General features: G+C 47.7%; 54 protein-coding genes (2 of these 54 cut by a window edge). 43 read left to right on the top strand and 11 right to left on the bottom strand.

Annotated elements, in window-relative coordinates:
• Both NST47_RS02300 and NST47_RS02305 read left to right on the top strand, forming a co-directional pair.
• Positions 1 to 399, top strand: partial view of an ABC transporter ATP-binding protein gene (locus tag NST47_RS02300; RefSeq protein ID WP_341153770.1) — the end only. 513 nt of this gene lie to the left of the window's left edge; the window shows 399 of its 912 coding nt (coding positions 514-912); its start codon lies beyond the left edge, outside the window; the stop codon is at positions 397 to 399.
• On the top strand, positions 392 to 1,372 hold the full coding sequence (locus tag NST47_RS02305; RefSeq protein ID WP_341153771.1) for an ABC transporter permease: 981 nt from the start codon (positions 392 to 394) through the stop codon (positions 1,370 to 1,372). The genes NST47_RS02300 and NST47_RS02305 overlap by 8 nt, the downstream gene beginning before the upstream one ends.
• A 156-nt stretch (positions 1,373 to 1,528) precedes the next feature.
• On the opposite strand, the gene NST47_RS02310 is transcribed toward NST47_RS02305, so the two are convergent.
• Together NST47_RS02310 and NST47_RS02315 are read right to left on the bottom strand one after the other, a co-directional pair.
• The gene (locus NST47_RS02310; RefSeq protein WP_341153772.1) at positions 1,529 to 2,434 is read right to left on the bottom strand and encodes an SDR family oxidoreductase; all 906 of its coding nucleotides are present in this window, start codon (positions 2,432 to 2,434) and stop codon (positions 1,529 to 1,531) included.
• A 104-nt stretch (positions 2,435 to 2,538) separates the two neighbouring features.
• Positions 2,539 to 2,961, bottom strand: coding sequence for an Rrf2 family transcriptional regulator (locus NST47_RS02315; protein ID WP_341153773.1), 423 nt, complete (start codon positions 2,959 to 2,961; stop codon positions 2,539 to 2,541).
• Between the two features lie 166 nt (positions 2,962 to 3,127).
• Between NST47_RS02315 and NST47_RS02320 the strand changes: the two genes are divergently transcribed.
• The 14 genes from NST47_RS02320 (at position 3,128) to NST47_RS02385 (ending at position 18,182) form a co-directional block, all read left to right on the top strand.
• Positions 3,128 to 3,616 carry a MarR family winged helix-turn-helix transcriptional regulator gene (locus tag NST47_RS02320; RefSeq protein WP_341153774.1) on the top strand — a complete coding sequence of 163 codons (489 nt, stop codon included), beginning with the start codon at positions 3,128 to 3,130 and terminating at the stop codon, positions 3,614 to 3,616.
• 157 nt (positions 3,617 to 3,773) lie between these two features.
• Positions 3,774 to 4,400: a nitroreductase family protein gene (locus tag NST47_RS02325; RefSeq protein ID WP_341153775.1), complete on the top strand. Its 627-nt coding sequence runs from the start codon at positions 3,774 to 3,776 to the stop codon at positions 4,398 to 4,400.
• Between the two features lie 57 nt (positions 4,401 to 4,457).
• The gene (locus NST47_RS02330) at positions 4,458 to 5,408 is read left to right on the top strand and encodes a ring-cleaving dioxygenase (RefSeq protein WP_341153776.1); all 951 of its coding nucleotides are present in this window, start codon (positions 4,458 to 4,460) and stop codon (positions 5,406 to 5,408) included.
• Complete coding sequence (locus NST47_RS02335; protein ID WP_341153777.1) at positions 5,405 to 6,016, top strand: alpha/beta hydrolase; 612 nt, start codon at positions 5,405 to 5,407, stop codon at positions 6,014 to 6,016. The genes NST47_RS02330 and NST47_RS02335 overlap by 4 nt, the downstream gene beginning before the upstream one ends.
• Before the next feature lie 178 nt (positions 6,017 to 6,194).
• Positions 6,195 to 6,599: a winged helix-turn-helix transcriptional regulator gene (locus tag NST47_RS02340; protein WP_341153778.1), complete on the top strand. Its 405-nt coding sequence runs from the start codon at positions 6,195 to 6,197 to the stop codon at positions 6,597 to 6,599.
• Positions 6,600 to 6,805: 206 nt separating this feature from the next.
• A complete protein-coding gene (locus NST47_RS02345) occupies positions 6,806 to 7,345 on the top strand; it encodes an NAD(P)H-dependent oxidoreductase (RefSeq protein ID WP_341153779.1) in 540 nt (179 codons plus the stop codon).
• 249 nt (positions 7,346 to 7,594) lie between these two features.
• Entirely contained in the window at positions 7,595 to 8,512 is a 918-nt protein-coding gene (locus NST47_RS02350; RefSeq protein ID WP_341159587.1) for an ABC transporter permease, read from the top strand.
• Between the two features lie 48 nt (positions 8,513 to 8,560).
• Entirely contained in the window at positions 8,561 to 9,439 is an 879-nt protein-coding gene (locus NST47_RS02355; RefSeq protein WP_076233907.1) for a carbohydrate ABC transporter permease, read from the top strand.
• Positions 9,440 to 9,471: 32 nt separating this feature from the next.
• Positions 9,472 to 10,995 carry an extracellular solute-binding protein gene (locus NST47_RS02360; RefSeq protein WP_341153780.1) on the top strand — a complete coding sequence of 508 codons (1,524 nt, stop codon included), beginning with the start codon at positions 9,472 to 9,474 and terminating at the stop codon, positions 10,993 to 10,995.
• A gap of 115 nt (positions 10,996 to 11,110) precedes the next feature.
• Positions 11,111 to 13,417: a helix-turn-helix domain-containing protein gene (locus tag NST47_RS02365; RefSeq protein WP_341153781.1), complete on the top strand. Its 2,307-nt coding sequence runs from the start codon at positions 11,111 to 11,113 to the stop codon at positions 13,415 to 13,417.
• Positions 13,418 to 13,469: 52 nt separating this feature from the next.
• Complete coding sequence (locus NST47_RS02370) at positions 13,470 to 14,645, top strand: enolase C-terminal domain-like protein (RefSeq protein ID WP_341153782.1); 1,176 nt, start codon at positions 13,470 to 13,472, stop codon at positions 14,643 to 14,645.
• Between the two features lie 225 nt (positions 14,646 to 14,870).
• Entirely contained in the window at positions 14,871 to 15,584 is a 714-nt protein-coding gene (locus NST47_RS02375) for a polyphosphate polymerase domain-containing protein (protein WP_341153783.1), read from the top strand.
• 2 nt (positions 15,585 to 15,586) lie between these two features.
• The gene (locus tag NST47_RS02380) at positions 15,587 to 16,327 is read left to right on the top strand and encodes a DUF4956 domain-containing protein (RefSeq protein ID WP_341153784.1); all 741 of its coding nucleotides are present in this window, start codon (positions 15,587 to 15,589) and stop codon (positions 16,325 to 16,327) included.
• Between the two features lie 28 nt (positions 16,328 to 16,355).
• A complete protein-coding gene (locus tag NST47_RS02385; RefSeq protein WP_341153785.1) occupies positions 16,356 to 18,182 on the top strand; it encodes a CotH kinase family protein in 1,827 nt (608 codons plus the stop codon).
• Between the two features lie 96 nt (positions 18,183 to 18,278).
• On the opposite strand, the gene gdhA is transcribed toward NST47_RS02385, so the two are convergent.
• Positions 18,279 to 19,655: an NADP-specific glutamate dehydrogenase gene (gene gdhA, locus NST47_RS02390; protein ID WP_445667439.1), complete on the bottom strand. Its 1,377-nt coding sequence runs from the start codon at positions 19,653 to 19,655 to the stop codon at positions 18,279 to 18,281.
• A gap of 685 nt (positions 19,656 to 20,340) precedes the next feature.
• Here gdhA and NST47_RS02395 point away from each other — a divergent pair.
• Positions 20,341 to 21,363, top strand: coding sequence for a fatty acid desaturase (locus NST47_RS02395; RefSeq protein WP_341153787.1), 1,023 nt, complete (start codon positions 20,341 to 20,343; stop codon positions 21,361 to 21,363).
• 92 nt (positions 21,364 to 21,455) lie between these two features.
• On the opposite strand, the gene NST47_RS02400 is transcribed toward NST47_RS02395, so the two are convergent.
• Positions 21,456 to 22,916, bottom strand: a complete 1,461-nt coding sequence (locus tag NST47_RS02400) for an alpha-amylase (RefSeq protein ID WP_341153788.1) — start codon at positions 22,914 to 22,916, stop codon at positions 21,456 to 21,458.
• Between the two features lie 120 nt (positions 22,917 to 23,036).
• Positions 23,037 to 23,915, bottom strand: coding sequence for a cidABC operon transcriptional activator CidR (cidR, locus tag NST47_RS02405; RefSeq protein ID WP_341153789.1), 879 nt, complete (start codon positions 23,913 to 23,915; stop codon positions 23,037 to 23,039).
• 142 nt (positions 23,916 to 24,057) lie between these two features.
• Here cidR and NST47_RS02410 point away from each other — a divergent pair, with 142 nt between their 5' ends.
• From NST47_RS02410 to NST47_RS02425, 4 genes are all read left to right on the top strand, one after another.
• Positions 24,058 to 24,426, top strand: coding sequence for a CidA/LrgA family protein (locus NST47_RS02410; protein WP_341153790.1), 369 nt, complete (start codon positions 24,058 to 24,060; stop codon positions 24,424 to 24,426).
• Positions 24,426 to 25,109 (top strand): LrgB family protein, encoded by a 684-nt coding sequence (locus NST47_RS02415; RefSeq protein WP_341159588.1) that lies wholly within the window; start codon positions 24,426 to 24,428, stop codon positions 25,107 to 25,109. Before NST47_RS02410 ends, NST47_RS02415 begins: the two co-directional genes overlap by 1 nt.
• Positions 25,110 to 25,408: 299 nt before the next feature.
• Positions 25,409 to 25,594, top strand: a complete 186-nt coding sequence (locus NST47_RS02420) for a hypothetical protein (protein ID WP_341153791.1) — start codon at positions 25,409 to 25,411, stop codon at positions 25,592 to 25,594.
• Between the two features lie 375 nt (positions 25,595 to 25,969).
• A complete protein-coding gene (locus NST47_RS02425) occupies positions 25,970 to 26,338 on the top strand; it encodes a hypothetical protein (protein WP_341153792.1) in 369 nt (122 codons plus the stop codon).
• A gap of 59 nt (positions 26,339 to 26,397) precedes the next feature.
• Here the strand turns inward: NST47_RS02425 and NST47_RS02430 are convergent, their stop codons facing one another.
• Positions 26,398 to 26,844 (bottom strand): GreA/GreB family elongation factor, encoded by a 447-nt coding sequence (locus NST47_RS02430; protein WP_341153793.1) that lies wholly within the window; start codon positions 26,842 to 26,844, stop codon positions 26,398 to 26,400.
• A 379-nt stretch (positions 26,845 to 27,223) separates the two neighbouring features.
• Between NST47_RS02430 and NST47_RS02435 the strand changes: the two genes are divergently transcribed.
• Entirely contained in the window at positions 27,224 to 27,427 is a 204-nt protein-coding gene (locus NST47_RS02435; protein ID WP_076235850.1) for a sporulation protein Cse60, read from the top strand.
• Positions 27,428 to 28,030: 603 nt separating this feature from the next.
• On the opposite strand, the gene NST47_RS02440 is transcribed toward NST47_RS02435, so the two are convergent.
• Positions 28,031 to 28,846 (bottom strand): DUF6492 family protein, encoded by an 816-nt coding sequence (locus tag NST47_RS02440; RefSeq protein ID WP_341153794.1) that lies wholly within the window; start codon positions 28,844 to 28,846, stop codon positions 28,031 to 28,033.
• A gap of 188 nt (positions 28,847 to 29,034) precedes the next feature.
• Here NST47_RS02440 and NST47_RS02445 point away from each other — a divergent pair, with 188 nt between their 5' ends.
• From NST47_RS02445 to NST47_RS02455, 3 genes are read left to right on the top strand one after another with little or no spacing between them, the layout of a single operon-like run.
• Positions 29,035 to 31,032, top strand: a complete 1,998-nt coding sequence (locus NST47_RS02445; RefSeq protein ID WP_341153795.1) for a translation factor GTPase family protein — start codon at positions 29,035 to 29,037, stop codon at positions 31,030 to 31,032.
• A 53-nt stretch (positions 31,033 to 31,085) separates the two neighbouring features.
• On the top strand, positions 31,086 to 32,000 hold the full coding sequence (locus NST47_RS02450) for a DMT family transporter (protein ID WP_341153796.1): 915 nt from the start codon (positions 31,086 to 31,088) through the stop codon (positions 31,998 to 32,000).
• On the top strand, positions 32,000 to 32,734 hold the full coding sequence (locus tag NST47_RS02455; RefSeq protein WP_341153797.1) for an SDR family NAD(P)-dependent oxidoreductase: 735 nt from the start codon (positions 32,000 to 32,002) through the stop codon (positions 32,732 to 32,734). The genes NST47_RS02450 and NST47_RS02455 overlap by 1 nt, the downstream gene beginning before the upstream one ends.
• A gap of 19 nt (positions 32,735 to 32,753) precedes the next feature.
• On the opposite strand, the gene NST47_RS02460 is transcribed toward NST47_RS02455, so the two are convergent.
• Positions 32,754 to 33,065 (bottom strand): hypothetical protein, encoded by a 312-nt coding sequence (locus NST47_RS02460; protein ID WP_341153798.1) that lies wholly within the window; start codon positions 33,063 to 33,065, stop codon positions 32,754 to 32,756.
• 216 nt (positions 33,066 to 33,281) lie between these two features.
• The gene (locus NST47_RS02465; protein WP_341153799.1) at positions 33,282 to 34,658 is read right to left on the bottom strand and encodes a sugar porter family MFS transporter; all 1,377 of its coding nucleotides are present in this window, start codon (positions 34,656 to 34,658) and stop codon (positions 33,282 to 33,284) included.
• Between the two features lie 270 nt (positions 34,659 to 34,928).
• On the opposite strand from NST47_RS02465, the gene NST47_RS02470 reads away from it, so the two are divergent.
• The 4 genes from NST47_RS02470 to NST47_RS02485 all read left to right on the top strand — a co-directional run bounded on the left by NST47_RS02470 (position 34,929) and on the right by NST47_RS02485 (position 40,557).
• Entirely contained in the window at positions 34,929 to 37,505 is a 2,577-nt protein-coding gene (locus NST47_RS02470) for a DUF2339 domain-containing protein (RefSeq protein ID WP_341153800.1), read from the top strand.
• A complete protein-coding gene (locus NST47_RS02475) occupies positions 37,468 to 38,769 on the top strand; it encodes a hypothetical protein (protein ID WP_341153801.1) in 1,302 nt (433 codons plus the stop codon). The genes NST47_RS02470 and NST47_RS02475 overlap by 38 nt, the downstream gene beginning before the upstream one ends.
• 52 nt (positions 38,770 to 38,821) lie before the next feature.
• The gene (gene thiM / locus NST47_RS02480) at positions 38,822 to 39,631 is read left to right on the top strand and encodes a hydroxyethylthiazole kinase (protein WP_341159589.1); all 810 of its coding nucleotides are present in this window, start codon (positions 38,822 to 38,824) and stop codon (positions 39,629 to 39,631) included.
• Between the two features lie 155 nt (positions 39,632 to 39,786).
• Positions 39,787 to 40,557 (top strand): TPM domain-containing protein, encoded by a 771-nt coding sequence (locus NST47_RS02485; protein ID WP_341153802.1) that lies wholly within the window; start codon positions 39,787 to 39,789, stop codon positions 40,555 to 40,557.
• 79 nt (positions 40,558 to 40,636) lie between these two features.
• On the opposite strand, the gene NST47_RS02490 is transcribed toward NST47_RS02485, so the two are convergent.
• Positions 40,637 to 40,999 carry a winged helix-turn-helix transcriptional regulator gene (locus NST47_RS02490; RefSeq protein WP_341153803.1) on the bottom strand — a complete coding sequence of 121 codons (363 nt, stop codon included), beginning with the start codon at positions 40,997 to 40,999 and terminating at the stop codon, positions 40,637 to 40,639.
• Between the two features lie 158 nt (positions 41,000 to 41,157).
• Between NST47_RS02490 and NST47_RS02495 the strand changes: the two genes are divergently transcribed.
• From NST47_RS02495 to NST47_RS02545, 11 genes are all read left to right on the top strand, one after another.
• Positions 41,158 to 42,378, top strand: coding sequence for an MFS transporter (locus NST47_RS02495; RefSeq protein WP_341153804.1), 1,221 nt, complete (start codon positions 41,158 to 41,160; stop codon positions 42,376 to 42,378).
• A gap of 78 nt (positions 42,379 to 42,456) precedes the next feature.
• A complete protein-coding gene (locus NST47_RS02500) occupies positions 42,457 to 43,299 on the top strand; it encodes an aldo/keto reductase (RefSeq protein ID WP_341153805.1) in 843 nt (280 codons plus the stop codon).
• Between the two features lie 147 nt (positions 43,300 to 43,446).
• Positions 43,447 to 43,851, top strand: coding sequence for a Fur family transcriptional regulator (locus NST47_RS02505; RefSeq protein WP_341153806.1), 405 nt, complete (start codon positions 43,447 to 43,449; stop codon positions 43,849 to 43,851).
• On the top strand, positions 43,821 to 44,576 hold the full coding sequence (locus NST47_RS02510) for a winged helix-turn-helix domain-containing protein (RefSeq protein WP_341153807.1): 756 nt from the start codon (positions 43,821 to 43,823) through the stop codon (positions 44,574 to 44,576). Before NST47_RS02505 ends, NST47_RS02510 begins: the two co-directional genes overlap by 31 nt.
• A gap of 145 nt (positions 44,577 to 44,721) precedes the next feature.
• Entirely contained in the window at positions 44,722 to 44,967 is a 246-nt protein-coding gene (locus tag NST47_RS02515; RefSeq protein ID WP_240415575.1) for a glutaredoxin family protein, read from the top strand.
• A gap of 66 nt (positions 44,968 to 45,033) precedes the next feature.
• On the top strand, positions 45,034 to 45,606 hold the full coding sequence (locus NST47_RS02520) for a peroxiredoxin (RefSeq protein ID WP_341153808.1): 573 nt from the start codon (positions 45,034 to 45,036) through the stop codon (positions 45,604 to 45,606).
• A 515-nt stretch (positions 45,607 to 46,121) separates the two neighbouring features.
• Positions 46,122 to 48,404 (top strand): ATP-dependent DNA helicase, encoded by a 2,283-nt coding sequence (locus NST47_RS02525; protein ID WP_341159590.1) that lies wholly within the window; start codon positions 46,122 to 46,124, stop codon positions 48,402 to 48,404.
• A gap of 430 nt (positions 48,405 to 48,834) precedes the next feature.
• Complete coding sequence (locus NST47_RS02530; RefSeq protein ID WP_341153809.1) at positions 48,835 to 50,589, top strand: ABC transporter ATP-binding protein; 1,755 nt, start codon at positions 48,835 to 48,837, stop codon at positions 50,587 to 50,589.
• Positions 50,590 to 50,594: 5 nt separating this feature from the next.
• The gene (locus NST47_RS02535) at positions 50,595 to 52,844 is read left to right on the top strand and encodes an ABC transporter ATP-binding protein (RefSeq protein WP_341153810.1); all 2,250 of its coding nucleotides are present in this window, start codon (positions 50,595 to 50,597) and stop codon (positions 52,842 to 52,844) included.
• Between the two features lie 339 nt (positions 52,845 to 53,183).
• Positions 53,184 to 53,387, top strand: coding sequence for a cold-shock protein (locus tag NST47_RS02540; RefSeq protein WP_076235817.1), 204 nt, complete (start codon positions 53,184 to 53,186; stop codon positions 53,385 to 53,387).
• Positions 53,388 to 53,462: 75 nt separating this feature from the next.
• On the top strand, positions 53,463 to 53,693 hold the full coding sequence (locus tag NST47_RS02545) for a cold-shock protein (RefSeq protein ID WP_076235816.1): 231 nt from the start codon (positions 53,463 to 53,465) through the stop codon (positions 53,691 to 53,693).
• A 120-nt stretch (positions 53,694 to 53,813) separates the two neighbouring features.
• On the opposite strand, the gene NST47_RS02550 is transcribed toward NST47_RS02545, so the two are convergent.
• Positions 53,814 to 54,029: a CsbD family protein gene (locus NST47_RS02550; protein WP_341153811.1), complete on the bottom strand. Its 216-nt coding sequence runs from the start codon at positions 54,027 to 54,029 to the stop codon at positions 53,814 to 53,816.
• A gap of 188 nt (positions 54,030 to 54,217) precedes the next feature.
• Between NST47_RS02550 and NST47_RS02555 the strand changes: the two genes are divergently transcribed.
• The 3 genes in view from NST47_RS02555 to NST47_RS02565 are tightly spaced (at most 52 nt apart) and all read left to right on the top strand, a layout consistent with a single transcriptional unit that may run on beyond the window.
• A complete protein-coding gene (locus NST47_RS02555) occupies positions 54,218 to 55,966 on the top strand; it encodes an ABC transporter ATP-binding protein (protein WP_341153812.1) in 1,749 nt (582 codons plus the stop codon).
• A 52-nt stretch (positions 55,967 to 56,018) separates the two neighbouring features.
• Complete coding sequence (locus NST47_RS02560) at positions 56,019 to 56,693, top strand: response regulator transcription factor (protein ID WP_341153813.1); 675 nt, start codon at positions 56,019 to 56,021, stop codon at positions 56,691 to 56,693.
• Positions 56,690 to 57,671: the 5' portion of a HAMP domain-containing sensor histidine kinase gene (locus NST47_RS02565; protein WP_341153814.1), read on the top strand. Its footprint extends 98 nt past the window's final position; 982 of the gene's 1,080 nt are visible here — the first part of the coding sequence; its start codon is at positions 56,690 to 56,692; the stop codon falls past the right edge of the window. The genes NST47_RS02560 and NST47_RS02565 overlap by 4 nt, the downstream gene beginning before the upstream one ends.

Genomic DNA, 57,671 nt, shown 5'->3' on the forward strand with positions numbered 1-57,671 from the left:
ATGCGTGAATTCATTCGTTATCTGGCGGAGCAGGAAGGCTTGAGTGTGCTCGTTTCTAGCCACCTGCTGAGCGAAATTCAGCTGATGTGCGATCGTGTCGCGATTATATCCAAGGGTCGAATTGTTCGGGTGGACAAGGTACAGAGCCTGCTGGCCCAGCAGGAGCGGGTAAGCTGGAGGCTGCATCCTATAGATAAGGGCTACCAGGTGTTGAGCGGTCTGACGGATTCGGTAGAAACGCGTGGGGCGCTCTTGATCACTCCCTATATGGAGCAGGAGATCGGTCGCTGGAATCAGATTCTCGTGGCAGCGGGAGTGACGGTAACCGAGATCAGCCGCAAGCTGCCATCGCTTGAGGATCTATTCATTGAGCTGACGGGGGGACAAGGCATTGACTAATCTGGTATTTAACGAGATGTTAAAGCTTACTGGCAAAAGAAGACTGCTGGTCATCGCGCTCATTTTGGGGATTCTGATCTCTGTATTTACGTATGCACAATATCGGCAAGCTGAGGAAAACCGTAAAAGGTTCGGAGATGTCAATTGGCGCGTAGCGATGGAGCAGCGTATTGCCAGCTGGCAGAACCGGATTACGAGCAGCCGAACGCCTGAGGCTACACGCAAAGAGCTGGAGATTCGCATGAATCAGCAAAAATATTATTTGGAATATAATGTGAATCCCTCTGAGCCCGGTGCCCCGACGTTTGTCCGGGGTTTTGTAAAGAGTGGTATAAATCTGCTTCTGCCTTTGATGATGATGATTATTGCCGCTGATCTGGTTTCCTCCGAGCACAGCGCAGGCACGATGAAGGTGCTGCTGACGCACTCGGTACGCAGATGGCGCATATTGCTCAGTAAATATTTAGCTTTATTGCTGTCAGTGTCCCTGATCATTACGCTGTTCGGCTTGCTGTCAGCCGTGATCTCCGGGCTCGTGTTTGGTTTTCAAGGGTGGGGAGCTCCGGTACTTACCGGCTTCAAGGTAAATGGCGGGCAGCTGGATGCATCAGGGATGCATTTGGTGCCGCAATGGCAGTATATTTTAATGGAGCTGGGGTTGGCGTGGTTCGTCTCGGCTGTGGTAGCTACAATTACGTTCATGTTCTCCGTTCTGGTGCGCAGCACCGCGGCGGTCATGGGGATCATGCTGGCTTGTCTCATTGCAGGGACGATTCTGAGTACGATGGTCGCCTCATGGGAATCGGCTAAATATTTATTTATGGTTAATCTGCAATTGATCAGCTATCTGGAGGATGCTGCTCCTCCGGTTGAGGGGATGTCACTGGGCTTCTCACTGCTCGTGCTCTTGAGCTGGGGCTCAGCTGCTTTGATCATTTCATTCGTTTCGTTTACGAGGCGGGATGTTTATTAGTAATCAGGCAGCTCAAAGCAAGCTATTAACTATTATAAGAGAGTAAGATTGATGTCCTGATAACTGCTAATCATTTGGCAAATAACCCTGCAGCACCACGAGTCATGTGGGATTGCAGGGTTATTTCTGATTGAATTGTCGCACCGGATAAGGTTGTTATTCAGCACCCGTAAAGGCTGACTTGTTATCTGTTAAAAACTGTTTAAGGGTTGTTGGAGATTTGCCTGTCAGCTGTTGAACTGTTGCAGATGTTTGCGCATATTCACCTCGGGCGGAGGCAGTATCAAAAGAAGCATACGCCTGAGCCAACCCGCTTGGAAGGCCGATAGATTCGAATATTTCAACTAATTTAGCTGTTTCCAACGGTACAAACTGAATGCTCTTTCCGCTGATTTCGCTGGCAATTTGTGCGAGCTCGCTTCCGGAAATGGCTTCCGGTCCTGTTACGTCCACGATCTGATTGTCGGTCGTAGTGGAAGCAAGTGCCGCGGCTGCGCTCCAGGCGCAATCGTGGCGGGTCACATAAGCGGTTGCGCCTTCACCTGTTGCTGTACCAAGAATACCGCTTGCGACTGCCTGCTGCAGCGTTGGAATCAGATTCTCGCTGTATAAATTGTTACGCAGGATCGTGTAGGAGAGACCGCTATTCTTGATCAGCTCCTCCGTAGCGTAATGATCGGGTGCAATCAGGCAGGCTGAGCCTGGTTCGGAATTGGGAATCGATGTATATACGATGTGTTTGACACCTGCCTGTACAGCAGCGCTTAATGCATCTGTTTGCTGCTTCAGACGTTGGCCCGGAACCGCAATAGCGTCCGTGCTGATTAACAACAAACGCTGCGCCCCGGCAAATGCCTCGCTTAAAGTTTCCGGTTGATCGAAATCAGCTTTACGTACGATAACACCGCGGGCCGATAGCGCCGATAGCGCCGATAGCTTCTCCGGGTCGCGCGTAGTCGCGATAATCGGTCCCTCATAATTGGCGAGCAGCCAGTCGATAGCGATGCTTCCGAGATGTCCACTTGCGCCTGTAACTAAAAGGGTTTGTTGGTTCGTACTCATTGTAAATTCCTCCTCATAATGTTCGTTCTTTAACAGTTATCCTGCAAGAGTGATGTAACCGATTTGATTACAACTAATTGAAAAAAAATAGCTCAATGAAGAGCTTATTTCTCGTTGACGAGCTGACGAGCCAGTTGTTGCACGGTGACCTCAGCAAGCTCGCGCTCCAATGCCAGTTGGGCTGTGACCATTGTGGCACGAAGCGCAGCTTCGATGTTGGCACCGACCGGACAATCGGGATTCGGATGCTCGTGAAAGTTAAACAATTCGTTATGATCCACGACTTCCACTGCCCTGTAAATATCCAACAGTGTAATTTGATCCGCATCTACACGAAGGGTTGCCCCGCCTGTTCCAGCTCGAACTGTGAGCAGACCGGCTTTTTTAAGCTGCCCCATAATTTTACGGATAATGGCCGGATTCGTGTTCACGCTTCCCGCTATGACGTCGCCTGTAAGCGAAGGCATGACCGAAACGAGCGATATTATGTGTACGGCAATGGAAAATCGTGAGCTAATTTTTTTCATTAGGTTCACCCTCTTGTTGTAATCATTATAGTTACAACAGATATAGAAAGTCAAGAGTCCTTACATGGACGGTATCAAATAGATGGAACATTCTTTTTCATCACTTTGATTTCAAAAATAGAGGCTTGACAATTATCTGCAAATAAAGTATCTTTAATTTAAGATAATGACTACAACGAAAGAACGACCGAACAACAAAGAGGTGAGAAATTTGGAAAGTTTGAAGAATGATTCGCTGGATCTTTTTATTGCATTATCCAGAGCGAGCCAGTGGGTAAATGCCCATGCGGATCGGGATATTCGCCAGCGGGGTCTGAACAGGACCGAGTTCGGTGTTCTGGAGCTCTTGTACCACAAGGGAGCGCAGGCTATTCAACAAATTGGCAGTAAGGTGCTGATGAGCAGCGGTAATATTACTTACGTTGTCGATAAGCTTGAGCAAAAGAAACTCGTTTCACGGAGAGCTTGCACCGAGGATCGCCGTCTCATTTTCGCAGAAATTACCGAGGCAGGCAAGCAGTGGATAGAAGAAGTATTCCCCGGACACACTGAGGTTATCGAACGAGCCGTGGACGGATTATCCGCCGAGGAGAAGCAGGCTGCCGCCCAATTGCTCAAAAAACTCGGCAAGTATGCGCAGGAAAGCTTTAAATAGAATTTTATACAGTCAGCATCGCGATACGATCAGGAGTGGCAGATAGCAGCATAACAGGCTTGGATTGTTATCTGCCGCTACAATATCTTTAATTTAAGAATCTTAGTTTTCTATCATTTACATAGTCAATAACCAATCATACCGAGGAGGCATTATCATGAGCGATTTTATTAATTTATTGAAAGCACGAAGATCAGCGACTAAATTTATACCTGGGGTGGACATTACGGATTCTGAGCTGGAGGAAATTTTTAGTCTTGTGAAATTCGCACCCTCGGCTTTTAATTTGCAGCATGCTCACTATGTAGTCGTGAAGGATCCCGAAGTTAAAAATAAGGTGTACGAAGCCGCCTACAAACAATATAAAGTGCAAAGCGCCTCCGCAGCCATTGTGGTTCTGGGCAATAAAGAAGCTTACAAGGATGCCGGAAAGATCAATGAAGGATTGCTGCATCTCGGTGTCATTAATCAACAGGAATACGATATGACCGTAGATTCGGTACACAGCTTTTATGAAGGAGGAGGCGAAACGTTCAAGCGTGAGGAAGCGATTCGCAATGCCGGTATTTCTGCGATGCTGATGATGCTGGCTGCCAAGGAGAAGGGCTGGGACACCTGCCCGATGATCGGTTTTGACCCGAAGGCTCTGAGTGAAGTGCTGAATATTCCAGATACGCATGTTCCGGTTTTGCTGATTACGATTGGAAAAGAAGACACCTCGAAGCTGCGGCCGCGCGGCTATCGTAAGCCTGTCGGCGAATTTGTCAGCTTCAACAAGTTTTGAATCGAAATAAGCAGGTTATAGAAAGATAATTTAAATGAAGATAAGGAGCTGGAGAAGATGAGCCAACAAACGAAAGGGATTCATCACGTTACCGCATTTGTTAGGGATGCACAGCAAACCGTTGATTTTTACGCAGGAGTGCTTGGACTGCGGTTGATCAAGAAAACAATCAATTTTGATGCGCCAGAGGTATATCATTTGTATTTTGGCAATGAGCTGGGGAATCCGGGCACGATTATCACGTTCTTTCCGTATGCAGGCTCACGTAAAGGGCGAATTGGCGGAGGGCAGGTAGGCTACACAACCTATGTGGTACCAACAGGTACGTTGGATTACTGGGAAGCACGGCTGAAAAGCTTTCAGGTCTCGGTCACAAAAACGGAACGGTTTGGCGAGGTATATGTACAGTTTGCCGATAAAGATGGGCTGCGTCTTGAAATCGTGGAGCGGGAAGCGGGACCGTTAAGTCAATGGTCGCTTGGTGGCGTTCCGTCGGATAAGGCGATCAAAGGGTTTGGTGGAGCGATTCTGTACAGTATGGCACCTGAGCAAACCGGGAACCTGCTGGTAGAGGTGATGGGACTCACAAAAATCGCGCAAAACGAGACATATACCCGTTATGAAGCGACAGGCGATCTGGGTAACCTTATCGACGTCAACATCAATCCGATGGAGTTGGGTGCTGGAGGTGCAGGAACCGTTCATCATATCGCTTGGCGCGCCAAGGACGATGTGGATCACAGTCTGTGGAGAAGCCATGTTGAGCAGCACGGGTTCCATCCGACACCTATTGTAGATCGACAATACTTTAATGCGATTTATTTCCGGGAAATCGGCGGTATATTGTTTGAGATTGCTACAGATCCACCGGGCTTTACACGAGATGAGGAGCCGGAAGCACTTGGTGAGAAGTTGATGCTGCCCGAATGGCTCGAAGCCCATCGTTCACAAATTGAAACTAATCTGCCCCCTATTCAGGTACGGGCGTTGGAGGGGAATATCCAATGAAGCATGTATTTCGACAGGGCTCAGATCCAAGCGCACCCGTGATGATTTTGTTCCATGGTACGGGTGGTACAGAGCACGACCTGCTGCCGTTAGCGCAAAGCATCGCACCAACCTCGTCCGTACTTGGCATCAGAGGCAATGTGTCGGAAAATGGTATGAATCGGTATTTCCGCAGGCTGGCCGAGGGCGTGTTTGATGAAGAGGACTTAATATTGCGTACGCAAGAGGTCAAAGACTTTCTTGATCTTGCCGCCGCAGACTATGCACTGGATCGCCGTAATTTCGTCGCTATCGGTTATTCTAACGGTGCCAATATCGCAGGCAGCCTGCTGTTCCATGTTCAGGATGTTTTCCGTGGAGCGATTCTGCATCATCCGATGGTGCCGCTGCGTGGACTGCAGCTGCCCGATTTATCGGCAATTCCCTGCTTCATCGGTGCGGGTAGGAATGATCCGCTGTGCACGCCTCAAGAAACCGAAGAACTGGAAGGGCTGCTGAGCGGCGCGGGCGCTCCTGTCACTCTTCATTGGGAATACGCAGGCCACCAGCTCACCAAAACCGAGGTGGCCGCTGCCGCGGTGTGGTTCAGCTCGTATTTTGCAGAATGAAAAATAAATCGGTGAAATCCGCTCCGTTCAGGGAGCGGATTTTTTTTGAATCGATTGGCAGGAGCAATTTCTTTACAAAATCACATAATTCCGATAGCATAATAATGAATAAGAGATAAGCTAAATGAATAAATTTCTTCTCCTAAATAGGTTGATCATTAGAAGGGAAGTGTCATACTTGGAGGCTTCAAATGCCAGATACGAACTGAATGGCAAAAACTATCAATGTCCAATAGAGCTTTCAGTCTCCGTCATTGCCGGCAGATGGAAACCATCGATCTTATTCAAGCTGTTGGATGGAAAGAAGCGATATGGAGAGCTGAAAAAACTGATTGAGGGCATAAATCATAAAATGCTAGCCGAACAGCTGCGGGATTTAGAGGAGGCTGGCCTCATTTCCAGACATGTTTACCCGGTTGTTCCTCCCAAGGTGGAATACGAATTGACTGCTCTTGGCGAAGGCTTAAGAACGGCTATTATCTCTTTAATTCAATGGGGCGAGCAATTCCGGTTGGAAGGGACAGCTATACGCGAAGAGTTACCTGACCAGGATGAGCCAACACTCGTTCCTATACGTGCATAATCGGTTCCACAGAGGGATTTAATTACATGATAACGGCAGTCTAAGCATGAACTTCATGCTCGGATTGCTGTTTTTTTGTTGTGATCAATAAGTTTCATTCTTCCCGTTTGGTAAGTATTAACCCAAAAAGTGCGTACTTACTAATTTAAAGCAAATAATATATGATTAGCTTGTTGAAAAATATAGATGAATTGGAGCGAATCCCAATGAAAACTTTAGTTATAGCAGCACATCCTAACCTTGCTTCGTCCCGTATTAATAAGGCGTGGATTGAAGAACTGCAAAAGCACGACAATGTGACCGTTCACTCCTTATATGAGGTCTATCCCGATGAAGCCATAGATACAGCTCGTGAGCAGGAGCTGCTGAAGGCACATGATCGTATTATTTTTCAATATCCGCTCTATTGGTACAGCACGCCACCACTGTTGAAAAAATGGTTTGATGCTGTGCTCCAATACGGCTGGGCTTACGGTCCGGGCGGCGACCATTTGCAGGGCAAGGAAATCGGAGCAGCGTTGTCCACCTACGGCACGAGCGAATCGTACCAGCCGGAGGGCTCTAATCGTTTCACGCTGCCGGAGCTCGTCCGACCTATCGAAGCGCTTGTACATTTTGTCGGTGCCAACTACGTGCCGCCTTTCACGCTTAGCGATGTTACGAACGTAACCGATGAGCAGCTGGCACAAAGCCAGGTTGAGTATGTTAACCATATTACAGCCGAATCAGTGGCTTTGAAAGCATAATATTCAGTCTGGAATCATCGATAACCGCTGCAATAATCCGTTCCGAACAGGGAACGGATTATTTGTTTTTTTCTAATTTTCCGCGGTGTGACGGGCTTTTTTGGATTGAAAAAAAGTCTAATTGCGGAAATGTTTACGTTCCACTAGGATGTGATTACTGCTGGTGCACAAAGCTGACAAGAGAGGGGGTGTAGTATGGAAATGAATCAAGATATGACGTCTGACATGAGACCGGCTGCCCCAAAGACGATGAGGAAAAGTCGTTCGCGAGTGTTGGCTATTCTGATGCGGGATAAGTATTTATATTTGCTGGCGCTGCCGGGTATCCTGTATATCATTATTTTTAAATATGTTCCCATGTGGGGGATCGTTATCGCTTTCCAGGATTATTCTCCGTATCGGGGTGTGATGAACAGCGCGTGGGTGGGATTCGAGCATTTCAACCGTTTTTTCTCCAACCCGGACTTTATGCTGCTGTTTCGTAATACGATGGCGATTAATATTTTGAATTTGGTGTTTTACTTCCCGCTGCCGATTCTGGTGGCCCTGCTGCTCAATGAGGTGGTAGGTAATAAATTCAAAAAGACGGTGCAATCGATCGTCTATCTGCCGCATTTCCTGTCGTGGGTTATTATTGTCGGGATTACCATTCTGATGCTATCCAGAAGCGACGGTGTTATTAATAATATGATCGTAGCGCTCGGATTTCCCAAGGTAGATTTCTTGACGAATCCTAATTTGTTCTGGGGATTGTTAACAGTGCAGTCGATCTGGAAGGAAGCGGGCTGGGGAACGATAATATTTTTGGCGGCAATGGCGGGGCTTGACCCTCAGCTGTATGAAGCGGCTCGAATGGACGGTGCCAAGCGGCTGCGTCAAATGTGGCACATTACGCTGCCAGGTATTCGTAATGTGATCTTGATCCTGCTGATCCTGCGTATCGGCAATATTATGGATGTCGGATTTGAGCAGGTATATTTGATGAAGAATGGAGCCGTGTCCGAGGTAGGGGATGTATTTGATACGTATGTGTATCGTCTCGGCATTCAGCAGGGGCAGTTCAGCTTTAGTACGGCGGTCGGTTTGTTCAAGTCGGTGATAGGGCTTGTACTTGTATTAATTGCGAACGGTCTGACGCGGCGGTTTGGTGAAGAGGGCGTTTACTAGGTCCTTCGTTTATTAGCAGGCGCTTATCCAGTAAGGCAGGGGGATACTATGAGGAAAAGCAAGGAAGATCTCCTTTTTCCGATATTTAATTATTTCTTGTTAACATTAATTAGTCTGATTACGATTTTTCCGCTCTATTATGTATTTGTCGTTTCGTTCACAGATCCTTCTGAATATGTAAAGGGCGGGATGCAGTTTTTCCCTAGCAAATGGACATTGGTCTCCTACAAGTATTTGTTATCTACGCCAGCCTTTATGAATGCAACGTTTGTCAGCGGTTTTCTGGCAACCGTAGGTACAGCCTGCAGTCTCATTGTGACAGCGGCTCTGGCGTATACCCTTTCTCGTAAAAGAATGCTGGCACGGCGGCTCATTATGCTGCTTGTGTTATTCACGACACTGTTCAATCCGGGGCTGATCCCTCCTTATTTGCTGGTACGGGATTTGCATTTAATTAATAGTCTGTGGTCGTTGATTATTCCGGTATTGACCAGCGGGTGGTATATTTTGCTGATGAAGGGCTTCTTCGACAGCATCCCTGACAGTCTGGAGGAAGCTGCACTGATCGACGGCTGCAATGATATCGGCGTTTGGTTCAAAATTATTTTACCGTTATCGCTTCCGGCGATGGCTGCATTCGGTCTCTTTTATGCGGTCGGGTATTGGAATACGTTTTTCTCGGCGGTATTGTATATGAGCGATGCGTCCAAATGGCCGCTTCAGGTGTTATTGCAAAACATGCTGATTGATTCCTCAACAGCGGCGGGTGGTGCGGCAGCTCAGGAAATGATGAATGAGCAGACGATTCCTCCGGAAACCTTGAAAATGGCAGCGGTCGTGATTGCAACGGTACCGATCCTGCTCGTTTATCCTTTTTTACAAAAGCATTTTGCCAAGGGTGTTATGGTAGGCTCGGTTAAGGGATAAGATAGCCAAACATATATGGGAGGGTTTATAGAGTGAAACAACAACAGCATGTTATAGTTAAAGGATCGACGCTGCTTCTGGCAGCAAGTATTGCCTTGACGGGCTGCGGTGTAGAGGGCGGCAAGACCGAGTCACAGGGAGCTGCCACACCAAGCAAGCCGACAGACGTGTCGATTATGACCAACTTCAGCACACCGGAACCACCCGGTGCCGATAATGTGATTGTACAGGAAATTGGCAAGCGCACGAATACGAAATTGAATATTCAATGGGTGTCTCCCAACAACTATACAGAGAAAACGAAGGTAACGCTGGCCTCGGGTGATATTCCCGATTTGATGTTTGTCGACCCGTTCGATCCGCTGGTGCTGCAAATGGCCAGAGACGGGGCATTTTGGGAAATTACGCCTGATATGGTCAAAAGCTATCCGAACCTTGCGGCCTATCCCAAAGAGGTATGGACCAACTCGAAGCTGCAGGACGGCAAAAATTACGGCATTCCAGCTGTGCGTCCTTTAGGCGGCTGGTCATACCCGAATATTCGTAAGGACTGGCTCGATAAGTTGGGACTTAAAGTGCCAGAAACCATTGATGAGCTGTTCCAGACGATGAAAGCTTTTACCTTTAACGATCCGGACGGCAACGGCAAGCAGGATACGTACGGACTGGCCGGCAATGTTGGAACGTTCCTGTTTGAGCCGCTGTTCAACTCCACACAGGGCAAATGGAAGATGAAGGATGGCAAGCTGACCCACATTTATCTGGAAACGGAAACACGTGATGCGATTGCTTTTCAGAAAAAGCTGTATGACGAGAAGGTCATTCCCGAGGATTTTGCAGTTCTGAAAACAAGCCAGTTTGAGGATATGGCGAAGGCTAACAAAGCGGGCATCTGGACCGATACGGTAGAAGCCTCATGGCGTCCAACGGAAGAGCTGAGAAAGACGATTCCTAACGCCGATATGATGCCGATTACGTTCCTGACCAGCCCAAGCGGCAAAAAAATGGTGTACCAGTTTCGCGGTCTGAACGGGATTTACGTCATCCCCAAAAAAGTATCCGATGCGAAGCTGAAAACGATTTTGCAGCTGATGGATTACGGCTCCTCCGAGGAAGGTGCAAACCTGGCCTGGTACGGACTTAAAGATGTGCACTATACGGAAAAAGACGGCATCAAGACAGCAACCGAGCAGGCAAAAAAGGATATCGTCTCGCAAAGCGCACTCGGCAAAATTTTCAGTCGCGACGAGAAATACTTGTGGGCGTACCGTACCGGCATGCCGAACGATATCTTTGAGCGCAATAAAAAAATTATCGACGAGCGCGCCAAATACGCGATCCCGGATATCGGCTATGGCTTGTACTCGGAAACCGCGATCAAGCTGGGTGCGGAATTCGACAAGAAAACCGAGGATCTGAAGGTCAAGATCATTATGGGCAAAGAACCGCTTACCGCATGGGATGAATGGGCGCAGAAGCTGTCCAAGGACGCAGATTTCCAAAAAATTATTAAAGAAACCAACGATTCCTATCAATCGAGAATGGCCAATAAATAGGAAATGTATCGTATCATCATTCAGCGTGCTGGACTATTTATTGTCATATGATATGACCAGGCTCATGGGAGGCATCTCTCATGGGCCTTACCCCTACTAGAATACAGGTGAATGGATGATACGAATCAAGTGGCGTAAACGAACAGATACCCGAACCTACCGAGGTCACGTTTTCCAGCGGAGTCTGATCCTGATTTTGCTGGTTACGATCATTCCAACCATACTCATATCAGTCAGCAGCTACTATATAGGGGTTCGGTATATTGAACGTGAGGTTGAAAGAACCCACAGCCTGCAGCAGGAATACACCATCAAACAGGTTAACGATGCGTTAAGTCATCTTCAGGTCAGCATGAATCAATGGGCGCTTAATCCAATCATGAGCGAGAAGCTGCGAGGCATCGATTTTAAGGACAATTACGCGCTCACGATGGAATTCTATCAGTCTTTGACCGTTATGAACAACAGCAGTGCATTGATTGATCAGGTCTATGTATATCTGGAAAATCCATCAAGACTCATCTCCGACAGCCAAGGCATTCGCAAGCTCGGTACGGAGGAAGCGGAGCTGTACCGTAAATTGATGACGAGCAAGGAACGACTCTTCTGGAGGAGCCTGGATGCTGCGGGGAAACCGGGCATGTTTGTTATTCATAAGCTTCCGGTCATCGGGGAGCCGTTCGGTGCAATCCTGGTCCGTTTGAATGAAAAGCAGCTTATGAACATCGCCGGTTTCGATGAAAGTCTGGGCGGGACGATTTTTATCCGTAATCTGGAGGGCTATTCGTTATCCAGCGACTATTTTTCCCCCAGAATCAAAAGCTTGAATGAAGCGATCGAGCAGGAGATTCAAACGAGGATCGAGCCTTCTTCGTTTCGCTGGAGCTGGAACAACGAGCCTTTTTTTGTGTCGACCTCTACGATTCCATTAACCTCCTGGCAGCTGGTTTCGGCGGTACCGTTATCTGAATTCGTTAAACCGATTGTGATCGTATCCAGACTCATACTGGGAGTCGGGATTGTGGGGTTTATTTTGATATTATTCAGCTCGTGGTATGCTTCGGTTCGACTTTATCAGCCGATCCATCGACTTGTTCGTACCTTCATCTCGCCTTCAGGCTTCGAGCCGCTGCTCGTTCCCAAGGATGAGATCACCTACATTGAGGATCAATGGCGGCATCTGAACAGCGAAAGCCATATGCTGCAATCGCGGCTGGAGGCGCATTATTCGACCTTGAAGATCGGCTTCCTGCTGCAGCTGGTGCAGGGCCACTTATTACTGCTGAACGAGGATGAAATCAGGCAACGACTGGAGCAGTATGGATGGGAAACGGAAAATAAGCGGTTTGTCGTCGTTGTCGTGCAGCTGCTTGGATTTCAACAACTCAAAGGGGCATTTCGGGATGATGAGCAGCCTCTGGTCACTTTTGCAGCGGCAAACATTATTGAAGAGCTAACCCAGCACGACGATGTGTGTGTGATGAATCTGCACGATCTGTCCGTAGGCTTGTTTATTATGTTCCCTGACCGTATTTCCTCTTCGGAAATATCGAACCGTTTGAATGAAATGGCTGCTGAAATCGGACAAAGCCTGCATCGGATACTGAAGATGGACACGGTCGTAGGGTTAGGTAAAACGATGTCCTCGATCAGTCAGGTACCGAATGCGTGGGCAGAGGTGCAGCAGGCACTGCGGCACAGGAAGCTGCATGAATCGAATCAAATTATAGATTTAAATGAACCGATGAATGAGGACAACAGCGCGGCCAAATACCCGTTTACGGTTGAAAATGACTTGATTCATTCGCTGTTTATCGGTCTTGGCGATGACAGTCGCAGGCTGCTGAATGTCTTTTTTCAGGAATTGAAAAAAAATTCGGAGCTGGAGCTGTTCCTGCAGCAGGGCAGTCTCAAGCTGCTCGGTTCGATTCAAGCCTCGATTATGCAGTCTGGAATTATTCAGGCAGGCTCCTTGTATGATTGGGGCCAGCTGTACGCAGAGCTGTTGGCGCTAAAGGATATTGATGCGATGTGCAACTGGTTTGACGACAAAATCATCCAGCCGCTCATTACCGAGCTTGCGCATAACCAGAACCATAAAGCCCGACAGCTGATCGAAATTGCGATCGGTATGATACGTGCCGAGTACGATACGGATATTTCGCTTGATCTTTGTGCGGACCGCCTCGGAGTTGCTGCGTCCAGCTTGAGTAAAATGTTTTTCCAGGTGACCGGCCTGCACTTTGTTGATTATATTACCAAGGTCCGATTGGATCATGCCAAGCACTTCCTGATGCATTCCGATCTGAAAATGCAGGAAATTGCCGTACGGATCGGCTACCAGCCTGCTTATTTCAACCGGATCTTCAAGAAGATGGAAGGGATGACCCCAAAGGACTTCCGCGAGCTTCACAAAGTTTAGTGATGAATGACATGTTAATACATCTTATGAGAATTGCAGGGAAGGGAGCTTTTTGACATTGAAGGTTATGGAGCAGCTAAGTCAGATACAGCATCACATAGAGTCGATTGAGGTTTACCGTTATGATGTGGATGTACAGCGTAATTTTAGTCACGGTTCATGGAGCAATCGCATCCACGGTTTTATCCGAATCACGGCCGCAGGACAATCCGGCTGGGGAGAAAATATTATTGCAGTGAATCAGGATCAGCTGGATTTGAAAGCGTGGCTGGATTCGTTCCAACCCTTAATCGGCATGCGCATTTCAGATGGCATTGCATGGCTAATGAGCCATTTGCAGCAGAATGGGTCCAAAGCGACCGAAATGCTGGAGACGGCTTTGGTCGATCTGGCCGGAAAGCTGCTGGGTGTGCCAGCCATTGCCTTGTTGGGTCTGGAAGGGAACGAGGCTGTTCCCGGTTTGTATTGTATTCTGGAGAATGATACAGAAGTCGTGAAGGAGAAGGCGCGGCTGTCTCTTGAGCAAGGCTATCGCACCCATCTCAAGGTGAAGCTGTTTGGGGATGTCGAGCTGGATAAGGCGGTTGTTCAAGCCGCTCGTGAGGTCGTTGGTCCAGAGGTGTTTATTGTGGGTGATGTAAATGATGGCTACCGCAAGAAGCAAAGCACTGACAGTCTGGATGGGCTAACGGCTGCGATGCTACAGTTGTATGCGGTTGGATTGAACGCTTGTGAGGATCCGGCGAGCCTGACGACTGAACAGTGGATAGAGCTGCAAAATCGGGTCGGTGGGCTGCAGCTGCTTCCAGATGCGCCGCTGCGTCCTGCTGTCACAGCGATTCAAACGGCTGCTCCGGGTATGGGTGGCATCTACAATATCCATCCGGGCTGCGCAGGCTCATTGATTCATGCCGTCGAATTGGCAAGAACGATTCAGGGCTTCGGCGCCAAGCTGATGATCGGCGATGACAGTCTGGTCGGACCTGCATGCACCGTGTGGCAGCAGCTGGCGATTGGACTCGGAGCGGATTGGGTCGAAGCCTTGGAAAAGCCTGGTGAGTCTGAGGGCTTCGAGTCCTGCGTTCTGACACAAGCTACCTCGCGCAGTGCCGAGGGTCGATTATGCGTAACAGAGCCGGCTGCAGGCTTTGGCTTGTTTATCGATCAGGAGCGGCTGTTGGCAGTATGTAAGGATTACTATCGAATTTCTCAAGAGCTAACGGTATAGCAGTAACATACCCTCGTGTAACAAAAGTGAAGCGTGGTCACCTCCTTGGAGGGGCTGCGTTTTTTTGTGCACTCATTTATGTACGTAGGATTTTAATTTATTAAGGAATTGTAAATATTCAGTTCGTATTCAGTCACTGCTTAGAATCAGTTCAGGTAAGCAGGTTAAGATGTGTTTGTAAGCAAAAGTGCTGTGCAGGAGAGCTTGGATAGAAAGGGGTGCCACATGAATAAGCAGCTGAAATATCGTCATGAACTGAAGTTTTTCATCAATCAGCATCAATTTTATTTGATCCGCCAGCGACTTAAAAGTCTGATGAGCCAGGACAGCAATGTGGGTGCAACAGGAGAGTATCACATCCGCAGCCTGTACTTTGATGATGTAAGCAATAAAGCGCTGCATGAGAAGCTGGGTGGTATTCGGGATCGGGTCAAGTACCGGATTCGGATCTATAATGTGCAGGACAATGTGATTCATTTTGAGAAAAAAATCAAATTCAATGATTACATCGCTAAAGTGAAGGAACCGATCAGCAGAGCAGCTTATGAAGCTATCATTGCGGGAAATTTTGAAGTATTGAATAAGCCTGACAAGCCTTTATTGATGGAGTTGTATCAGGAGATGAAGCATAAGCTGCTGCGCCCCAAGGTGATCGTCGATTATGTACGGGAACCGTACGTCTGTCCGAGCGGTAACGTACGCATTACATTCGATAAAGAATTAAGGACCGGTCTGCATGCTACAGACATATTCAATAAGGATCTGCAAGCGGTTCGGGCCATTGATGAGAATCTGATCATCCTGGAGGTCAAATACGATGAATATATTCCTGAGTATATCCGGGCAGCCATTCAGCTTGAAGGGTTGAATCGGCAATCCGCTTCCAAATATGTGATGTGCCGCAAGTTTCTGAAATTTAATACGTGGGAGGATTATTAATTATGGATACTGCAATTGCTGCAATAACGGAAACTGCTGCTACCGCTACTTCTACAGGTACGACGGCTACTACCTTTACCGATTTACTTAAAAAGTCGGTCGTCAAAAACTTCGTTTCTGATATCGATCTTACCAAAATGCTGCTTACTTTGGCGGTTGCCTTTTTTATCGGGTTCTTTATTTACCTGCTTTACAAACGGGTTTTTAGTGGTGTGCTGTATTCCAAGAGCTTCAACATTTCACTAATCGGGATGACCATGGTTACGGCAATGGTGATTATAGCGGTCAATTCCAATCTGGTGCTGTCACTCGGGATGGTCGGTGCCTTGTCCATCGTTCGTTTCCGTACACCGATTAAGGACCCTACCGATCTAATCTTCCTGTTCTGGGCAGCTGCAGCAGGTATTGTATCAGGAGCCGGCTTCTACACCCTCGCTTTTGTTGGTTCAGCCATCATCGGTGTCATGATGTTTCTGTTTATCAAAAAAACATCCTTCGAAACTCCCTACTTGCTGGTGATCAACTGCGATGGGGATGACAGTGAGAAGCAGGTCCATACGATTGTAGAGAAATTGGTGAAAAGATACAACGTGAAGCAAAAAACCGTAACTAACGGCAATATCGAAATTACGCTTGAGCTGCGCTTGAACGATAACGAAGGTGCTTTTGTCAATAAAGTTTCGGGATTGGACGGCGTCAGAAATGCCGTGCTGATCAGCTACAGCGGCGACTACGTGTCTTAAACGGAATGACTGGAAAGGAGGTTGTATGATGAAAGCCAAGTGGATAGAGCTGCTGCTAGGTATCAGTCTTGGTTTCGGATTAACGGGCTGCGCGGTAACAGACAGTTTTTCAGCTACTAGCAGCAGTGCCGTATCTTCGGCAGCGGTCAGCAATCAGCAGAACCAAGCGACCCTTGTATTTCCCAAAGACCACGTGGTCGATGTGAAGATTACGATAGCTGCAGCCGATTTTCAGGATATGCTGGACAATGCCAGTCAGGAGGAGTTTAAAACGGCCTCTGTGGACTACAACGGACAGCACTTTGACAATGTAGCGATCCGAACCAAAGGAAACCTCAGCTTGAGAAGTGTAGTAAGCTCCGATTCCGACCGGTACAGCTTCAAAATTTCGTTCGACGAATATATATCGAGCCAGCAGCTGTACGGCATCAGTAAAATCAATCTGAACAACAATTACAGCGATGCCTCTTATATGCGTGAATTTCTAACCTATGAGCTGGCCGAACGACTAGGCTTGCCGACGCCCGGATATTCCTTTGTAAATGTATATGTAAATGGGGAGCTCAAAGGTTTCTATTTGGCAGTGGAGCAAATCGGCGATTCGTATCTGGAACGTAATTTTGGCAATGCTTACGGTGCCCTGTATAAAGCCAACGGCGGTAACGGCAGCGAATTGACATGGCTGGAAACGATGGATGCCTATAATGGGCTGGATTTGAAATCAAAATCCTCAAATAATAACGTTATTCTCGACATGCTCAAGGAGCTGAACACAGGAACGGACTATAGTAAGGTGCTGGATGTCGATGAAGCGCTCAAATTTATTGCGCTTAATGTACTGACCGCGAATATGGACAGCTACCTCGGCACCAACAAGCATAATTATTATTTGTATGAGAACAAAGGAATATTCTCGGTATTGCCGTGGGATTACAATATGGCGTTTGGAGGTCTTGGAGCATCGGGTATTCTCATTGACGAGCCAACCCAAGGCACACTTTCCGAGCGGCCTCTGATCGATAAGCTGCTGAAGGTGGATGCTTACAAGCAGAAGTACCATCAGTATTTGACGGAGAGCATCGAAGGCTATTTATCGGGTGAAGCATTTGCAGCCCGTGTGCAGGAGCTGTCCCAGCTGATTTCAGGCTATGTGGAGCAAGACCCTACCGCTTTTTACACTTATGATGAATATCAAAAGGGCGTGACTGAGCTGACCAGCTTTGCAGCTCAGCAGGTTGCCACGATTGCCAAGCAGTTGGATGGCACCTCGCCTTCCTCGGGTAATGGAAGCGGCAGCGGCGGTGGTATGGGAGGCGGCGGTATGCGAGGCGTCATGGGTGCTAAGCCTGGTGCAGGTGCGGCAAATGTGCAGGATGCCGTAACGGCTTCGCAGACCACTCAGGCGGGGCATACCGTATTCGCAGCGCGAGCTGTCTCGTCCGCGTCCGCGCAATCGGCAACAGGGGTACAGCCCGCACAGATGGCAGGAAATGGCCCAACGAGTCAGACTGCTCAATCACAGGCAGCAGGCCAAGGCGCTGAAACAGGTCAGGCTAAACAGGGCAACCAAACTAATCAAACTAACTCAGTCAACCCAAATGGTCAGGCAGGGCAAATGGCTGATCGTCAGGGCGTACCAGGTGGTATGGAAGCAGGAGGCCAAGGAGGTCCTCCTGGCGGTATGGGCATGGGTCGAGGCGGACAAGGGGGACCTGGAGGCATGGGCGGCGGTCCCGGAGGGCAAGCCAACGAACAGCAAGGCACGGTACGTGAGGCTGTAGCTGCAGGCACCGCATTCGTTATTCTTTTATTATCCTGCGTCTTCGTTGCTCGCTATAAACGCAAACGACTATGAATGATCAATGCATACACAATAAACAGCAAAAAAACAAGGACAACCGCTATGGGTTTGTCCTTGTTTGGTAGGTGCAGCAACTGCAGGCGATATGAATTAAATAATACCTTGTGCAATCATTGTGTCTGCAACTTTAATGAATCCGGCGATATTAGCACCAACAACGAGGTTGCCGGGATATCCGTATTCTTCAGATGCTTCTACGGAATTTTTGTAAATGTTTTTCATGATCATATGAAGCTTGTCATCCACTTCGTGGAAGCTCCATGAATATCTCATGCTGTTTTGCGCCATTTCCAGTGCAGATACCGCTACGCCGCCAGCATTGGCCGCTTTAGCAGGTCCGAACAGCACATCATTTTCCAGGAATACGTCGATCGCTTCAAGTGTACAAGGCATATTGGCACCTTCACCAATCGCTTTAACACCGTTGGCAACCATCAATTTCGCCGCTGCTTCGTCAATTTCATTTTGCGTAGCAGAAGGAAGTGCGATATCACACGCGATGGACCAAATATTTTGACAGCCTTCAAAGTAAGAAGCTGTTGGGTGCTCCAGTACATAGTCGGAGATACGCTTTCTTTCGACTTCTTTCAATCTGCGAACGGTATCAAGCTTAATGCCGTCCTTATCGTAGATATATCCATTGGAATCGCTGCAAGCTACAACCTTGGCGCCTAATTGCGTAGCTTTTTGGATTGCATAAATCGCTACGTTACCGGAACCTGAAACGACAACTGTGCTATCTTCAAAGCTTAAGCCCTTGGAGTTCAACATTTCATTAACAAAGTATACCGCACCATATCCGGTAGCTTCTGTACGAGCCAGGCTGCCTCCATAAGTAAGGCCTTTTCCAGTAAGAACGCCCGCTTCATTGCCGCCGCGAATCCGTTTGTATTGTCCAAACAGAAAGCCAATTTCCCGGCCGCCTACACCAATATCTCCCGCAGGTACGTCAGTGTCAGGTCCGATATATTTGTTCAGCTCTGTCATAAAGCTTTGGGTAAAACGCATAACTTCGCCGTCGGATTTACCTTTGGGATCAAAGTCGGAACCGCCTTTACCGCCACCAATGGGCTGACCGGTCAAGGAGTTTTTGAAGGTTTGCTCAAAGCCGAGGAATTTGATAATGCTGGCATTAACGGAGGGGTGAAATCTCAGTCCACCTTTGAAAGGTCCAATTGCACTGTTAAATTGTACGCGGAAGCCACGGTTTACTTGCACTTTACCTTTGTCATCTACCCAAGGTACGCGGAAGGAAATCATGCGTTCCGGCTCGACGATTCTTTCGAGCACACCATGTTCCATATATTTCGGATGCTTAGCGATGACAGGAATGAGGGATTCGAGAATTTCTTTAACCGCTTGATGAAATTCGCTCTCATTAGGGTTGCGGCTTACAACAGTTTCAAAGACGCTTTGCACATAATTGCGTGCTCTTACATCAGCTTCGTTCGTGGATTGAACAGTAATCACAGGGTCTAACCACCTTCATCGAGTAATTTCGTATTCCAAAGTCTACAGAATATATTTTCACATAATTTGAGTTCGGCGGCAACATTTATTTACAAAGCGTGTTATGTATGCATGGAACAAATCAACTGATTTTGGTAATCAGATTATTTGAAAAACGCAGAAAAACTGCAGAATTAAAGCATGCGGGCAGATGATTTCCATAATTACAGACCCAAGACAAGCTTCAGCAAAATGTGACAAATATTGAACTCTTGAGGTTGGGGGAGTAGGTTCTGACTAATAATTTTGGAGGAATGTATATTGCGCTTATATGCAGTTAGGTTATAATTAAAGATGCTTACTAATAAGATGCCAACTCCGAAGGTCCCCCTCTATGATGGCGATATGCCACTCTAAGATGAAACTCTTTTAACTACCCACATGGTATTGGAATGAAAAGCAACAGAACTTGAAATCACAAGCGGCAAAATGGGAAAGTCAACGATTGAAGCTTGCAATCCCCAATCATAATGCGTATAATCAAGTTGAAAATGATAATCATTATCAATTGAATTGCGCTTCAGCAATGTACGGCTGTTCGATTTTATAAATAAGAAGTTGAAACTAATCCTGAGCTTCTACGTATACGTCAACAGGTACACATATATCTACCATGGATTCGAAGAGAGGAAGATTTATTACAATGCTCCATAAGGAACAAGGCAGCTGGCGCAAAGACATCGCACCCTACGAAAGATCGCATCTCAAGCACAGTGTGTGGCAACTCCTGAATACCGTTATTCCTTTTTTCATTCTTTGGTATCTTGCCTATTTAAGTTTATCGGTTTCTTATTTTCTTACCCTACCGATAACGATCGTTGCAGGCGGTTTTCTCGTACGGATTTTCATTATTTTTCATGACTGCTGCCATAAATCGTTCTTCAAAAATAAACTTGCTAATGAGATAGTCGGAACGATAACAGGGATCTTGACCAGTGTTCCTTTTCGCCAATGGAGACACACCCACTCCGTACATCATGCGACCAGTGGTAATCTGGATAAGCGGGGCACGGGAGATATTTGGACGATGACCGTGGATGAATATTTGGCTGCCTCGTTATTGAAGCGGATCATTTATCGGATATACCGCAATCCGTTCGTGATTCTTGGTATCGGTCCAACTTACATTTTTCTGATAGATTATCGCTTTAACCGTAGAAATATTAACATGAAGGAACGAATCAACACTTATATAACCAACATCGGTATATTCGGTTCGGCAGCTCTATTGTGCTGGACACTGGGCTGGGAAGCATTCCTGCTCATACAGGTTCCGATCTTTCTGATTTCCGGTACAGCCGGCATCTGGATGTTCTACGTTCAGCATCAGTTCGAGGAAACCTACTTTGAAAATAACGACAAATGGGATTACGTAAAAGCGGCTATGCAAGGAAGCTCTTTCTATAATCTACCCAAAGTGCTGCATTGGATCACCGGAAATATCGGCTTCCATCATATTCATCATTTGAGTCCGCGTGTGCCAAACTACTATCTGGAAAAGGTTCACAATGTGAATCCGGTATTGCGGGATGTCGAGACAATTACACTGCGCACAAGCCTGCAGTTGCTTCGCTTCCGAATCTGGGATGAGCGGGATAAAAAGTTTGTCACCTTCAAGGACATTAAACATCTGGCTGTCAGTCGAAAAGTAGTAGAGGAAATGTAAATCATACAGCCCTTATTGCTCTTATAACGCTTATAGATAGGAACGAAAGGCACCCATCGGGTGCCTTTTGCATATGGGCTGCAGCCCATGGATCAACCCTCGTCAGCAAGCGCCCATACCGAGACACTGCCTCCATTCACCGGAAAGCTGGCAAACCCATCCGTTCCGATCGTGATTTTATCATTCCGCGTGTTGGTGAAGTCAATCCATACTTGACCCGCACGCTCCGGTCCAACGCACATTCGTTTCTCGCCGTTGTCCCCGTTGGAGATGACCACAGCACAGCCTGAGCGCTCAATATCCGGCACACCCCGGCGTACCCAGCCAATAGTATTCGGATGATCGAAGTAGTCCTCCTGGTCGCCATACGCTTTATGGTAGCGTGCATACAGCAGGGGATCGATGGCGGCTTGTTTGCTTGCAATCGAGGGTTCACCGCCAATGCCATAATAATCACCGTAAAAAACACACGGATAACCGTCTTTACGAAGCAGGATGATCGCGTAAGCGCTTTGCTTAAACCAGTCACCCACCCACGATTCCAGCGCCTGACCTGGCTGTGAGTCATGGTTATCGACGAAAGTCACTGAATTTTGTGGATGCGTGGCCACTAAGGAGTTTTTAAAAATCGTCGTCAGATTAAAAGCCTTGCCTGCTTGTGCAGCTTCATTAAAATTATAATGGAGACATACATCAAATAAGGATAGCTTGCAATCTACCGTGTCCAAAAATTCCTGACATGCGCCAGGATCCGAATTCCAGAATTCACCCACTATGTAAAAGTCATCACCGCGAGCCTTCATGATTTGGGTCACAAAATCCTTAATAAACTCGTGACTAATATGTTTGATCGCATCGAGCCGGAATCCGTTGCATTGCAGCGTATTGGCCAGCCATTGGCCCCACTTGATCATTTCCTCCTTGACCTTCGCGTGGTTATAGTCAATATTCGCAAACATTAAATAATCATAATTTCCGTAGGCATCGTCCACATGCTCGTTCCACTTTTTATTTTCACCGAGAATTCGGAAAATTCCACTTTTATTTTGCTTGGCATCAAAGTCGGTACCATTAAAATGCTCGAAGGTCCATTTAAAATCGGAATATTGATTGCCGCGGCCAGGAAACGTAAATTTGGTCCAACCTTCGATATCAAAGGGCTGGGAAATTTCCTCAGTCCGGTTATCGTCGTCCACCTGAATTACCTTAAAAACTTCCTTTTCGTCAGCACCGGCTTTATGGTTCATCACGAGATCGACGTATACGGCAACACCGTGCTCCTGACAGGTTTTGATCGCTGCTTCAAGCTCTGCTTTTGACCCGTATTTGGTACGGACTGTACCCTTTTGGTCAAATTCCCCCAGATCGTATAAATCATACACGCTGTATCCCGTATCCTCGACCGATTGGCCTTTGGTAACGGGTGGAATCCATACGGAATCGATCCCTCTTTCCTTTAATTCCGGGGCCAGCTTGGCCAGGTTGTTCCAATGGTTTCCGTCGGATGCCAGGTGCCACTCAAAAAATTGCATCATTGTGTGATTGCGTTCCATCCAGTTTTCCTCCCTAAGCTACGTACATATCGATAGATCGATCTTTTAAGAGATTACCCATCCGGTTGTTCAGATAAACACGATATATCCAAGGAATCGAACTTCTTCTATGAATGGCAATTAAAAAAGACTTTGGGTGAATCGAATCCATTCCCGTGCGGCTAAAGAGAGGTAGCTGTTTTTGCGCCAAATCATCACCAAATGCCAAGGAATGGAGGGCCCAATCAAGGGAATCGCTTTGACGTGGGCAGGGTCAAGCCTTTTGCAGATGGTTTCTGGCAGCAAGGCAATACCGAGATTGGCCGCGGTCATTTCATGAATAAAATCCCACTGCGAGCTTTCATACAGCACATGAGGGTGGAAGCCACTGCGGACACATTCAGCGATGATCTGATCATGCAGGGCAAAGTCCTGATGGAAAAGGATAAATGTTTCCTTGGACAGTTCCGAGAGAGCAACCTCACTGCGCTGCGCGAGCCGATGGGAGGGATGGACGATCAGCTTTAAATTTTCCCGAATAATCAAGTGGGAGTCGAACAGCTCCTCGTTCGTCGGCAGCAGCACAACACCCATATCGAGATGGCCGTTAGCAATTTCAATCTGCAGCTTCTTGGAGCCCTCTTCGACCATTTCTATCGTCACGCCCGGGTAAAGCTCGCGAAAACGGCTCATCACTTGAGGGAAAAAGCTCGACCCGACCATAGGCGGCAGTCCGATACGAATATGACCTTTATGTAAATTCGTCAGGTCACTCAGCTCCGATGTCAGGTTTTTGAACGAGCTTACGATATGCTGCGCCTGGGAGAGTATCGCTTGCCCCGCATCTGTTAATTCGACGCTCTTGCCGACTCGGGAAAAGAGGGTCAGGCCGAGCTCCTCCTCCAGACTTTTGATCATCTTGCTCAATGTGGGTTGTGTAATATGCAGTGCCTGGGCGGCTTTGGTGAAGCTGTTGTACCGAGCCAGTTCCAGCACATACTGCAGCTGCCTGATATCCATCGGTGTACCTCCTGACTATAGATAAATGGAATGATAGGCATTCAATACATTCATTTTACCAATGATAGATGTTGAAGTACACTTTATAAGTGCGGTGAAGCGAGACCTATTCACAGCACTTTGATGAAAGGATGGATTCACAATGAACAAACTCCTGAAAAGTGTGCTTCAGATTGGTTTTTTTATGCTGGTTTCACTAGCTATGAACCAACTGGTGGTGCTGATGCATTGGCCGATTCCCGGCAGTATTTTGGGGATTGTGGTCGTTTTTATTGGGTTGCAAACGAAGCTGATCAAGCTGGAGTGGATTGATGCTGGCGCGAGCTGGCTGTTGGCAGAGATGCTGCTTTTTTTCATTCCACCTGCCGTCAGTCTGATTCAATATAAAGATCTGATCATGTCCAGCGGATTGCGGATTCTGCTCGTTATGCTGGTTAGCTCCATAACGGTTATGGCAGGGGCAGGCTTCCTGGCACAATGGATGGTCAAGGACAAGAGGAGAAACCCATGATGCTTATACTGGCGCTAGGATGTCTGATCATAACGATAGCTGTATACGGGTTGTCCAAACGGCTGTATCGCGCTGTTCCCAAAGTGTATTTATCACCGATCCTGCTCACACCGACTGTTGTTATGATTGTGCTGCTGCTCACAGGGGTTCCTTACGAAACGTATCATATCGGAACGGAATGGCTGAGCGAGATGATCGGACCGGCGACAGTTGCCATGGCGGTACCGCTGTACAAGCATTTAGCGATACTTAAAAAACATGCGCTAACGATTATGGTAAGTGTCTGCTTTGGTTCGAGCCTGGCTATTATATCCTCGGTGTGGCTGGCCAAGGAGCTGCATCTTCAGAATCAAATTATCGACAGTCTCGCTCTACGCTCCACGACGACACCTATTGCGATGGCTATGACGGAGATGCTGGGTGGTACACCGGCAATCACGGCGATATTCGTCCTGATGACTGGCTTGTTTGGCATGATGGTGGGGCCACTAATCATCCGGCTATGCCGGATTGAGCATGATATTGCTCGTGGTGTGCTTTTCGGGACAAGCGCACATACGGCAGGTACCTCCAAAGCGTTCGAATTCAGTGTGGTCTCCGGTTCTATCTCCAGTGTAGCGATGATTGTGACAGCTTTCTTTACGCTCGGCACTGCGCCCTTGATATTGTTATGGCTGCTGTGACACCTAATTTGAAAATAACAAAAACAAACATATGTTCCTTAATTTGTGATATCATAGAAGGGTATAAGTTCACTCGGAGGAGGCGTTCGCTATACAATTGCTATGGTGTGCAAATTGCAGCTATGCTCATGATGCTGAACTATGGAAGGTAAAAGGATATAAGTATGGCTCGTGCCCGAAATGTGGTCAGAGCGAATATCGATTCGCCAACAATTGGATAGTCCTCGCTGATTTGAACGGCTGGTTATTACCGATTAACGGAAATAAATACGAAGTTCGTCAATTAAATCTCGATTTCAATGAGTAAGATGGAAGCGTATAGTTTGAAGACTTTAGCATACATTCAGGAAAATTTCGGAGATACCTCTGCTGATCCTGTTCTAGCTACATCAGAAGCTTTAAACGCATACCATAAATCATTAGGATTCGTCTTTAAAGCTGATGAGAAAACATTTATTTTGTATGCCCATGTTTCGTTGTTTTAAGAGGTTACACGTTTTATTTTACAGACCCAAATTATACTAAAACTATTACCACGCCAATACTTATAGACGGGTATGATGTATGTGGTAATTTAATATATAATAGTGCACAAATCATGCTTAATAGTCAGAAAACCCTATCATGTACCCAAAGATGAACAGATTTGGGGCATGTCATTTACATATTAGTTTAATCTTTAACAAAGAATCTGCGCGGCAAGCAGCTCCTTTCAAATCTTCACAAAGTAAGAGGTTTTGTTCAGATGTCTGCAATCAAAACCAGTCCAGAGGCATAAAAAAGGCCCTACAAGCCATTTTCTTTTTCTTGATCTTCGTAAGAAAGGGGAAAATGGTAAAATAGGGACTTTCTGTTTGTGTATGGCTGTATCGCATTTTTGTAGATACCATGGTAACATCTTCACAAAACTAACTGATTTTATACAGATGTCCGGCTGGGATCTGATTGAGGATACGCAAACCCTAGTCATCGCACAATATGAAGGCAAGGAACTGCATCTATTCGATGTGATCAGTAAAGAGCAGGTTGAACTGACAGCTTTGCTGGCCGCGGTCGTTAGCACGGAGATCAGCAGCGTCCACTTTCATTTTACGCCGCAATTTAGCGATATCCGGGTTGTAGCTACGCCTTCCCTTATTGAGTCGGACACGACACTTTTCATTCGGTCAAATTCAGCTCGTTTATCATTGCCAAACTTTCTGCGATTTCCTCTTGTGGCACAGGCCTGACAAAAGGGTAAAGCAGCCTTCTGGTATAGCAAGGCTGCCTGATTGGTTGTGTCTTTTATTTAACTGATGTCACCACTGTTCACATACTTGATACCTTCGACTTTTACCGAAATGACCCCGGAGGGTATGGCCAGCTGATACGTCTCATTGATTTGAGACATGAGTAATTGAATCCCCATGGGAGACAAAAACGAGATCAGGTTGTGGTTAGGATCAGCATGTTGGGGGAAAACAATGGTGAAGGATTCGATCCAATCATCGTTTACATACCGCAGTTCCAAGCGGCTTCCGATCAATGCAACGGAGTTTAGACGGTCTTCGTTAAGATCAGCAACGATTTTTTCGAGAGTTGAAGTATAATCTGATAATATCCGCTCAAACGCACTGCGCTTGTGATTGTTTTCCGGGAAATAATGATTCAAGAAATTGATCTTTTCTTCATCAAAATAAACAAGCTGATTGATCAACTGCAATCGTGAACCAACGAGCAGCGGACTACGGTTCATAGTAGATCTCGCCTCCTTCACGACTCACGAACTCTCTTGGATGGTTACAATCCATTTTCACACAAATCCCTCCCATATAAATAGAGGTCTCCCTTATGGAGACCTTGAGAACAGTATACCAAGTATTATATGTAAATCCAATCGATTCCTTTTTGTAAAAGAACAATTATTTATTTCTACATTCAATAACTTAGTTTGACAGCCGCCCCGTAGGGTGCTAAGATAGCTTAAAGTGAAGGCATTCCGCAAGTATTGCGGAATGCCTCATTGTCTTTTCACACCCCTCTTACATTAAATGTAACCGAATACAGGGGTGCGCGTCATGGAGTCACTTCTTGTGCTGCATGGCTGTAAAACCATTTGAAAAGGAGCTGCTGCAATGATCCAAGTTAAAGAATTTCTCGATACGGATAACTCTTATGCCGAGAACAAAGCGAATGAGTTTTTGGCCGGTTTAAAAGATGATCAATTGATTAACGTATGTTACGGTTCGGTCATCAAATCAACACTTTCTGGTGTAGAGCACCAAAGAAGTGCGATTCTGGTCGTTTACAAGACGAACGAAAAAAAGCGAGTGACATAGAAAAGCCACTCGCCGAATAATGAGGTGGGCTGCGCATTGAAAAAGAAACCAATGCTTGATTTCAACAAATTAAGCAAAGACAAAACACGTACATTTTTACTGTTAGTATCAGTATGCTCTACCGTGGTTCTTGTAGTTATCGCTATTTATGTTGTCCTTACAATTATTTCCAATAAATAGTTTATCAACAGGAGGCTGGTTTAAATGGAACCCTTAGTGTTATCGCATGGTGTACTTGCATCGAGAGTGATCTACAACGAACCGTAGTGAATCATCGGAATTGGCAGGAACTATGTAACGCTGAGTCAATTCTACACGCGGCTCCTCTACAGAAATTTAGCATTATCACATAGACATACCTTGATTCAAGGAGATCATGCCCTGTTGTTGAAGGGAGGTGATCTCTTTTTTTACGTGGCTGTCTTAGAAAATATCAATGGCACGGTGGATGACGAAGGAAGGCACTTGGATTACCCTCTATGGGTAGCCTGAGTGCCTTCCTGTGTGTATCAGACTCTGTAGATACGAAACAGCAAGGTTACACTCATGAAGAGATGATGCTCCGGGCCATGTGTTCATGATTACAGGCCAGCCAGCTTGACGTTACCGCTTCGATTTTTTCGTATAACACTTCCGCTTGTGAAAGGAGATAGACCGATAGGTTCTTGCCAGTTTCTTGATTCGTTTTTGGGGAATTCCCGCCGGATTCATGCTTAAGCTCTTGTTCAGTGCTTTTTTCAGAATGACACGCTTGGGGGAGCCGGCATACAGAAAATTCCCGTATGTCTCGAATTCGGAAAAACCAAACTGCTTGGATTTATTAATACTGCGGATGATCGCGGAATGCCAGCTGGTGTTGTGTCGGGCGGCGATCTTCTTTTTGAGTCGGGCCAGCTTCGCTTTTTCAAACAGCATATAGTGGGTGACGAAGGAGGACGGTCTCGGTGCACGCTTCCCCAGCAGCTTTCGATACGTATTAAAGTATTCAGGCTGACTCCAGTTACGGCAATAAAATATTTGTTTACCGCCTGATCTGAACAAATGTGGACGTATAAGCACGGTGTCTGCGTCGATAACGAGATAAAATTTTTGGGAAACCTTCGAACTGCCTCCGAACTTTAACAGCTGCTGGAACAGCCAGCCGGAGCGGTCCCATTTACGAGAGCTGTAATGGATATTTTTTTTGGTTATTGGCAGGACGGTATTTTCATGAACAAAGGTACAATTTTTCCGTGCGCAGAGGCTTTTGATCCGTTCGCTGTCCGGGGATACAATCATGATTTTCCCGATCGGATGCATCACATATTTTCTTACACTGTCAATAACGTAAGGCAGCGTCGCTAAATCCTTATCAATGGCAGGGATGAGCACATCGATCTTCGTGCGGCTGCGCCGCTGATTCCGGGTTGCACTGGACATTTGGTCAACTCCATCGGCTATTGGTTTTGGGCGAAAGCGCTTGTGAGCTGATAATTATTGGACTCCACGCCACAGCTCTCTATGAATTAAGAGTATGTGGATGCAGCAGGTGGCGTTCCGAATAAGTCATGCAACTTTGGCCCAATTGCGCTAAAATGAAATCAAAGCTGTTAAGGAGCCAAATATCTATGTGTGAGGAACAAGAGGAAAGACGTAATATTGGGATATTCGCTCATGTGGATGCAGGGAAAACGACGACGACGGAGCAGATGCTGTATCAGAGCGGCCGCATTCGCACGCTGGGCAGTGTAGATACAGGAACGGCACAGACCGATTCGCTGGATGTGGAGCGGGAGCGGGGGATTTCTGTGAGGGCTTCTGTTACACGCTTATCCTGGCAGGGAGTTTCGATCAATCTGGTGGATACGCCAGGACATGTCGATTTTCTATCTGAGGTTGAACGGTCACTGCGTGTGATGGATGGTGCGGTTTTGATTATTTCAGCCGTGGAGGGTGTGCAGTCGCAGACGGAGGTTATTTGGCAGGCTCTGCGTGAAATGCGGATGCCTACGATCATATATATAAACAAAATGGATCGGGTAGGTGCAGATCCGTTCGCTGTTATGGAGCAAATTCGACGTCTGCTCACTCCCGGTGCAGTACCGATTCAAGCTCCAGATGGAGTTGAGGATACCTTTGTCGGTCCGGTTGATCTGCTGGATGTGAGCAGGACCGAATATGAGGCATGGGCAGACCCTTACAGGAAGCTGCTTGTCGAGTATGCAGCTGAGCAGGATGATACATTGATGATGCAGTATATGGATACGGAGGATGTGCGTACCGCAGAGCTGCTGCCTGTCCTCCTTGATTCGGTACAGCGTTCGCATTGTGTGCCTATATGCTTCGGGGCTTCGAATCGGGGCATGGGTGTAGCACAGCTGATGGACAGGATGGTGCATCTGCTGCCAGCTCCTGCCGGTGCCAATGAAGCCGAGCTTTCCGGAATCGTCTTCAAGCTGGAAAAGGACGCGACGATGGGACGTATCGCTCACGTGCGCCTCTATAACGGGGTGATCCGCAATCGCGATACAGTGCCTAATCATACGCTTGGCATTGAGGAAAAAGTTACACAGATTCGTAAAGTAGAGGGACAGAAGACGATAGATACAGGGATTTTGCAGGCTGGCGATATCGCTTCTGTATACGGCTGGAGTCGGGCAAGAATCGGCGACATTATAGGTTCTCCGAAGGGCGTGCCGGGAGAGCAGCGGTTGGCGGTTCCACTGCTCACTGTGCAGGTGCATTGGCGCAATGAAGCCGAATATCCGGCAGTCGTAGCTGCGATGCAGGAGCTGGCTGATGAAGATCCGCTGTTGGATCTGCAGTGGCTGCAGGATGAGCGGGAGCTGCATCTCAAGGTTATGGGACGGATTCAGATGGAGATTATTACACATCTGCTAATCAGCCGGTTCGGACTCGTTGTCACCTTGGGCGAACCTTCGGTGATCTATAAAGAAACACCCGTACATGCGGGGGAAGGTTTTATGGCTTATACGATGCCTAAGCCCTGTTGGGCCATTTTGCGATTTCGGATCGAGCCTGGAGCCAGAGGTAGTGGGCTGCGGTACAGCTCGATAGTCAGAAATGAGCATCTGCTGGAACGGTATCAGAATGAAGTGGCACGGCGGGTGCCGATTGCTCTGGAGCAAGGGCTGAGGGGATGGGAGGTCACCGATTTAATCATCACGCTGATCGAAGGCGAGCATCATGTATGGCATACGCATCCGCTGGATTTTGTTATTGCGACCCCGATGGGGATTATGGACGGATTAGCCAACACCGGCACGAAGCTGCTGGAGCCGATGCTGCGGTTTCGCTTGTCCACACCGGAGGAATACGGTGGCAAGCTGATGAATGAGCTTGTGCTGATGCGCGGTCAGTTTGATACACCCGTGCTGCGGAATGGACGGATGGACATAGAAGGCATACTTCCTGTTGCGACATCGCTCGATTTTCCTTCACGGCTTGGCTCACTGACCAAGGGGCGAGGGACGTTATCCGTGTTTTTTGCAGGTTATCAGGATTGTCCGCCGGAGGTAGAGGTGGAACGGCAACGAAGAGGGGTTAACCCACTCGATCAATCCAAGTATATTCTCGCTGTCCGGAATGCGCTTACACAGCTGTAATGAAGCCAAGAGAATGACATCCATTCAAGATGAAGGAACGAGGCGCTTTTTGCATGATACAGTCCTATGTACTGCTGATTTTGTGTGTGATCTGTTGGGGCAGTAACTTCGTATTTGGCTCGATGCTGGTTCATGAGTTCCCTCCGCTGCTGCTGTCGGCTTTTCGATTAACAGCGACCTCGATTTGCTTGCTCAGCTATGCTTGGGGTACACGGAAGCTGGGTAAGCTGTCCCTTCGGGATTGGAAGCTGCTGGTTCCGCTCGCTATTTTCGGAACACTGCTCAACCAAACGGCGTTTTTTACCGGTCTTCAAACTGTTGATGCGACGACAGCTTCGTTGATTTTATCGTTGGCTCCGCTGACGATTGCTTTATTGGCAAGAATCTTTTTGAAGGAATTGATTACCAAGCAAATGCTGGTGGGCTCTGTGATCGCGATTACTGGTATTTTTTTCGTGGTAGGCAGATCAGATGGTCTTCAGATTTCCATTGGGATGCTGTACGTTTTTATAGCGATGTTCACCTTCTCCGTGTCTGTCATTATTATGCGTAAGCTGACGGAACGAATGGGTGCATTTACCGCTACCGTGTATTCGACGGTTATCGGCTCGAGCCTGGTCATACCGGTAGCATTGATCAAGGAACCGCTTCATCAGGTGAGTCCGCATCTGTGGGCGTGGGTGCTGTTGTTTGCTACAGGCATTGTGATGCAGGGTGTTTGCTCGGTCATTTGGAATATCCAGTTAACTCGGGTAGGGGCGGGTAAGGCATCGGTGTTTTTAAATTTACAACCGTTTGTCGCAATGCTTGTGGGATTCCTGCTCCTTGGCACTGCGGTGTCTATCGTCCAGGTCGTCGGTGCGCTGCTCATTGTGGGTGGAGTGGTGCTGGCGACTTTACAGAGAAAAGCAAAGGCTAATGGACTTGTTGAACCTATAGGCACAATCACAATAAAGGAGATAAAATAATGAAGAATCAAGCAGCATTAATTACAGGCTCTGCAACAGGAATAGGTAAAGCCGTCGCACTTCGTCTTGCCAGAGAGGGTGTCCATATAACGGTCAATTATTCCAAATCGGACAAGGAAGCCGAAGAAACCCGGCAGGAAATTGAAGCGCTGGGCGTAAAATGCCTGTTATTTAAAGGTACCGTATCGGATGATTCGCTGGTGAGACAGATGGTACAGGCCACGATCGATGCTTTCGGGAGACTGGACATATTGGTGAATAATGCCGGAGTGACGGATTTTGTCAGCCATGATGATCTGGAAGGTCTCAAGGAAGAGTATTGGGATCGGGTGATGGATGTTAATGTGAAGGGGATGTTTTTCTGCTCACGTGCTGCATCGGCTGAGTTAAAGAAGAACAGAGGCTGTATCATCAATATCACATCGGTTGCAGGGCTTACTGGGCTTGGCAGCTCGATTGCGTATGCGGCTTCCAAAGCAGCGGCCAACAGTGTGACCAAATCATTGGCACGTGTGATGGCACCTGAAGTGCGTGTGAATAGCATAGCGCCTGGCATTGTGCAGACAAGATGGGTCGAAGGTCAGGAGGAGCATGTGAAGCGCTTGGGTGAAGGAACACCACTGGGCAGAGTTGCCGCTCCTGAGGACGTGGCTGACGTGGTGTATGCGGTCATCGCGCACTCTCATTTTGTCACCGGTGAAATTATTAAAGTTGATGGCGGTATGTACATCTAGGAGACGGTCCTTTTGCGTGCTAGTCGTATTTCTCGTCGTCAACGCGGCTTGTGTTCTCCAGGATGAACTCTAGTTCGGTTTCAAAATTGAGCAGCAGCGGATCAGGCAGCACTTCGAGGATTTCCTTCACAACAGGTAATCCCATAGCTTCCTCAAGCGTTTGGGGCCGCTGCTCCAGCTCATCAACCCAATCACGGACAGTCTCGATCCATACATAAAAAGAAGCTTGGAATTGATCTGCCGTTGACTCGGCTTCCTCACTATCCGACCCAGCCATCGAGTTCCAGTTTCTAATAACGGCAGCTAGCGCTTGCTTGATCTTCTCATTCATAGTGAGTCCTCCTGACAATTACCTGCGTTACACTAAATTATCATAGAGCAGCCTGAATGCAAAGCTACAGTTCACAGCTTGGCAGGACAGGCTGCTCTTTTCTTATAACATAAGAATTTATAAGTTTTCAGCGGAGCTGAAGGATTCTTATGTTTCAAGAAAACCTACCTCTGAACCGCGGTCGCTCATCTTTGAAAGGCCTCGATAGAGGTTTTCTTATGATTTGCTTTTCCACAGGCGTTCAATTTGTTCAAGAGATTTACCTTTCGTTTCGGGAACGACTTTAGCACAGAAGATGACCCCTAATAATGAAATCACAGCAAACATCCAAAATGTTGCGGATGTTCCGATACCTTCGATAAGAGAGGGAAAGGTTTGGGAAACAAGATAATCAGCCACCCATAAGCATAGGGATGCGACGGCTGTAGCGCGCCCTCTGATTCGAGTAGGGAAAATTTCCGAAATCATGACCCATACGACCGGGCCCAACGAAATGGCAAAAGAGGCGACGTACAGAAGAATGAACAATAAAATCAGGTACCCAGGCAAAGTATTGGAATGAAAGCCATAACCGACTATAAACAAACAGATCGTCATGGAAATGGAGCCGATGAGCAGCAGCAGCCTCCGTCCGACTTTATCAATGAGCCAGAGTGCAATCAAGGTAAACACAAAATTAACAATGCCCACCCACACCGTTTGGCTTAGAGCGGTATCCGTTCCGGCACCCATTTGCTTGAAAATTTCCGGAGCATAGTACATGATCGCATTAATTCCGGTAATCTGTTGAAGAATGGCCAGAACGACTCCCACCAATAGTGGTATCCGAAGTGCAGGGCGAAACAACTCCCTGAGTGATGCTGAATCGTTGTCCTTCAAGTTCAGAATTTCCTGGAGGTCCGATTTTGCCGCTTCCTTGCCATTCATACGTTCAAGGACCTCCAGTGCGCGAACTTCCTGCTTTTGTTTCATCAGCCAGCGAGGTGTTTCCGGTATTAGCAGTAGAAGAAGCAAATAAATCACGCCCGGAGCAATGCCAAAACCAAGCATCCAACGCCAGCCATAAGCAATATCCCACGCTTCATCACCAAGTCCCGCAATAGTCGCATTAATAAAAAACGTCACGAATATGCCTGTAACAACGGCGAATTGGTAAATCGACACCAGACGTCCACGGTTTCTGGCTGGTGCGATTTCTGCAATATACAACGGAGACAATGTGGAAGCCATACCAACGCCCAGCCCTCCTATTATTCGGGCTATAATCAATCCGGTGACGCTGTTCGGGAGTGCAGAGCCGATCGAACCGACTACAAACAGGAAGGCGGACAGCATCAGTATTTTTTTACGCCCGAATGTATCGCTTAATACGCCTGATAAGGCTGCGCCTACAGCAGCCCCCACGATTAAACTCGAAACCATCCATCCCAGCATACCTGCATGTAAATCGAACCGCTCTTTAATGAAGCCAATCGCGCCAGAAATAACAGCTGTGTCGTATCCAAACAGGAATCCGCCTATGGCCGCGATAATGGAATATAGTGTCGCAAATTGCGGAAAAGATTTACGATTGGGGTTTGTAGTGGTCAACATCATATCTCCTTTACAATGGAAATGCCTGCAAATTGAAAACAAGAAGTAGTTTATTCTTACCCGTATTTCATCAAAATATTTGTATCTATATGACAGAATATCTGCGAGCATCAGCGTTTTTTTATTTATTGTTATACGATCGATCTACTAGGGTAAGAGCTCATAGAGCTGTGTTGCGAAGGGTACTAGATGAAGTTAGTACTTTTTTTATGGATCTATTGTAGTAAAATGGAAATCAATCGAATATCACTGAGAAACGGAGGGGAATTCATGGACGAATTTAAAGATCGGATGGTTTCGATCAAAGATAACCAGGCTGCGTTGATGAAGGAGTATCAGGCTTTAATCAATGAATACGAGTCTCATGATTTGATTCATGAAAACCAGATGCTTCGTCAGCAATACGAGGATTACAAAAGCCGATTATCTGAGCTGCAGGAGAAGTACAGGCATAAGGATGAAGAAAATGCCAAACTGCGGGTTTCCCTGAACGAGCAAATGCTGGATGAAAAGCTGAACCTGATCAAAGTGTCCCGTGAAAAGCTCAATACTTATTTCGCTGGTGCCGATCATGCTCATATGAATCGGTTGGCAGCCTTTGAAGCCGAGGCCAAGAAAAATGTCGACCAATTGATGCAAAAGGCCAACACAGAGCTGGGTGAGGAGAAACAGGAAATCCTCAACAGAATTGTGTTGCTTTCCAACGAGCTTAATGAGCAAATCGCTGCCCATCGTGAGTGGCTGGCTGAGCAGGAGCGGCAGCGGCATCAAGACGTTAAGGGCGGATTTGACCGCCTGGAGGCTGAAGGGGTCAGCGAAGAGGTGATGCAGAAGCGAATCAAGCAGAACCAGTTTGAAATGAAAATTGGCTTGAACTGGATCAATAAGCTCGGTATTTTGTTAATTATTCTCGGAGTGGGCGCTGCTTTTCGATACACCTATTCCACCTGGTTTAATGACTATATGAAGGGCAGTGTATTTTTCCTGCTGGGAGCGCTGCTGCTGGTAGGTGGAGAATGGCTGTTTCGCAAGCAAAAGCAAACGTTTGCGCTCGGATTGCTGGGCGGCGGGATTTCGATTTTGTATGGCTCGATCTTCTACAGCTATTTTTTACTTCATATTATAGATCTTTACGCCGGATTAACGCTGTCTGTGCTCGTTTCCTTAACGGCCGTGCTCTTATCGCTGCGTTATCAGTCGCAAACGGTATGCGCATTGGGTCTGGTTGGCGGCTTTTTACCGCTGTTTTCTTACGCTGGAGCGATTGGTTTGGAAGGGAACGCCATCTATGCCGCGATGGGTTATTTGTTCCTGCTGAATCTCGTTATACTGCTGGTCTCATTTCGTAAGCGGTGGACGATTATCAGCTATATCAGCTTTGCGTTTAATACCCCCTCCATGATCGCTCTGGTGCTGTTCGCACCAAGTGAAGCTGTAGGCATGCTCTACTCCGTGCTGACCTTTGCAATGTACGTGGGTGTTACCTTGGCTTATCCGTTTCGATATCAAGCAAAGCTGTCGATCGGAGACGTATGTCTGCTGGCGCTTAATACATTAATCAGCTGTGGCATTCTGTATGGCCTGATGGTCAGAGCTGGATTGCAGGATTACATGGGCTTGCTTGCGCTGATCTTCTGCTTGATCTACATTGGCTTGGGCCGATTTATCGAGAAGGTCATGCAGCAGGAAAAAGCGACGATGATGCTGTTTTATGCGACCTCGCTAACGTTCGCTGTCCTGATGATTCCGTTTCAGCTGGGTGTTCAGTGGCTGGCGATGGGCTGGCTTATCGAGGGTGTCATTCTGATTATGTTCGGCCGCATTAACGGTTTGAATAAGCTGGAGGGAGCGGGCTGGGGTATATTCCTGCTGTGTCTGGGTTCCTTTTACTTGTGGGATGCGGCGCTGCTAGAAGTACTGCTGTCCAAAGGGCGGTATTTTGATATCAAATACAGCTCTGTGATGGTCGGGATGCTGCTGGTTATGCTGTTCTATGCAGTTGGTATCCATCGTGGGCAAAGCAACCCTCAAGAATCTTTGCGGTCGGCGCATCCTATCGTCCGTCATGGTTTAACAGGCTTTAAATATTTCACGCTCGCCAATCTGTGGGTATTCCTGTTGATCGAGAGCAATAAGCTGTATGAGCATTGGGTGCCCTATAGATGGGTTCAATATGACTTTTACGAGCTGCTTATGGCGGCGATGATCACGATAGGCCTAGCTTACGGGCTGAGTCGAACGGCTGTGCTTTATGATAGGATCGTCAAATATTTCAGCTGGTTTCTATACATGATCGGGTACATCCTGTGTCTGGTTATTACAATAAGGGAACCTGTGCTGCAGCCAAGCTATATGGATAATACGGCAGCCGATTATTTTGCCTTGGTATTGTTAATCGGGTTTCATGTGCTTGTATTTTTCAGTGCACGCGATTTTCTGCTTGCCGCACTTCGCCGCACGTATACCAATTCGGAGCTGTATCCAGTCATACTCGGTGTATATTTGCTCGGGATTACGACCGCGTTCCTTGACGTCCAGCTTCGTTTAGGCGACATCAGCCTGATGTTCAGCTTTCTGTACCTGCTGCTGGCTATCAGCTATATCGTATATGGATTCCGCTACAAATATGTATATATTCGTAGGCTTGGCCTCGGGTTGACGCTGTTTGCAACTGCCAAACTGGTCTTCTACGATCTCAGCTTCATGTCGTCCGGCGGCAAAATGGTAGGCTACTTCTGCTTCGGTCTTGTACTGCTGGGTATTTCCTATGGCTATCAAAAGGTATCGAGTAAGCTGGAGGTGCCGCCTAATGATCACAATCCATCACAGCTGGCTCCCAAAGAGTAGTCTCCTAAGAGGGATGGTCATCACGACTTTGGCGGTCAGCCTGCTGCTCTGCCTCAGCAGCACCGGGTTCGCCGCGGAAGCCGCCAACCCTAGCAATTGGCGGTATGCGAAACCGATTGAGCTGCAGGGGAGCGATAAATATGGGGCACTGTTTCTGGATGACGAAGTGTATAAAGGCGCACGTGAGGATCTGGGCGATCTGCGGATTATGGATGATAAGGGACAATTCGTCCCTTATTATGTGGACAGTGGCGCTGCCAAGGCTGTGGATACACAGGTTGTCTATACATCGAATGTGATCGATACGGTCAAGAAGAATAACGACACCTTGATCGATTTTCGAATTTCCCCGATAGATGCAACCAAGGATATACAAGGCAATGGGGTAATACTGAGCTTGCCCGAGCAAGCCTTTCTCAAGCATCTGGAGCTTTACGGCAGCTACGACGGCAATCAGTGGGAGCTGCTGCACAAAGATTATGTGTATCGGACCGAGCAATTGGAGAAACATACAGTGGTGCTCGACAAGACGGTGAAGTTCACTTACTATCGTGTAAAGATTATCGATAATGTGGAAAATCTGGCATTCCCGCAGCTGCAGCTGATACATCGTACGCGTGCATCGAGCTGGCAGGAATTTGCCAAGACCACCTCACTCCCCTATGACACGAAGCAGGAACAGGGACAGACCTTATTGCAGGTTCGCAACGATAACCGGCTGCGGATTACGAAGGTACAGCTGGAAGCGCAAGGAAGCTTTCGACGTTCCTATACGGCACAGACGGCAGCTGGGCAGGATGTTTCCATCGAGGGAAAGCGGGAGCTTTATCGTCTTGACTTCAAGGATGTACAGCTGCAAAATACGATGATCGTCGGGGCTGTACCGATCACGAGTCCAGTATTAACGATCAAAATCAATAATCAGGATAATGCGCCAATCCAGCTCACCGGCTTGAAGGTGGACTATGTGATTGATAAGCTGGTATTCGAGCGCCAAGAGGGACGAACGTACCAGTTGGTATATGGAAATAGCGTCGCAGGTAAGCCAAGCTATGATATCGCCAGCTTCCGAACACAGATTGAGCAGGAAAATCCGACTCTTGCCAAGCTGGCGGTACAGACCGAAGCCCCTGAGGCAGCTCGTGAAGGGCAAGCGAATTCATCATGGTTCCAGACCAAAGCAGCATTTAATATGATTATTATTGCCGTATCCGTGCTGCTGGCTGTTATACTGGGTATGAAGCTAAGCAGGTCCAAAAGATAGTAGCCATTGCCATAAACCTACACATCGATCAAGGAGGAACAGGGAATTGAGCATTCATATCGAGCAGGTCATTGAAGTTTTGGACAAGGTGAGGGCAAACAATCCGCTTGTTCACAATATTACGAATGTGGTTGTCACCAATTTTACCGCCAATGGGCTGTTGGCTCTTGGAGCTTCTCCGGTTATGGCCTATGCCAAGCAGGAAGTGGCGGATATGGCCAAGATCGCAGGAGCACTTGTGTTAAATATGGGCACATTGGATAAAAGGGTGATTCGTGCTATGCTCATTGCTGGCAAATCAGCGAATACGCATCAGGTTCCGATAGTTTTCGACCCGGTGGGAGCTGGAGCGACACCTTACCGTACGGAATCCGCGCGGCTGATTATGAAGGAGCTGAAGGTCTCCGTACTCAGAGGTAATGCGGCAGAAGTCGCTAATGTGATCGGAGAGGCATCGACGATCAAGGGTGTAGATGCGGCAGGTACGGACAACGGGAATGCGGCCGAGCTTGCTGTCCATGCGGCTCGTACTCTGGGCTGTGTCGTTGTTGTGACTGGCAAGGACGATTATGTTAGTGATGGAGAGACCAGCTATAAGGTGAGCAATGGCACACCGCTGCTAACGAAGGTGACAGGCACAGGCTGCCTGTTAAGCTCGATTATTGGCGCCTTTGCCGCGGTTGAGCTGGATCTGGTTCTGGCCTCAGCAGCAGCGCTGGCCTATTATGGAGTTGCTGCAGAAGCAGCAGTCGCCGTGTCCGGTGCGGATCGTCCGGGAGCTTTTCAAATCGAGCTGATTGATGCTTTGCATCGAACAGGTCAAGAGGCATTGCAGCAAGGCGCTGTGATTCAGCAGCTGTAGTTGGTGAATAACGAAGCAGAAAAGCAGTACGAGCAGTACGAACAACAGCCCTGCCAGCATGAAGGGTGGGGCTGTTGTTTGTGTGCATCCCATTTGTGGTAATAATGGATATACAGACATTTCAAGCTGTGCAATCCATGGGGGAGGGAATCCGAATGAGAACAATTCAACTGTTGGTGCTGCTGCTGCTCGTCTTTATTTTCAATTCATCCATCCATACGGTGTATGCAGCCGATGTGCCCGAACGCTCGGGAGCGGTGACAGACCCTGCCGGACTGTTTACTGTCGAACAGGTCAAACAATTGCGTGAAGCCTTGCAGGGCCAAAGCTTTGAGCTGGTTGTTGTTACAGCAAAAGGTTTGAATGACGAAGCGATTCAGCAATTCGGCAATGATGTGTATAACACATGGAAGCTGGGAGCCAACCAACTGCTGCTTGTTGTCACTGACAAGCCTGGCACGGCCCAGCTGGTTTATGATAATGAACAGATGGCAAAGGCAGTATCGAGCACGGAAGCAGGTAATGCGCAGGGGATTATTGATCTTCAATATAAACCGATGGCGGCAAAAGGAAGCATGATCGAAGGTATCAAGGGTGTCAGCAGCTATGTGAATGGTCTGAATGTGCCGGTTACTAAGGAAACGTCTCCACAGCCTGTCCCGAGTGGTGTAGGGGTGACACCGCCCGTTCAGCCTTCGGCCTCGGAAGGGGCATCTGGATCTGTGACTCCGGTCCCGCCAAAAGGAGAAACACCAACAGCGCCAGATACTTCTTCCCCATCAGGTCATGTTGGGGAAACAGGGGCAGCGGATGGGACGAACCCGAATTCGTCATGGACAGCCTCAATAGTTACCATTATAGTGAGCATACTGATTGTAATTGGTGCTGTTGTGTACATAATGAAACGTTCCCGGAGAACGCAATAATCATTCTACAAACTATATAACGATAACCACGCCATGAAATGATGGAGTGGTTTTTTGTTTTCTATTTTCAATGGAGTTGTTATTTATTTAATATATTATCCTCCAATACAGCCGATTTATCCCCGTAAACCTTTGTAATATGAATGTCTCCCCAATTGCACAGTGCGCTTAATATACTGTCCAGACTCCATCCATATTCACTCAGCTCATATTCAACCTTTGGCGGAATTTGATGATAAATAATTCGCGTAATGACCCCATCATCCTCCAGCTCCCGTAACTGCTGGGTGAGCATTTTTTGTGTAATTTCGGGCATCAGGCGTTTCAATTCACTGGTGCGCTTTTTACCATGAGTTAGATGGCACAGAATGACGCACTTCCATTTCCCACCTATGACTTCCAAGGTCGCTTCGACTGATATATTATATTTTTTTTTCAGCATGGTGATCCTCCTTATTTATAGGTACTAAAAAGTGCCTATAGTACTTATTGGATCCTATAGAACTTAAAAGTACGTACTTTTAATTATTGCCTATATAGATCATAATAACATTTGTCGACTCGTTACCACAACATCAAACAAGAATAGGGGGTTATGAAATGGTCCTGGATAAAAGAAGAAGCACACTAGCGCTGCTGGCTTTGGCGGTCAGTGCATTTGCGATTGGAACCACCGAATTTATTAGTGTTGGCTTGCTGCCACTCATAGCCGAAGATTTACAGGTATCTATGACAACCGCAGGTTTAACCGTTTCGATATATGCGTTAGGGGTCACCTTTGGGGCACCGGTATTAACGGCTCTCACCTCTAGTATGTCACGTAAATCGTTATTGTTATGGATTATGGTCGTTTTTATTATAGGTAATGGCATTGCGGTCAGTGCTACCAGTATTGGTGTGTTACTCTCAGCACGTGTCGTATCCGCGTTGGCCCATGGTATTTTTATGTCGATTGGCGCTACTATTGCTGCTGATTTGGTACCGGAAAACCGCAGAGCCAGCGCGATCGCGATTATGTTCACTGGGCTTACTGTAGCGACGGTGACAGGGGTTCCCTTTGGAACGTTCATCGGACAACAATTTGGCTGGCGCTTTGCCTTCCTCATTATTGTTGTCATTGGCATTATAGCGTTGGTGGCCAACAGTATTCTGGTTCCGTCGGATATTAGAAAAAGCGCGCGTACTACCTTGCGTGATCAGGTCAAGCTGGTTACGAATGGTCGGTTGCTGCTTGTCTTTATTATTACGGCACTTGGTTATGGTGGAACATTTGTAGTGTTTACCTATCTGTCTCCATTGCTGCAAGAGATAACCGGTTTTCAGGCAAAAACGGTTGCGATTATTTTGTTGGTCTATGGTATTGCGATAGCTATTGGGAACACGATTGGCGGCAAGCTGGCTAACCGCAATCCGATTCAGGCGTTATTTTATATGTTTCTTGTACAGGCAGTAGTGCTTGTAATCCTGACGTTCACGGCTCCCTTTAAGGTAGCGGGTTTAATTACGCTTTTTGTGATGGGACTGTTCGCTTTTATGAACGTGCCGGGACTTCAGGTGTATGTCGTGACGCTGGCTCAACGTTTTGTACCGAGTGCGGTTGATGTGGCTTCTGCTATCAATATCGCCGCGTTTAATGTCGGAATTGCCCTCGGTTCCTTCCTGGGCGGTATGATCGCAGATTCTATAGGACTCATCCATACAGCATGGATAGGCGGAGTGATGGTTTTTGCAGCTATGCTTCTGACAGGGTGGAGCCGCGCTCTGGAACGAAAGGATCAGCAGGTTCAACAAGCTCAAGCGGCTCAAGCCGTAATCGAATAACACATCATTTAAGCACACCACTCAGTAGATGCTTACGAAGTAAGTTTTCTATCGAAAACTATTAGGAGGTTTATCCAGATGACGAACAACTTACAGGATACAATTACTTTGCATAACGGTACAGAGATGCCATGGTTGGGGATTGGGGTATTTAAAGTAGAAGAAGGGCCGGAGCTGGTTCAAGCTGTGCAAACCGCGATTGGGCACGGCTACCGCAGTATAGACACAGCGGCCATTTATGGCAATGAGGCTGGTGTGGGACAAGGCATCCGGGAAGGGCTCGAGAAAGCGGGTATTGCCAGAGAAGCGGTATTCGTCACCTCTAAGGTATGGAATGCCGATTTAGGCTATGAAGCAACATTAGCGGCCTATGAAGATAGCCTGAATAAACTCGGTCTGGACTATTTGGATCTATACCTCATTCATTGGCCTGTTCAAGGTAAATATAAAGAGGCATGGAGAGCGCTCGAGACGTTGTACCAAGCAGGGCGAGTGAAAGCTATTGGTGTAAGCAATTTCCAGATCCATCATTTGGAGGACTTGATGAAGGATGCAGTCATCAAACCGATGGTGAATCAAGTGGAATACCATCCGCGTTTAACCCAAAAGGAGCTTCAGGTATTTTGCCGACAGCACGATATTCAACTGGCTGCTTGGTCTCCTTTAATGCAAGGGCAGCTGCTGGATAATTCCGACCTGCAGGAGATCGCCACGCGCTACGGTAAATCTGTCGCTCAAATTATTATCAGATGGGACCTGCAAAACGGCGTTGTGACTATCCCCAAATCGACCAAAGAGCATCGGATTGTTGAAAACGCCGCGGTGTTCGATTTTCAATTAACAGATGCCGATATGCAGCGAATAGATGGATTGAATCTGAACCAGCGGGTAGGCCCTGACCCTGACAACTTTGATTTCTAAAAAGGATACCTCCAAGCAATAATCCTGAGTCATTGAGGGTTATTGCTTTTTCTATGTAAGCAGCCTGGATGTGGAACGATGTATTGACTTCTCGCCATTTTATATTTAAACTTAATCTAAATATAAACTATAGAGGGTGAGCTTGCGATGACACGAAAAGGAACACTAACCATCCAGCGCAAGACGATTTTGGAAATTGTAACGATGGCAACAGATCATCCGACTGCGGCCGATGTGATGGAGAGGCTAAAGGAACGCGGCTGCCAGTTCGCTTATGCGACCGTGTACAACTCACTTCGCTATTTGACAGACGAAGGGATGATTCGCGAGCTGAAGCTCGATGGAGACTCCAGCCGCTACGACGCGCGAACAGAAGATCATCAGCATATCGTCTGTGTTTCCTGTGGCCGGGTCGACGAGGTATTCACCGATGCACCGCAGGAGTGGCTGCACCATGTAGCGGAAGAGACCGGCTATGATATACAAGAGCAGCAATATTTGTTTAAAGGAGTGTGTGCGGCATGCAAAATATCAACCAAACCGATCCATTGAGTCCGAGTCCTCAGACGATTCCACAACAATCGGTAGCAGCAGACTACCCGATGGATGGAGACTTTTGCGTCACCACACGAAGAATTATGATCATCAGTCCATGGCCGGCCTCGCTGCACAGCTTGGTTGGGGAATTGACAGTCAAATGCTATGATGTTCTTTTATTTCACCATGCCGATGATTCGGCACTCAATCTGCTGCAGGGTGATCTGCTGCTGATTGATCAGACACGGGGCAGTATGTCGGATGAAGAGATTCAGCATTTGCGTGCGCGCGGCATTCCGATGCTGTCCCTGGTCAGTGAAGGAACGCCACCTAATCAGGTTGGGAGTGATTTCATTGTGTGGCCTTCATCGATGGAGGCTCTCGTGGAGCGTATCCAATCGTTCGATGCTCCAAGCAGTCGTCCCGTATTCGGTGGCAATGATCAATTGCAGCACAAAGATATCAGGATGGACCTGAAACGGATGGTTGTATCCCGTGGAGAAATACGGATCGATCTGACCAAAACCGAGTTCGATTTGCTGAAGGTGCTGCTCAGTGCTGACGGCAGTGTGCTCTCACGGCAGACGATGATGGATCTGGTATGGGGAGATCAATATTTCGGAGGCAGCAATACTGTAGATGCGCATATCAAAAGCCTGCGGCACAAGCTGGGCGACGATCCGAAGCAGCCGCAATACATTGTCACCGTTCGTGGTGTGGGTTACAGATTAACCGATTAAGCTCTTCATGAAACCTTCACGATACCTTCATTATACCTTCATGCAGTTAACCTGCTTGAATGGTATTCTTTTTTTAGCAAGTTTTTAAACTTAGTCTAAATTTAATAAAGGGTCAAACGAGACCCCATACAAGGAGTGAAATACTATGTCCACAGCTGCAGCGAACGTCATCGTCTATACCGGTAACCATTGTCCTTATTGCAATCAGCTCAAAAAATATTTAAACGAGCAAAATATCGCTTTTGAAGAACGCAATGTCGAAACCAACGACCAATATGCCGACGAATTGCAAAATATGGGGATGAGCTCCATACCGGTAACCGTCATCGGTGAGCACACCATTCTCGGCATGAACACGACACGAATCAAAAAAGCATTAGCCGGAGAATAAGCTGGTGCACGACCATCTATTTAACCCCAATATCTAACCCAAATTAACGATCAGGAGGAACATCAAATGACATTACAGACACAACCATTTCCAGTCGTATCTCAAGCCAAAATAGGGGAAAAAGCTCCAGGCTTTAATTTGCCCTCCACCAAAAATTTAACGACTCTAGAGGAGAATGTCGCTTTAGAGGATTATGCAGGCAAATGGCTGCTGTTCTTTTTCTGGCCTTATGATTTCACTTACGTATGTCCGACCGAAATTATCGCCTTCAGTGATCATGCCGAAGCATTCCGCGAGCTGGATTGCGAGATCGTAGGTGCATCTGTCGACAGCGTGTATACACACCGTGCCTGGATTCAAACACCGCGTGATCAAAGCGGTATCGGCAGCATCCAATATCCAATCGCCTCCGACTTTACGAAGGAAACCGCACGTGCTTATGGTATTCTGGACGAAGCTACAGGATCTGCGCACCGTGGATTGTTCATCATTGATCCCGAAGGTGTGCTGCGTTATCAGGTCGTGACCGATATGAACGTGGGCCGCAGTGTCGAGGAAACGCTTCGTATCCTGCAAGCACTGCAAGCTGGTGGCTTATGCCCTGCCAACTGGAAGCCAGGACAAAAGCTGCTCGGGTAAAAGGCAGCTGTGCTCCTAGCTGAAGCAACTAGCTATGAGCAACAAGGCACATATACACAAAAAGGAGCTGCCGCGGCAGCTCCTTTTGCTCGTACACAATGATTCTATTCGCTATGAATATACACATACCCGCGCATGTCCATATTCATCATCCTAACAATTAGCCTCCTATTAACTTGCACTCGATCGCCGTATTGGATCTAATAAACGACGATCGTCAGGATGGCCGCAACGAAGGTAGGATCGATTTCAATCTGGAAGAAGGCGAGTAAATTTGTTTCATTGCGATTATACGGACAAGTCAATCACTGGGAACAAGTTAAGTACAATCAGCACCGCTATGAACGCGAACATATGTGTGGTATAGTTGGAATAGATATTTACCTCGAACTGCTATTCCTGATTAATGGACAGGTGATACGATGCAAGGGAACGAACCGACCCAGCCTACAACACCCGTGAACCCAGCAATTTCTGAAGACGAACCTATACCGGGCATATCTACGAAGCCTCCATTGCCGAACATACAAATAGCGGTACGAGCCTTGGTGGAATATGTGTGCCGCAGCGGAAGCATTGATTCCGGATTTCGGACGGTCAGCTCGCTGACCGAAGGTACGAAGGCTCATCAGCATATCCAAAAGCAGTATGGCGAGCACGACTTGAAGGAAGTATACCTGACAACGGAGATCCCTTACGGTGATCTCCTGTTTGTCATTGATGGTCGATGCGACGGGCTGCTGCTGTCCGAGGCTGCATATACGATTGATGAGATTAAATCGACTGCCATGTCCATCGCACTCATAACCGAGGACATGTTCCCGGCCCACTGGGCGCAGGCCAAATGTTATGCCTACATGTATGCTCGTGCGCAGGGACTCGAACGGATGCGCGTTCAGCTTACCTATGTACAGGTGGATACCGAGCAGCAGAAACGGTTCGTCAAGGAGTCAGCATTTGAGGAGCTGGAGCAGCATATGCAGGAGATGGTCCGGCAGTATGCCCCCTATGCGCAAATGCTGCAACGGCACGTACGGCAAAGGGATAGCAGTATCCGTGAGCTGCAATTCCCTTTTAAGGCTTACCGTGAAGGGCAGCGCAAACTGGCAGGTGCTGTGTACCAATCGATAGAAACGGGAAGCAAGCTGTTCGCCAAAGCGCCCACAGGTACAGGGAAGACGATCTCGACGATCTTTCCTGCTGTCAAGGCGATGGGCATGGGGCTATTGCAGCGTGTTTTTTATGTGACCGCGAGAACGACGACAAGAACGGCAGCGGAGGAATCCTTTGCACTCATGCAGGCGGCAGGGCTGCATATCCATACGGTTACACTGACTGCCAAGGATAAAATATGCTTCAAGGATGAGGTCAGGTGTACGAAGGAGCATTGCGAGTTTGCGGATGGCTACTATGATCGGATTAATGGCGCGCTGCTCGATATGTTAACCCGTGAAACACTGATCAATCGGCCCATCATCGAGCAGTATGCCCGCAAGCATCGGGTGTGTCCATTTGAAATGTCACTGGATGCTGCCTATGCCGCGGATGTCATCATCTGTGATTATAATTATGTGTTTGATCCACGTGTATCCTTGAAAAGACTGCTCGCCGAGCAGAAGAAGCAGACGGCAATCCTTGTCGATGAAGCTCACAATTTGGTTGATCGGGCGCGGGAAATGTTTTCAGGTATGCTGCATAAATCGGACTTTTTGAACGTTCAAAGGGAATTCAAGGCACTTAGTCAGAGCGTCAGCAAAGCGGCAAAAGCCGTTAATGAGCAGTTCATTTCACTCAGAAAACAAAGCACGGAACCCATTCAAATTACTCAGGAGCCTCCGCAGGCACTGCTTGATGAGTTGGAACATTTTATTGTCCACGCGGAAAGGGAGCTCTCCTCCCACGGAGGGACGTCGGACCATTCGCTGCTGCTGGATACGTATTTTGCCGCTCAAAGCTTTGTAAGGATTGCCAAGCTATATGATGAACGCTTTGTAACCTACGCCGAATGCACAAGAAGCGAGGTTGAGATCAAGCTGTTCTGCCTTGACCCTTCCTACCTGCTGCAGCAGATGGGCAAAGGCTACCGTTCTCATATCTTTTTCTCGGCAACACTGGCCCCCTTCGCTTATTTTATGAGAATGCTGGGAGCGGGGGAGGATGATTACACGGTATCGATCCCATCTCCTTTTTCCAAAGAACAGCTTGACGTATACATTCAACCGCTCTCGACCCGATATCAGGATCGCGAACGTACGAAAGCGCCACTCACACAGCTGCTCAGTCAATTGCTGGACACAACGCCAGGCAATTATTTGTTCTTTTTCCCTTCCTACGCCTATATGAATGAGGTGTACGAGGAATTTATGGTCTTGGCGCCCCATAGAAAAACAATTTTGCAGCAGGCGGACATGACGGAGGAAGATCGCGATAGCTTTCTGGGGGCATTTGATGCAGACAATCGGGAAGCCTTTGCTGGATTTGCCGTGATGGGCGGAATTTTCTCGGAAGGGATCGATTTGGTCGGAGATCGTCTAACAGGTGTTGTGGTCGTAGGTGTAGGATTGCCGCAGCTGGGTCTGGAGCGTAATATCATCAAGGATTATTTCAATGCAGCGGGTCTTCATGGCTATGATTATGCTTATGTGTTTCCGGGAATGAACAAGGTACTGCAAGCCGGGGGAAGATTGATTCGCTCGGAGCAGGACCGCGGACTACTGATGCTGGTGGATGACCGCTATCTTCAGCCTCAATATCAACGTCTGCTGCCCGAGGAGTGGAGGCATTATACGGTGCTGTGATTAGATGGCGATACAGCAGGTCCGTAATAAATACCCTTACGAGAAAGAACAATTATAGTTAATATTTCCATATAAAAGGATTGACAGCACTTTACGCGCCATGTTAACTTACAATATATCCAATCGATCTTATTGACCAATCAACCCAAGTATCCCTAATCGTTCAGGAAAAGGAGGAGTCTACGATGAATAACATGCATACAAGCACAGTCCATCTACATGTTGGCGATCACAGATTTGCCCTTAATTTCATAGTTGATGACGTGGCCTTCCTGACCTTTGGACGCAAGAGATGCAGTTAACCCATCATGGGTATTGCTGGTGAATCCAAGGCTCATGTCACGTTTTTCGTGGCATGGGCCTTTATTATATAAGGCGCATCGCATACGAGCGGTGTGCTTTTTTGTATTTAGAGATAGGAGAGTGACTTATGATTGATGTGCTGCACAAGCTGGGATGGTTTTTTAAGCTGGAGCGCAAGCGGTATACCGTGGCGATTATCCTGCTCACCCTGGCAGGTCTTCTGGAAATTATCCCGCCGATGCTGGTCGGGCGTACGGTGGACCTGATTCAGCTCGGACAAGTGACATGGCAAAGCATTACGATGACGCTGCTTCAGCTGGCGAGTATTCTGGTAGGTGTCTATGTGCTGGCGTATTTTTGGCATTATCAATTATTTGGGGGTTCCTTTGTAGTTGAACGTTTGATGAGGTCAAGGCTGATGAGTCATTTTCTGAAAATGACACCAACGTTCTATGAACGGAACCGGACAGGGGACTTGATGGCACGCACGACCAATGACTTGAAGGCTGTCGCACAAACGGCCGGCTTCGGGATATTGACGTTTATTGATTCCACCTTGTGGATGGCAACCCTGCTTGTCACGATGACCGCGTTTGTATCATGGAAGCTGACGCTGGCCTCGATTATACCGCTGCCGATTATGGCGATTCTGGTCAGCCTATACGGGAAGTGGATTCATCAGCGCTTTATGGACGCGCAAAATGCTTTTGGACATATGAACGATGAGGTGCTGGAAACGATCTCCGGTATCCGCGTAATCCGCGCCTACACCCAGGAGCGTGAGGCGGAGCGTGATTTTGCCAATATTACGCAGGATGTGCTGGATAAAAATTTGGCAGTTGCCCGAATCGATGCTTTATTTGAACCGACAATCAAAATATTGGTGGGTGCCAGCTACCTCATTGGTCTGGGCTATGGCGCCTATCTGGTTTACCATAATGAGCTGACGATTGGTGGTCTGGTCTCCTTTAACGTCTATCTCGGGATGCTGATCTGGCCGATGTTTGCCATTGGTGAGCTTATTAATGTGATGCAGCGGGGCAACGCCTCCCTTGATCGTGTGCATGAAACATTGGGTTATAAGCCGGATGTTCCGGAGCCTATGGCGAGTGAGACAACAGGAATTGAGCAGCCCGGGCAAATTGAATTCAACCATGTGACCTTTCGCTATCCGTCTTCCTTATCGGACAATTTGAGTGATATCTCGTTTAAGTTGAGGCAGGGCAATACGCTTGGCATTGCGGGTCGCACAGGCAGCGGCAAAACCACGCTCATCAAGCAGCTGCTGCGGGAGTATCCAGCCGGACAGGGGATAATCTCCATCTCGGGTATACCCATTGAACAATGGGATATGGATCAGTTGAAATCGTGGTACGGGTATGTGCCGCAGGAGCCCTTTTTATTTTCCAGAACGATTCGAAACAATATTTGCTTTGGTAACGATATCGCAGAAGAGGAATTGGATCGTGCACTCCATGCAGCGGCACTCAGTAAGGATTTGGCTTATTTGCCGAATGGACTGGAGACGTTGGTTGGGGAAAAGGGTGTTGCTTTATCTGGTGGACAAAAGCAGCGTGTATCCATTGCCCGAGCGCTTATTAAAAATCCGCCTATTCTGATGCTGGATGATGCATTGTCTGCCGTAGATGCGCGGACGGAGGCGGAGATTATTTCCAACGTCCGTTCACTGCGAGCGGATCAGACGACGATTATTGCGACCCATCGATTGTCGGTCATTCGACATGCCGAATGGATTATCGTATTGGATGCAGGACGAATTATCGAGCAAGGCACACATGAACAACTGATACAGCTGCAGGGCTGGTATCAGGAGCAGTATGAACGGCAGCAGTTCGAAGCCGAAGGAACCGAAGGCGGGTGATCACAATGAGCTTGGACAAGGAACGTAATGCGAAGAAAGTGAACAGCACTAAGGATACTGAGGGGAAAGTGGCAGCCCAAGAATCCGATTCGGCTGACAAAAAGGTTCAGGGAGCGGCGACCGGCAGCTCGGAGCAGCCCTCCACACAGCCTCCTAACAAGGACAAACCGCAGCCGGATGGAACTGATCTCTTGCTGGAGCTGGATAAGGAGCCGCCCAAGGGCAGTAAAACGGCAACGATCCGCAGGCTTATCGCCTATGCCTTTCTCTATAAAAAGCAGCTGCTGGTGGCGCTGATGATGCTCTCGGTTGCTGTAGGCACGGATCTGGCAGGACCGTTCATAGCGAAACGGATTATCGATGTGCATATTTCCGGTATCAGCAAGCCTTGGTATACGACGGGAGAGGCAGGACCGTACACGGTTGCTTATGAAGGTGTCTTCTATAAAAGAGTCGATCACTTTGCAGCGAATGAAGCTCATGGCGGTGAGGTGCGTGTGCTTCAGGTCGGCAAGGATTATTACTTTATCCCAGAACCTGTCAAGGCAGATGGTTTGCGAAGCATGACGAGTGAAGGGAGGATTTCCATTGACAGCGGCACGAATGTCAGCACCTATCCCGCAAGAAGACTGAATACTGGTGAGCTTGTCCGCTTCTTCGAGCCGGAATTCGGCGGATTGATGCGCTTGTGCGGGTTTTATCTCGGTTTGCTTGTGGTATCGGCCCTGTTCTCTTATGGACAGCGTTATTTCCTGCAAGCTTCAGCCAACCGGATTATTCGCCGCATGCGGACGGATGTGTTCGGTCAAATTAATCGGTTGCCGATTCGTTATTTCGATAACCTGCCTGCAGGCAAGGTCGTATCGCGCGTCACGAATGATACCGAAGCGATCCGCGAGCTGTATGTGACAGTGCTGGCGAACTTTTTTACAGGAACGATTTATATGGCGGGAATTTTTCTGGCATTGTTCCTGCTGGATGTGCGGCTGGCGGCGATTTGTCTGTTTATCCTTCCACTGCTCGTGCTGTGGATTTACGTGTACGGCAAATTTGCCAAGCGTTACAACCGGATTATCCGTGCGGCGGTCAGCGAGATTAACGGGATCGTGAATGAATCGATACAAGGGATGCCGATTATTAAAGCGTTTCGCAAGGAAAAAAAGATGAGCAATGAGTTTGAAGCGTTCAACACCGAGCTGTATAAGTATCAAAACAAGCTGCTGAGCCTAAACTCATTAACCGGACATAATCTGGTCGGGGTACTCCGTAATTTGGCGTTCCTCTCACTCATTTGGTATTTTGGCGGGATGTCTTTAAGCGGACCGGAGCATGTGATCACACTTGGGGTGATGTATGCCTTTGTGGATTATTTGAATCGATTGTTCAACCCGATTGTCAACATCGTGAACCAGCTGCCCAATCTGGAGACGGCCCTCGTCTCCGCAGAGCGGGTGTTCGAGCTGCTGGATGTAGAAGGAACCGACGTAGCAGACGGCAAGATGGACCGCTATCAAGGTCATGTGCGATTTGACGATGTATGGTTCGCCTACAAGGAGGGTGAATACGTACTGAAGGGCATATCCTTCGAGGCGATGAAGGGGCAGACGGTGGCGTTCGTCGGGCATACCGGCTCGGGGAAAAGCTCGATCATGAACCTGCTGTTCCGATTCTATAATGCGGAGAAGGGCGCCATCACGATAGATGGGATGGACGTAAACCGCCTGCCGCAGCAGACGCTGCGTGAGCATATGGGGATTGTGCTGCAGGATCCGTATTTGTTTACCGGGACGATAGCCTCCAATGTGTCCTTGGATGATCCTGCCATATCGAGACAGCAGGTGGAAGCAGCCCTGGAAGCTGTAGGTGCCAATCGTCTGCTTGAGCATCTGCCTCAAGGCATTGACGAGCCTGTTATTGAAAAAGGCAGCACGCTTTCTTCGGGACAGCGGCAGCTCATCTCGTTTGCACGCGCACTTGCCTTCAATCCGGCGATTCTGATTCTGGATGAAGCGACCTCGAACATTGATACGGAGACGGAAACCGTCATTCAAGAGGCATTGGAAGTTGTGAAAAAAGGGCGCACGACCTTCGTGATTGCCCATCGGTTGTCAACGATCAAAAGCGCCGATTTGATTCTGGTGCTGGACCGTGGACAAATCGTCGAGCGTGGGTCACATGATAGCCTAATGAGTGAACGCGGCAAATATTATCAGATGTACCGTATTCAGCAGGGCGAGCTGCTGCCCTCAATTTGAATATAGGATGAATCCCGACCACGAATCGTTAGCTTCGAAGTACAGCAGGGGGCAGATACCGCCCCCTTGCCTATTGATTTTGACGTATTACATCGCCAGAAATGCTGACTGCAGTGCGACTGGCAGAGATGGAAAACATTTATATTTGTGAAATCGCCAACCACAACTTGCTATCCTTAATTATGTGTGGTAAGATGAACTTAATAAAGAATCCGTAACCAATATTCACATATTGCAAAGGGTTATCATGGAAGATGGAACCTTTCGCAATGTGTGAATTTTTTATTTGTGGTAAACAATAAAAACAGCATGTTAATAAAATTTTGGAGGTCATTACACATGGCACAAACAGGTACAGTTAAATGGTTTAACGCAGAAAAAGGATTTGGTTTTATCGAAGTTGAAGGTGGAAACGATGTATTCGTACATTTCTCCGCAATCACTGGCGAAGGCTTCAAGTCTTTGGACGAAGGTCAACAAGTAGAATTCAACGTTGTTCAAGGCAACCGTGGACCACAAGCTGAGAACGTTGTAAAATTGTAATTTCAAAAGCTTTACAAGCTGCCCTTAACCTACGTTGGGGGCAGATTTTTTTTGAGATCATCGAGGAGGCTCATCATGTATTTTCGAAAAAAATCGACTGAGGATATCCCTTTGGAAAATATCGCGATTTGGTCATGCGAGAATGAATCCTGCATGGGATGGATGCGAGATAATTTTGCGTTCGAATCGGCGCCGGTCTGCAGCTCGTGTCAAGCCCCTATGGTCAGTGGCATGAGAATGCTGCCTATGCTGTCCAATACGAACAGTAATTTCAAATCGCTCAAAAAAGGTGTTCAGATTTCGTAGTCTTCGATCAGATGGTGTCATTCTTGACGCTTGCTCATAATACAAACAAGGATCGCCCCAATAGGGCGATCCTTGTTTGTATTGCAAAAGTTAAAGTAAAACAGGTATCGAAATTGTGTTTTATACGGTAGTTTTGGAATCATAGCTGGAGGACCACTCATGGTATTCCTTCTCAGCGCGGTCTTTTTCATAGCCGTAGCGCTCCTGAATTTTGCCGATCAGCTTTTCGCGCTCACCGTCAATAACATCCATATCATCATTCGTCAGCTTCCCCCATTGCTTCTGGGTTTCGCCCTTGATTTGCTTCCATTTGCCTTTAAATACGTTGCTATCCATCGTAATCACTCCTTTTATAGTTTGAATGGATCATCATTCTGCTCAAGATACTATTACCCGTAAGCAGCATTTATTAATCATGATGGGGTAGCTGGGCCAGATGTGGAATTGTCGTTTACATTGTGTTTATATAAATAGGGTATGTTCTTCTTAACGAATCCAGATGGATAAGGAAAGGTTGATATAGGATGAAAAAAGCAAATGGGACCAGTGGCTGGAGAGAATTCATTCAGCTGATCTGGCAAACGAAGCCTCCGCTCCTGCTGATGGGTATTGCGCTGGCAATGAGCATGGGCTCTACATTGGTTGGATTAAGTATTCCGCTATTCACCAAAAATTTGGTCGATAGCTTTTCGTTGGCCTCACTAGATCGGATTCATATCATTGGTTTGGCTGCGGCTTTTATCATGCAGGCGGTTGCTGCAGGGATATCAATCTACTTGTTGAACCGAGCGGGTCAGACGGTGGTGGCATCACTGCGGGATCGGCTGTGGAAAAAGCATTTGCATTTGCCGATCGCCTACTATGATAAGAATCAAACAGGGGAAATGATCAGCCGGATCATTAATGATACAGGCATCGTCAAAGGGTTGATCACGGAGAATTTGACCAACCTTATAACCGGCTCGATCTCGATCATTGGCGCAATAGGGGTGCTGCTGTATCTCGATTGGAAAATGACGCTGCTGATTATAATGGTCATTCCGCTTTCCATGCTGTTCCTGATGCCTTTGGGACGCCGCATGTACAAGATATCCAAAGGCTTGCAGGAGGAAACCGGCAAGTTCAACGCTGTGCTGGGACGGGTATTGACTGAGATCCGATTGGTGAAGGTATCCAACGCAGAACGGGTTGAATACGACAACGGCAAGCAGGGGATCGATCATTTATTCCGATATGGCTTGCGTGAGGGCAGAATTCAGGCGTTCATTGCACCGCTGATGTATTTTGTGCTGATGCTGTTGTTCGTGACCATCGTTGGCTATGGGGGGCTGCGGGTATCCTCAGGCGAGCTGACGTCCGGAGATTTGGTAGCCTTTCTGTTGTATTTGTTTCAGATCGTCATGCCGATCACACAGGTATCGAACTTCTTTACACAGTTTCAGAAAGCGATGGGTGCTACTGAACGGATTATTGCGACCTTGAAGGTAAATGAAGAAGTGCTGGACAGCGGCGTTACCTTACAGGACAGTCAGCGGGCGATTCGGCTTGAGAAGGTATCGTATGCCTACGAGTCCGGGGAGCCTGTGCTCAGAGATATAAGTCTGACGGTCGAGCCGGGCAAGGTAACAGCGATTGTGGGACCAAGCGGCGGCGGCAAAACGACGCTATTCTCACTGCTGGAGCGTTTCTATGAGCCGCAGAGCGGGATCATTCGGATGGGCACGGAATCCGTCAATGATATGTCCCTGAAGTCATGGCGGAGCCAGATCGGTTATGTATCTCAGGAAAGTCCGTTGATTGCCGGCACGATCCGCGATAATATTACGTACGGTACGGAGCGGGAAATCAGCGAGCAGGAATTGCAGCAGGCCGCGCGGCTTGCCTACGCCGATGTATTCATAGATGAGCTGCCCAAGCAGTACGAAACTGAGGTTGGGGAGCGGGGGATTAAGCTGTCCGGCGGGCAGCGGCAGCGAATTGCGATCGCAAGGGCGCTGCTGCGTGACCCGCAGATTTTGATGCTGGATGAGGCAACGTCCAGTCTGGACAGCATGTCGGAGGTTGTTGTGCAGAAAGCTTTGAAAAACGTGATGCAGGGCCGAACAACCATTGTGATTGCCCACCGGTTATCGACCGTGGTGGATGCCGATCAGATCGTATTTATCGAGAAGGGCAAAGTGACGGGCAGTGGCACACATGAAGAGCTGTATCAGTCCCATTCGCTGTATCGCGACTTTGCCGATCAGCAGCTGCGTATGCAGCCATTGGCTTAAAGCGAGAGGAATCTGTGTCAGATGAGCCTGATAACAAGGGAGGAGTATCAAGATGCCTGCGATATTAGTTGTTGATGATGATCCGCATATCCGCGAGCTGGTGCGCTTATTTGTGCAGCGGGCAGGGTTCGATGTGCTGGAGGCCGTTGATGGACAGGATGCCCTCCTTAAGCTGGAGGGAACCAAAGTGGATATGGTGATTCTGGATATTATGATGCCGAATATGGACGGCTGGGAGCTGTGCAGTGAGCTGAGGGAGCACTACGATATGCCGCTTTTGATGCTGACCGCCAAAGGTGAAACGACTCATAAGGTCAAAGGCTTCGAGCTTGGAACCGATGATTATTTGGTTAAGCCGTTTGAGCCGGCAGAGCTTGTTGCGAGGGTGAAGGCGCTCTTGAAGCGGTATCGGGTAGCGGCTTCCCAGGAGGTGCAGATTGGTACGCTGTATATGAATCGTCATACGTTCGAGGTAAGGCTTGGAGATCAAGTCTTGACGCTGCCCTTAAAGGAGTTTGAGCTGTTATTCAAGCTGGCCAGCTATCCTGGACGAACCTTGTCACGGGAGCAGTTGATCGAGGACATTTGGGGCTACGATTTTCAAGGAAACGAACGTACACTGGATGTGCATATTAACCGCATCAGAGAGCGATTTACAGATGGGGATCCACTATTCAAAATCAGCACGATCCGCGGGCTGGGCTACAGGCTGGAGGGGGAAAGGTGAAGAAGGAGAGGCTGCGGCATTTTGCAAAGGGTGTGATGGGTATGCTTGTTGCACTGCTGGCTGAGGTGGCCTGTTGTGCTCTGGCGTATGCGATTACCTCCTGGTTTTATACCTATAGGGGTATAGCGGTACCGGACCTGATCAGTCAGCTCATTAACGTGGCGCTGGGGTCGATGTTCGCCATATCCATTATACTCATCATCGGCTTCATCTCAAGGCCCAAGCAGATGCGCTTTATTCATGTGGTAATGGAGGCTATGAGACAAATAAGCCAAGGGAATTTTAATGTCAGTCTGGACAAGACAAGCCGCCACCAAGGGCACTTCGAAGTGTTTGTCGACAGCATCAACCATATGGCACAGCAGTTAAAGCATATGGAGGTTATGCGACAGGAATTTATTTCCAATGTGTCGCATGAAATTCAATCGCCGCTCACGAGCATCAACGGCTTTGCGCAGGCGCTGCAGCAGGATCATCTTAGTGAGGACGAGAGAAGGCATTATTTGCACATTATCGAGACAGAGAGCAGACGTTTATCACGCTTAAGTGACAACCTGCTGAAACTGACCTCGCTGGAATCTGAGCATTATCCTTACAACCCCGGGAGGTATCGGCTTGATAAGCAGCTGCGTAATCTGGTATTAGCCTGCGAACCGCAATGGCTCGGCAAAAAGATCGACATGGACGTATCGCTGGTTGATATGGAGATTGTCGCAGATGAGGAGCTGTTGAGCCAGGTATGGGTTAATTTATTGTATAACAGTATCAAGTTTACACCGGATGACGGTACGATTACGGTTCGCTTGGAGAAGGATCAGGACCAGGTCTTGGTAAGTATCTCGGATACAGGTATCGGGATTGCTGAAGAAGATCAGACACGAATCTTCGAACGTTTTTTTAAAGCGGATATATCAAGGGACCGATCGGTCAGCGGCAGCGGACTGGGCTTATCCATCGTACACAGAATTATAGAGATGC

It is taken from the genome of Paenibacillus sp. FSL H8-0034, assembly GCF_038000305.1.
Classification (GTDB): domain Bacteria; phylum Bacillota; class Bacilli; order Paenibacillales; family NBRC-103111; genus Paenibacillus_S.

Excerpts from the sequence above, each read along its gene's own strand:
- NST47_RS02350 (WP_341159587.1), top strand. The coding sequence starts at position 7,595 with ATGAGGAAAAGTCGTTCGCGAGTGTTGGCTATTCTGATGCGGGATAAG.
- NST47_RS02385 (WP_341153785.1), top strand. The coding sequence starts at position 16,356 with ATGAAAGCCAAGTGGATAGAGCTGCTGCTAGGTATCAGTCTTGGTTTC.
- NST47_RS02320 (WP_341153774.1), top strand. The coding sequence starts at position 3,128 with ATGACTACAACGAAAGAACGACCGAACAACAAAGAGGTGAGAAATTTG.
- NST47_RS02490 (WP_341153803.1), bottom strand. The coding sequence starts at position 40,999 with ATGCTGAAAAAAAAATATAATATATCAGTCGAAGCGACCTTGGAAGTC.
- NST47_RS02435 (WP_076235850.1), top strand. The coding sequence starts at position 27,224 with ATGATCCAAGTTAAAGAATTTCTCGATACGGATAACTCTTATGCCGAG.
- NST47_RS02430 (WP_341153793.1), bottom strand. The coding sequence starts at position 26,844 with ATGAACCGTAGTCCGCTGCTCGTTGGTTCACGATTGCAGTTGATCAAT.
- NST47_RS02415 (WP_341159588.1), top strand. The coding sequence starts at position 24,426 with ATGCTTATACTGGCGCTAGGATGTCTGATCATAACGATAGCTGTATAC.
- NST47_RS02420 (WP_341153791.1), top strand. The coding sequence starts at position 25,409 with ATGAGTAAGATGGAAGCGTATAGTTTGAAGACTTTAGCATACATTCAG.
- NST47_RS02310 (WP_341153772.1), bottom strand. The coding sequence starts at position 2,434 with ATGAGTACGAACCAACAAACCCTTTTAGTTACAGGCGCAAGTGGACAT.
- NST47_RS02545 (WP_076235816.1), top strand. The coding sequence starts at position 53,463 with ATGTATTTTCGAAAAAAATCGACTGAGGATATCCCTTTGGAAAATATC.
- NST47_RS02530 (WP_341153809.1), top strand. The coding sequence starts at position 48,835 with ATGATTGATGTGCTGCACAAGCTGGGATGGTTTTTTAAGCTGGAGCGC.
- NST47_RS02345 (WP_341153779.1), top strand. The coding sequence starts at position 6,806 with ATGAAAACTTTAGTTATAGCAGCACATCCTAACCTTGCTTCGTCCCGT.
- NST47_RS02445 (WP_341153795.1), top strand. The coding sequence starts at position 29,035 with ATGTGTGAGGAACAAGAGGAAAGACGTAATATTGGGATATTCGCTCAT.
- NST47_RS02540 (WP_076235817.1), top strand. The coding sequence starts at position 53,184 with ATGGCACAAACAGGTACAGTTAAATGGTTTAACGCAGAAAAAGGATTT.
- NST47_RS02325 (WP_341153775.1), top strand. The coding sequence starts at position 3,774 with ATGAGCGATTTTATTAATTTATTGAAAGCACGAAGATCAGCGACTAAA.
- NST47_RS02465 (WP_341153799.1), bottom strand. The coding sequence starts at position 34,658 with ATGTTGACCACTACAAACCCCAATCGTAAATCTTTTCCGCAATTTGCG.
- NST47_RS02470 (WP_341153800.1), top strand. The coding sequence starts at position 34,929 with ATGGACGAATTTAAAGATCGGATGGTTTCGATCAAAGATAACCAGGCT.
- NST47_RS02550 (WP_341153811.1), bottom strand. The coding sequence starts at position 54,029 with ATGGATAGCAACGTATTTAAAGGCAAATGGAAGCAAATCAAGGGCGAA.
- NST47_RS02520 (WP_341153808.1), top strand. The coding sequence starts at position 45,034 with ATGACATTACAGACACAACCATTTCCAGTCGTATCTCAAGCCAAAATA.
- NST47_RS02330 (WP_341153776.1), top strand. The coding sequence starts at position 4,458 with ATGAGCCAACAAACGAAAGGGATTCATCACGTTACCGCATTTGTTAGG.
- NST47_RS02535 (WP_341153810.1), top strand. The coding sequence starts at position 50,595 with ATGAGCTTGGACAAGGAACGTAATGCGAAGAAAGTGAACAGCACTAAG.
- NST47_RS02375 (WP_341153783.1), top strand. The coding sequence starts at position 14,871 with ATGAATAAGCAGCTGAAATATCGTCATGAACTGAAGTTTTTCATCAAT.
- NST47_RS02495 (WP_341153804.1), top strand. The coding sequence starts at position 41,158 with ATGGTCCTGGATAAAAGAAGAAGCACACTAGCGCTGCTGGCTTTGGCG.
- NST47_RS02410 (WP_341153790.1), top strand. The coding sequence starts at position 24,058 with ATGAACAAACTCCTGAAAAGTGTGCTTCAGATTGGTTTTTTTATGCTG.
- NST47_RS02460 (WP_341153798.1), bottom strand. The coding sequence starts at position 33,065 with ATGAATGAGAAGATCAAGCAAGCGCTAGCTGCCGTTATTAGAAACTGG.
- NST47_RS02315 (WP_341153773.1), bottom strand. The coding sequence starts at position 2,961 with ATGAAAAAAATTAGCTCACGATTTTCCATTGCCGTACACATAATATCG.
- NST47_RS02355 (WP_076233907.1), top strand. The coding sequence starts at position 8,561 with ATGAGGAAAAGCAAGGAAGATCTCCTTTTTCCGATATTTAATTATTTC.
- NST47_RS02440 (WP_341153794.1), bottom strand. The coding sequence starts at position 28,846 with ATGTCCAGTGCAACCCGGAATCAGCGGCGCAGCCGCACGAAGATCGAT.
- NST47_RS02485 (WP_341153802.1), top strand. The coding sequence starts at position 39,787 with ATGAGAACAATTCAACTGTTGGTGCTGCTGCTGCTCGTCTTTATTTTC.
- NST47_RS02335 (WP_341153777.1), top strand. The coding sequence starts at position 5,405 with ATGAAGCATGTATTTCGACAGGGCTCAGATCCAAGCGCACCCGTGATG.
- NST47_RS02400 (WP_341153788.1), bottom strand. The coding sequence starts at position 22,916 with ATGGAACGCAATCACACAATGATGCAATTTTTTGAGTGGCACCTGGCA.
- NST47_RS02380 (WP_341153784.1), top strand. The coding sequence starts at position 15,587 with ATGGATACTGCAATTGCTGCAATAACGGAAACTGCTGCTACCGCTACT.
- NST47_RS02455 (WP_341153797.1), top strand. The coding sequence starts at position 32,000 with ATGAAGAATCAAGCAGCATTAATTACAGGCTCTGCAACAGGAATAGGT.
- NST47_RS02450 (WP_341153796.1), top strand. The coding sequence starts at position 31,086 with ATGATACAGTCCTATGTACTGCTGATTTTGTGTGTGATCTGTTGGGGC.
- cidR (WP_341153789.1), bottom strand. The coding sequence starts at position 23,915 with ATGGATATCAGGCAGCTGCAGTATGTGCTGGAACTGGCTCGGTACAAC.
- NST47_RS02395 (WP_341153787.1), top strand. The coding sequence starts at position 20,341 with ATGCTCCATAAGGAACAAGGCAGCTGGCGCAAAGACATCGCACCCTAC.
- NST47_RS02560 (WP_341153813.1), top strand. The coding sequence starts at position 56,019 with ATGCCTGCGATATTAGTTGTTGATGATGATCCGCATATCCGCGAGCTG.
- NST47_RS02365 (WP_341153781.1), top strand. The coding sequence starts at position 11,111 with ATGATACGAATCAAGTGGCGTAAACGAACAGATACCCGAACCTACCGA.
- NST47_RS02515 (WP_240415575.1), top strand. The coding sequence starts at position 44,722 with ATGTCCACAGCTGCAGCGAACGTCATCGTCTATACCGGTAACCATTGT.
- NST47_RS02555 (WP_341153812.1), top strand. The coding sequence starts at position 54,218 with ATGAAAAAAGCAAATGGGACCAGTGGCTGGAGAGAATTCATTCAGCTG.
- NST47_RS02425 (WP_341153792.1), top strand. The coding sequence starts at position 25,970 with ATGGCTGTATCGCATTTTTGTAGATACCATGGTAACATCTTCACAAAA.
- NST47_RS02505 (WP_341153806.1), top strand. The coding sequence starts at position 43,447 with ATGACACGAAAAGGAACACTAACCATCCAGCGCAAGACGATTTTGGAA.
- NST47_RS02500 (WP_341153805.1), top strand. The coding sequence starts at position 42,457 with ATGACGAACAACTTACAGGATACAATTACTTTGCATAACGGTACAGAG.
- NST47_RS02510 (WP_341153807.1), top strand. The coding sequence starts at position 43,821 with ATGCAAAATATCAACCAAACCGATCCATTGAGTCCGAGTCCTCAGACG.
- NST47_RS02475 (WP_341153801.1), top strand. The coding sequence starts at position 37,468 with ATGATCACAATCCATCACAGCTGGCTCCCAAAGAGTAGTCTCCTAAGA.